This window comes from Rugosimonospora africana, assembly GCF_016862975.1.
Lineage (GTDB): Bacteria > Actinomycetota > Actinomycetes > Mycobacteriales > Micromonosporaceae > Rugosimonospora > Rugosimonospora africana.
Genome location: NZ_BONZ01000089.1, coordinates 1 through 55,998 on the forward strand (window position 1 = coordinate 1; position 55,998 = coordinate 55,998).

General features: G+C 72.9%; 56 protein-coding genes (1 of these 56 only partly in view). 34 read left to right on the forward strand and 22 right to left on the reverse strand.

Translation table 11 applies throughout. From position 1 onward, the window contains the following. Window positions 1–25: 25 nt before the first annotated feature. Window positions 26–634 carry a DUF1707 SHOCT-like domain-containing protein gene (locus Raf01_RS40965; RefSeq protein ID WP_203923526.1) on the reverse strand — a complete coding sequence of 203 codons (609 nt, stop codon included), beginning with the start codon at window positions 632–634 and terminating at the stop codon, window positions 26–28. A gap of 106 nt (window positions 635–740) precedes the next feature. Here Raf01_RS40965 and Raf01_RS40970 point away from each other — a divergent pair, with 106 nt between their 5' ends. The 5 genes from Raf01_RS40970 (at window position 741) to Raf01_RS40990 (ending at window position 7,246) form a co-directional block, all read left to right on the forward strand. After that, window positions 741–1,529, forward strand: coding sequence for a Clp protease N-terminal domain-containing protein (locus Raf01_RS40970; RefSeq protein WP_203923527.1), 789 nt, complete (start codon window positions 741–743; stop codon window positions 1,527–1,529). A gap of 116 nt (window positions 1,530–1,645) precedes the next feature. Next, a complete protein-coding gene (locus Raf01_RS40975) occupies window positions 1,646–2,617 on the forward strand; it encodes an asparaginase (protein WP_203923528.1) in 972 nt (323 codons plus the stop codon). A gap of 303 nt (window positions 2,618–2,920) precedes the next feature. Continuing rightward, window positions 2,921–4,444 carry an IucA/IucC family protein gene (locus Raf01_RS40980; protein WP_203923529.1) on the forward strand — a complete coding sequence of 508 codons (1,524 nt, stop codon included), beginning with the start codon at window positions 2,921–2,923 and terminating at the stop codon, window positions 4,442–4,444. After that, on the forward strand, window positions 4,444–6,102 hold the full coding sequence (locus Raf01_RS40985) for an IucA/IucC family protein (protein ID WP_239134353.1): 1,659 nt from the start codon (window positions 4,444–4,446) through the stop codon (window positions 6,100–6,102). The genes Raf01_RS40980 and Raf01_RS40985 overlap by 1 nt, the downstream gene beginning before the upstream one ends. Next, window positions 6,092–7,246 carry an alanine racemase gene (locus Raf01_RS40990; RefSeq protein ID WP_203923531.1) on the forward strand — a complete coding sequence of 385 codons (1,155 nt, stop codon included), beginning with the start codon at window positions 6,092–6,094 and terminating at the stop codon, window positions 7,244–7,246. Before Raf01_RS40985 ends, Raf01_RS40990 begins: the two co-directional genes overlap by 11 nt. Window positions 7,247–7,260: 14 nt before the next feature. Here Raf01_RS40990 and Raf01_RS40995 read toward each other — a convergent pair whose 3' ends face one another. Then, window positions 7,261–8,169, reverse strand: coding sequence for a cation diffusion facilitator family transporter (locus Raf01_RS40995; RefSeq protein ID WP_203923532.1), 909 nt, complete (start codon window positions 8,167–8,169; stop codon window positions 7,261–7,263). Between the two features lie 192 nt (window positions 8,170–8,361). Between Raf01_RS40995 and Raf01_RS41000 the strand changes: the two genes are divergently transcribed. Continuing rightward, window positions 8,362–8,943, forward strand: coding sequence for a DinB family protein (locus tag Raf01_RS41000; RefSeq protein WP_239134354.1), 582 nt, complete (start codon window positions 8,362–8,364; stop codon window positions 8,941–8,943). A gap of 72 nt (window positions 8,944–9,015) precedes the next feature. Here the strand turns inward: Raf01_RS41000 and Raf01_RS41005 are convergent, their stop codons facing one another. Continuing rightward, window positions 9,016–9,627: a DUF4328 domain-containing protein gene (locus Raf01_RS41005; RefSeq protein ID WP_203923534.1), complete on the reverse strand. Its 612-nt coding sequence runs from the start codon at window positions 9,625–9,627 to the stop codon at window positions 9,016–9,018. Between the two features lie 199 nt (window positions 9,628–9,826). On the opposite strand from Raf01_RS41005, the gene nicT reads away from it, so the two are divergent. Both nicT and Raf01_RS41015 read left to right on the forward strand, forming a co-directional pair. Further along, window positions 9,827–11,005, forward strand: coding sequence for a Nickel transporter NicT (gene nicT / locus Raf01_RS41010; protein ID WP_203923535.1), 1,179 nt, complete (start codon window positions 9,827–9,829; stop codon window positions 11,003–11,005). A gap of 101 nt (window positions 11,006–11,106) precedes the next feature. Continuing rightward, entirely contained in the window at window positions 11,107–11,538 is a 432-nt protein-coding gene (locus Raf01_RS41015) for a Fur family transcriptional regulator (RefSeq protein WP_203923536.1), read from the forward strand. Window positions 11,539–11,545: 7 nt separating this feature from the next. Here the strand turns inward: Raf01_RS41015 and Raf01_RS41020 are convergent, their stop codons facing one another. Together Raf01_RS41020 and Raf01_RS41025 are read right to left on the reverse strand one after the other, a co-directional pair. Further along, the gene (locus tag Raf01_RS41020) at window positions 11,546–11,743 is read right to left on the reverse strand and encodes a hypothetical protein (RefSeq protein ID WP_203923537.1); all 198 of its coding nucleotides are present in this window, start codon (window positions 11,741–11,743) and stop codon (window positions 11,546–11,548) included. Window positions 11,744–11,779: 36 nt separating this feature from the next. Continuing rightward, complete coding sequence (locus Raf01_RS41025; protein WP_203923538.1) at window positions 11,780–12,634, reverse strand: helix-turn-helix domain-containing protein; 855 nt, start codon at window positions 12,632–12,634, stop codon at window positions 11,780–11,782. Window positions 12,635–12,788: 154 nt separating this feature from the next. Here Raf01_RS41025 and Raf01_RS41030 point away from each other — a divergent pair, with 154 nt between their 5' ends. Further along, a complete protein-coding gene (locus Raf01_RS41030; RefSeq protein WP_203923539.1) occupies window positions 12,789–13,622 on the forward strand; it encodes a phytanoyl-CoA dioxygenase family protein in 834 nt (277 codons plus the stop codon). 187 nt (window positions 13,623–13,809) lie between these two features. On the opposite strand, the gene Raf01_RS41035 is transcribed toward Raf01_RS41030, so the two are convergent. From Raf01_RS41035 to Raf01_RS41045, 3 genes are read right to left on the reverse strand one after another with little or no spacing between them, the layout of a single operon-like run. Beyond that, window positions 13,810–14,127, reverse strand: a complete 318-nt coding sequence (locus Raf01_RS41035) for a DUF6510 family protein (protein WP_239134355.1) — start codon at window positions 14,125–14,127, stop codon at window positions 13,810–13,812. Window position 14,128: 1 nt separating this feature from the next. Continuing rightward, window positions 14,129–14,884 carry a ferredoxin reductase gene (locus tag Raf01_RS41040; RefSeq protein ID WP_203923540.1) on the reverse strand — a complete coding sequence of 252 codons (756 nt, stop codon included), beginning with the start codon at window positions 14,882–14,884 and terminating at the stop codon, window positions 14,129–14,131. A 5-nt stretch (window positions 14,885–14,889) separates the two neighbouring features. Then, window positions 14,890–15,489, reverse strand: a complete 600-nt coding sequence (locus tag Raf01_RS41045; RefSeq protein WP_203923541.1) for a sulfite oxidase-like oxidoreductase — start codon at window positions 15,487–15,489, stop codon at window positions 14,890–14,892. A gap of 346 nt (window positions 15,490–15,835) precedes the next feature. Between Raf01_RS41045 and Raf01_RS41050 the strand changes: the two genes are divergently transcribed. Beyond that, window positions 15,836–16,054, forward strand: coding sequence for a hypothetical protein (locus tag Raf01_RS41050; protein ID WP_203923542.1), 219 nt, complete (start codon window positions 15,836–15,838; stop codon window positions 16,052–16,054). A 168-nt stretch (window positions 16,055–16,222) separates the two neighbouring features. On the opposite strand, the gene Raf01_RS41055 is transcribed toward Raf01_RS41050, so the two are convergent. After that, window positions 16,223–17,251: a D-2-hydroxyacid dehydrogenase gene (locus Raf01_RS41055; protein ID WP_203923543.1), complete on the reverse strand. Its 1,029-nt coding sequence runs from the start codon at window positions 17,249–17,251 to the stop codon at window positions 16,223–16,225. Next, entirely contained in the window at window positions 17,248–18,402 is a 1,155-nt protein-coding gene (locus Raf01_RS41060; RefSeq protein WP_203923544.1) for a Gfo/Idh/MocA family protein, read from the reverse strand. The genes Raf01_RS41055 and Raf01_RS41060 overlap by 4 nt, the downstream gene beginning before the upstream one ends. Window positions 18,403–18,626: 224 nt before the next feature. On the opposite strand from Raf01_RS41060, the gene Raf01_RS41065 reads away from it, so the two are divergent. After that, window positions 18,627–19,256, forward strand: a complete 630-nt coding sequence (locus tag Raf01_RS41065) for a flavin reductase family protein (protein ID WP_203923545.1) — start codon at window positions 18,627–18,629, stop codon at window positions 19,254–19,256. Here the strand turns inward: Raf01_RS41065 and Raf01_RS41070 are convergent. Continuing rightward, window positions 19,248–19,892, reverse strand: coding sequence for a helix-turn-helix transcriptional regulator (locus tag Raf01_RS41070; RefSeq protein ID WP_203923546.1), 645 nt, complete (start codon window positions 19,890–19,892; stop codon window positions 19,248–19,250). The genes Raf01_RS41065 and Raf01_RS41070 overlap by 9 nt on opposite strands. 110 nt (window positions 19,893–20,002) lie before the next feature. Here Raf01_RS41070 and folE point away from each other — a divergent pair, with 110 nt between their 5' ends. Next, window positions 20,003–20,647 (forward strand): GTP cyclohydrolase I FolE, encoded by a 645-nt coding sequence (folE, locus tag Raf01_RS41075; protein ID WP_203923547.1) that lies wholly within the window; start codon window positions 20,003–20,005, stop codon window positions 20,645–20,647. Here the strand turns inward: folE and Raf01_RS41080 are convergent. Next, window positions 20,622–20,843, reverse strand: coding sequence for a hypothetical protein (locus Raf01_RS41080; RefSeq protein WP_203923548.1), 222 nt, complete (start codon window positions 20,841–20,843; stop codon window positions 20,622–20,624). The genes folE and Raf01_RS41080 overlap by 26 nt on opposite strands. A gap of 136 nt (window positions 20,844–20,979) precedes the next feature. Between Raf01_RS41080 and Raf01_RS41085 the strand changes: the two genes are divergently transcribed. Further along, window positions 20,980–21,543, forward strand: a complete 564-nt coding sequence (locus Raf01_RS41085; RefSeq protein ID WP_239134356.1) for a MarR family winged helix-turn-helix transcriptional regulator — start codon at window positions 20,980–20,982, stop codon at window positions 21,541–21,543. On the opposite strand, the gene Raf01_RS41090 is transcribed toward Raf01_RS41085, so the two are convergent. Further along, a complete protein-coding gene (locus Raf01_RS41090) occupies window positions 21,478–21,993 on the reverse strand; it encodes a nitroreductase family protein (RefSeq protein WP_203923550.1) in 516 nt (171 codons plus the stop codon). The two genes, Raf01_RS41085 and Raf01_RS41090, sit on opposite strands and share 66 nt — an antisense overlap. Window positions 21,994–22,263: 270 nt before the next feature. Between Raf01_RS41090 and Raf01_RS41095 the strand changes: the two genes are divergently transcribed. The 3 genes from Raf01_RS41095 to Raf01_RS41105 are packed head-to-tail and all read left to right on the forward strand — an operon-like array spanning window position 22,264 to window position 23,983. Continuing rightward, entirely contained in the window at window positions 22,264–23,184 is a 921-nt protein-coding gene (locus tag Raf01_RS41095; RefSeq protein ID WP_203923551.1) for an SAM-dependent methyltransferase, read from the forward strand. After that, window positions 23,181–23,840 (forward strand): class I SAM-dependent methyltransferase, encoded by a 660-nt coding sequence (locus tag Raf01_RS41100; protein ID WP_203923552.1) that lies wholly within the window; start codon window positions 23,181–23,183, stop codon window positions 23,838–23,840. Before Raf01_RS41095 ends, Raf01_RS41100 begins: the two co-directional genes overlap by 4 nt. After that, entirely contained in the window at window positions 23,837–23,983 is a 147-nt protein-coding gene (locus Raf01_RS41105) for a hypothetical protein (RefSeq protein WP_203923553.1), read from the forward strand. Before Raf01_RS41100 ends, Raf01_RS41105 begins: the two co-directional genes overlap by 4 nt. A 45-nt stretch (window positions 23,984–24,028) precedes the next feature. On the opposite strand, the gene Raf01_RS41110 is transcribed toward Raf01_RS41105, so the two are convergent. Beyond that, window positions 24,029–24,670 (reverse strand): DJ-1/PfpI family protein, encoded by a 642-nt coding sequence (locus tag Raf01_RS41110; protein WP_203923554.1) that lies wholly within the window; start codon window positions 24,668–24,670, stop codon window positions 24,029–24,031. Between the two features lie 12 nt (window positions 24,671–24,682). Next, window positions 24,683–25,696, reverse strand: coding sequence for a GlxA family transcriptional regulator (locus Raf01_RS41115; RefSeq protein ID WP_239134357.1), 1,014 nt, complete (start codon window positions 25,694–25,696; stop codon window positions 24,683–24,685). A gap of 130 nt (window positions 25,697–25,826) precedes the next feature. Between Raf01_RS41115 and Raf01_RS41120 the strand changes: the two genes are divergently transcribed. From Raf01_RS41120 to Raf01_RS41135, 4 genes are all read left to right on the forward strand, one after another. Next, window positions 25,827–26,744, forward strand: coding sequence for a ketopantoate reductase family protein (locus Raf01_RS41120; RefSeq protein ID WP_203923556.1), 918 nt, complete (start codon window positions 25,827–25,829; stop codon window positions 26,742–26,744). Window positions 26,745–26,847: 103 nt separating this feature from the next. Beyond that, a complete protein-coding gene (locus Raf01_RS41125) occupies window positions 26,848–27,198 on the forward strand; it encodes a DUF6507 family protein (protein WP_203923557.1) in 351 nt (116 codons plus the stop codon). Further along, entirely contained in the window at window positions 27,195–30,044 is a 2,850-nt protein-coding gene (locus tag Raf01_RS41130; protein ID WP_203923558.1) for a hypothetical protein, read from the forward strand. The genes Raf01_RS41125 and Raf01_RS41130 overlap by 4 nt, the downstream gene beginning before the upstream one ends. Further along, window positions 30,041–31,105, forward strand: a complete 1,065-nt coding sequence (locus Raf01_RS41135) for a DUF6177 family protein (protein ID WP_203923559.1) — start codon at window positions 30,041–30,043, stop codon at window positions 31,103–31,105. The genes Raf01_RS41130 and Raf01_RS41135 overlap by 4 nt, the downstream gene beginning before the upstream one ends. A 147-nt stretch (window positions 31,106–31,252) precedes the next feature. On the opposite strand, the gene Raf01_RS41140 is transcribed toward Raf01_RS41135, so the two are convergent. Next, complete coding sequence (locus tag Raf01_RS41140) at window positions 31,253–33,046, reverse strand: coiled-coil domain-containing protein (RefSeq protein ID WP_203923560.1); 1,794 nt, start codon at window positions 33,044–33,046, stop codon at window positions 31,253–31,255. Window positions 33,047–33,303: 257 nt separating this feature from the next. Between Raf01_RS41140 and Raf01_RS41145 the strand changes: the two genes are divergently transcribed. The 8 genes from Raf01_RS41145 (at window position 33,304) to Raf01_RS41185 (ending at window position 43,091) form a co-directional block, all read left to right on the forward strand. Next, entirely contained in the window at window positions 33,304–34,038 is a 735-nt protein-coding gene (locus Raf01_RS41145) for an ArsR/SmtB family transcription factor (RefSeq protein WP_203923561.1), read from the forward strand. Further along, window positions 34,035–35,912 carry a TPR end-of-group domain-containing protein gene (locus Raf01_RS41150; RefSeq protein ID WP_203923562.1) on the forward strand — a complete coding sequence of 626 codons (1,878 nt, stop codon included), beginning with the start codon at window positions 34,035–34,037 and terminating at the stop codon, window positions 35,910–35,912. Before Raf01_RS41145 ends, Raf01_RS41150 begins: the two co-directional genes overlap by 4 nt. Next, on the forward strand, window positions 35,909–36,280 hold the full coding sequence (locus Raf01_RS41155) for a DUF427 domain-containing protein (RefSeq protein ID WP_203923563.1): 372 nt from the start codon (window positions 35,909–35,911) through the stop codon (window positions 36,278–36,280). Before Raf01_RS41150 ends, Raf01_RS41155 begins: the two co-directional genes overlap by 4 nt. 121 nt (window positions 36,281–36,401) lie before the next feature. Beyond that, complete coding sequence (locus Raf01_RS41160; protein ID WP_203923564.1) at window positions 36,402–38,552, forward strand: acyltransferase family protein; 2,151 nt, start codon at window positions 36,402–36,404, stop codon at window positions 38,550–38,552. Window positions 38,553–38,784: 232 nt separating this feature from the next. Continuing rightward, window positions 38,785–40,890, forward strand: a complete 2,106-nt coding sequence (locus tag Raf01_RS50170; protein WP_239134358.1) for a putative Ig domain-containing protein — start codon at window positions 38,785–38,787, stop codon at window positions 40,888–40,890. A 149-nt stretch (window positions 40,891–41,039) separates the two neighbouring features. Further along, a complete protein-coding gene (locus tag Raf01_RS41175) occupies window positions 41,040–41,678 on the forward strand; it encodes a TetR/AcrR family transcriptional regulator (protein WP_203923565.1) in 639 nt (212 codons plus the stop codon). Beyond that, window positions 41,675–42,397, forward strand: a complete 723-nt coding sequence (locus tag Raf01_RS41180; RefSeq protein WP_203923566.1) for an alpha/beta fold hydrolase — start codon at window positions 41,675–41,677, stop codon at window positions 42,395–42,397. Before Raf01_RS41175 ends, Raf01_RS41180 begins: the two co-directional genes overlap by 4 nt. Before the next feature lie 106 nt (window positions 42,398–42,503). Further along, complete coding sequence (locus tag Raf01_RS41185) at window positions 42,504–43,091, forward strand: hypothetical protein (protein ID WP_203923567.1); 588 nt, start codon at window positions 42,504–42,506, stop codon at window positions 43,089–43,091. Window positions 43,092–43,260: 169 nt separating this feature from the next. On the opposite strand, the gene Raf01_RS41190 is transcribed toward Raf01_RS41185, so the two are convergent. Further along, a complete protein-coding gene (locus tag Raf01_RS41190; protein ID WP_239134359.1) occupies window positions 43,261–43,569 on the reverse strand; it encodes an SCO4848 family membrane protein in 309 nt (102 codons plus the stop codon). Between the two features lie 77 nt (window positions 43,570–43,646). Between Raf01_RS41190 and Raf01_RS41195 the strand changes: the two genes are divergently transcribed. Both Raf01_RS41195 and Raf01_RS41200 read left to right on the forward strand, forming a co-directional pair. Beyond that, window positions 43,647–44,282: a TetR/AcrR family transcriptional regulator gene (locus Raf01_RS41195; RefSeq protein WP_203923568.1), complete on the forward strand. Its 636-nt coding sequence runs from the start codon at window positions 43,647–43,649 to the stop codon at window positions 44,280–44,282. Next, window positions 44,282–45,160, forward strand: a complete 879-nt coding sequence (locus tag Raf01_RS41200) for an alpha/beta fold hydrolase (RefSeq protein WP_203923569.1) — start codon at window positions 44,282–44,284, stop codon at window positions 45,158–45,160. The genes Raf01_RS41195 and Raf01_RS41200 overlap by 1 nt, the downstream gene beginning before the upstream one ends. Before the next feature lie 99 nt (window positions 45,161–45,259). Here the strand turns inward: Raf01_RS41200 and Raf01_RS41205 are convergent, their stop codons facing one another. Further along, window positions 45,260–46,273 carry a UDP-N-acetylmuramate dehydrogenase gene (locus tag Raf01_RS41205; protein ID WP_275413163.1) on the reverse strand — a complete coding sequence of 338 codons (1,014 nt, stop codon included), beginning with the start codon at window positions 46,271–46,273 and terminating at the stop codon, window positions 45,260–45,262. A gap of 371 nt (window positions 46,274–46,644) precedes the next feature. Between Raf01_RS41205 and Raf01_RS41210 the strand changes: the two genes are divergently transcribed. Next, window positions 46,645–48,078 carry an FAD-dependent oxidoreductase gene (locus Raf01_RS41210; protein ID WP_203923571.1) on the forward strand — a complete coding sequence of 478 codons (1,434 nt, stop codon included), beginning with the start codon at window positions 46,645–46,647 and terminating at the stop codon, window positions 48,076–48,078. Window positions 48,079–48,202: 124 nt separating this feature from the next. On the opposite strand, the gene Raf01_RS41215 is transcribed toward Raf01_RS41210, so the two are convergent. Genes Raf01_RS41215 through Raf01_RS41225 form a run of 3 tightly spaced genes read right to left on the reverse strand, consistent with a single transcriptional unit; the run spans window position 48,203 to window position 51,845 of the window. After that, window positions 48,203–49,237, reverse strand: coding sequence for an ABC transporter permease (locus Raf01_RS41215; RefSeq protein ID WP_203923572.1), 1,035 nt, complete (start codon window positions 49,235–49,237; stop codon window positions 48,203–48,205). Beyond that, the gene (locus Raf01_RS41220) at window positions 49,234–50,769 is read right to left on the reverse strand and encodes a sugar ABC transporter ATP-binding protein (RefSeq protein ID WP_203923573.1); all 1,536 of its coding nucleotides are present in this window, start codon (window positions 50,767–50,769) and stop codon (window positions 49,234–49,236) included. The genes Raf01_RS41215 and Raf01_RS41220 overlap by 4 nt, the downstream gene beginning before the upstream one ends. Further along, on the reverse strand, window positions 50,769–51,845 hold the full coding sequence (locus Raf01_RS41225; RefSeq protein WP_203923574.1) for a substrate-binding domain-containing protein: 1,077 nt from the start codon (window positions 51,843–51,845) through the stop codon (window positions 50,769–50,771). Before Raf01_RS41225 ends, Raf01_RS41220 begins: the two co-directional genes overlap by 1 nt. Window positions 51,846–52,122: 277 nt before the next feature. Between Raf01_RS41225 and Raf01_RS41230 the strand changes: the two genes are divergently transcribed. Next, entirely contained in the window at window positions 52,123–52,884 is a 762-nt protein-coding gene (locus Raf01_RS41230) for an SDR family NAD(P)-dependent oxidoreductase (RefSeq protein ID WP_203923575.1), read from the forward strand. Between the two features lie 190 nt (window positions 52,885–53,074). Further along, complete coding sequence (gene dgoD, locus Raf01_RS41235; protein WP_203923576.1) at window positions 53,075–54,220, forward strand: galactonate dehydratase; 1,146 nt, start codon at window positions 53,075–53,077, stop codon at window positions 54,218–54,220. 72 nt (window positions 54,221–54,292) lie between these two features. Here dgoD and Raf01_RS41240 read toward each other — a convergent pair whose 3' ends face one another. Then, a complete protein-coding gene (locus tag Raf01_RS41240) occupies window positions 54,293–55,051 on the reverse strand; it encodes a FadR/GntR family transcriptional regulator (protein WP_203923577.1) in 759 nt (252 codons plus the stop codon). 120 nt (window positions 55,052–55,171) lie between these two features. Here Raf01_RS41240 and Raf01_RS41245 point away from each other — a divergent pair, with 120 nt between their 5' ends. Further along, window positions 55,172–55,998, forward strand: the start of a protein-coding gene (locus tag Raf01_RS41245) for an NPCBM/NEW2 domain-containing protein (protein WP_203923578.1). Its footprint extends 1,717 nt past the window's final position; the window shows 827 of its 2,544 coding nt (coding positions 1–827); its start codon is at window positions 55,172–55,174; its stop codon lies beyond the right edge, outside the window.

Consider the following 55,998-nt stretch of genomic DNA (forward strand, 5'->3'; position numbering starts at 1 on the left):
TCGACTGCTGGCCGACAACCGGTAGTCAGACCCGGTAGACCTTCACACTGCCCACCACGGTGTCCAACCTCAGCCGCAGCAGCGGCGCGTCGGAGTAGTCGCCGGCCGAAGCCTCCGCCACCTGGCGGCTGCCCACCGTGCTCTGCCCCTCCACCTCGACCCGCACTCCGCGCGGGATCCACACCTTCACCGACCCCACCACGGTCTGCACCCGCAGCTCGACCTCGGGCGCGACGATCTCCGCCTGCCGCAGGTCGAGCTTCACCGCCCCGACCACCGCGACCATCTCGGTATCCCGATCCAGGCGCCACCGCCCGGACCGCTTGATCGCCCCCACCGGAGTGCGGTGCGACACCACACCACGCGCCGCACCGGCGACCACCGGCGCCCGCTGCGTCGGCAGATCACCGACCACCTCACCCAGGTCACCACGGGTGAGCGCCGCATACGCCCGCCCGGCCCGCTCGCTGAACTCCGCCAGCGTCAGCCGCCCCTCGCCGGCGGCCGCGCTCAACCGCGCGACCACCGCCTCCCGCTCGGCGTCCGACACCCGCAGCGACCGGTCCGGGTCGTCGCGCGGCGCCAGGCCCGCCGAGCCTGACCGGTCGGAACTGCCGTCGTTGGTCGCATCCATGGCAGGCACGATATCGAAGAACGGCAGCTAACCCCAATCGCCTTCGACTAGTAACCCCCGTGGGGGTATACATGGAGAGACAAGTCCGGGGAAGGGAGCGCCGCACATGCCGAAGATCAACGTCTACCTGCCCGACGACCTCGCCGAGGCCGTCAAACAAGCCGGAGTCCCCGTCTCCGCCATCTGCCAACGCGCCCTCGAACAAGCCGTACGGCGCGTCACCGCCATCCGCGAAACAGCCCTCAGCGACCTCGACACCGACGACCTCACCACCCGACTCCCGCACTTCACCCCCCGCACCCGCGCCGCCCTCACCCTCGCCATCGACCAGGCACGCACCGCCGGCACCGGCAACGTCGGCACCGGACACCTCCTCGGCGGCCTCCTCACCGAAGGAACCAACCTCGCCCTGCACGTCCTCCAGGCCCTCGACATCGAACCCGACCAACTCGCCCAGACCCTCGCCCGGCAACCACAGACCGAACCCGGCACCGACCCCGCCGACACCACCCCACACTTCACCAGCCCCGCCGCCAACGCCCTCGAACTCGCCGTCACCGAAGCCACCGCTCTCGGGCACAACTACGTCGGCTGCGAACACCTCCTCCTCGGCCTGATCACCGAACCCGACGGCGCCGGCGGCCAGGTCCTGCGCGCCGCCGGCGCCGAACTCCGCCTCACCCGCCGCGCGGTCGTCGCCGCCCTCGCCGGATACGTCCACCTGCGAGCCGAAGCCGGCACGGCGCCCGACGCGCCGAGCCGGACCAGTGGACAAGCCGCGACCGCGCTCGCCGCCGCGGTACGCCAGGAACTCCAGCCACTCATCCAGCGCATCGAACGGCTGGAACACCACACCGGCGTCACCCCCGACGCGTCCCCCGACCCCGCGCCGTGACCGGCACACCCCGGCCGGCCACCCGCCGCCACCGCACCACGACAGCCATCGCCGCCGCCCTGCTGTTCGCCATGCTGCTCCTACCCCTGCTCACCGAACCCCGCTGAAGGACACCCATGCCCCCGCGCGTCCTGCTCCTGGCGACCAAGGACACCATCGCCTACCAGCCCAGCCGCTCCGCCGTCGCGTCCGGCGCCGACCTGCTCGCCACCATCCCGGCGGCCCGGCGCCCCACCGCCCAGGTCACCGTCGAAGACGTCATGGCCGAACCCAGCTGGGACACCTCACCGGCGACCATGCTCAGCCTCGCCCGCCGCGCCCGCGCCGCCATCCTCGACGACGGATTCGACGGCGTCGTGATCACCCACGGCATCGACACCCTGGAAGACACCGCGTTCCTCACCGACCTGACCGCCGGGCAGGCCACCACGGAAGGCGGCATCGTCTTCACCGGCGCCACCCGGCACCTCGACGACCCGTCCACCGACGGCCCCGGCAACCTCACCGCGGCCCTGGCCGCCGCGACCCACCCCGCACTGCGCCACACCGGCGTCGTGGCCTGCCTCAACGACGAACTGCACGCCGCCCGGTGGGTCCACGCCGCCGACACCACCAGCGTCGCCGCCCTCCGGTCGTACCCGTACCCGCCGCTCGGCCGGGTCGTCGACGGGCAGGTCGAGCTGCTCGCCGTACCGCCGCCCCGGCCACCCGCGGCAGCCGGCGAACCCGAATCCGACGTCGCCCTGATCAAGACGTACCCGGGCATCGAACCGACCCTGCTGACCACCGTCGCCGACGCCGGCGCCCGGGGCATTGTGCTGGAGGGCACCGGCGAGTCCAACGTGCCGGTCAACCTGTTCAGCACCATCAGCGACCTGACCGAGTGGGACATCCCGGTGGTCATCGCGTCCCGGTGCCGCACCCGCGGCGTACCGCTGGAGCACACCCCGACCGGAACCGGCATGGCCGCCGCCATCGGCGCTATCGGCGCCCGCGGCCTCGCCCCCACCAAGGCCCGGGCGGCCCTCATGGTCGCCCTCGGATCAGGCGGCGTGCCCGCCGTCCGCGACTGGTTCAGCCGGCTCTGACCCGCCGGCCCGCACCCGGCCCCGGGCGTCCCCGGCTACGCTGACCTTCCCGGGCCAGTCCGGCACGAGCGAGTGATTGCGAGGCCACGCGGATGCTCCTCAAGTCCCTGTGCTGCTCGATGGCCCTGCTCACCGCGATCGGTCTGATCGCCGTCCGCATCAGGGGTACCTCCGGGCGCTGAACCGCAAGTCCGCATCTTCGATGCGGCGGGTTTTGCCGCACTGTTCGTCGTGGCGTCACATTCTCTAAGCCGTCCTAGGACGCTAGGTTTGAGTGGCGGACGGACCCGCCATACTTGGTCGATGACGTTCACGGCCGCCGCCCGCGCCGCCGTCCTGAGCCGGTTGTGGGGCGCGCTGGCGCGGGAGCCCATTCCCGGCATCGCCGGCCGCGAACACGACGGGTCGACCCTGGTCGTCCGGCTCGCCGACGGGCGGGCACTGACCGGACCGGCGGACGCCGCGGAACCGTTCGCTGACGCTCCCGCCGGGCTGCGGATCGGCGGACACGACGACCCGGTCGCGCTGATCACCGACCTGGTACCGGGGCCGGCCGGCGCACGGCTGGCCGCCGAACTGGCCGACAGCGTCACCAACCTCGCCCGCTCCCGGGCCGCGGCGCCGGAACCCGACCGGGGCACGCCGTACCTGACCCGCTCCCCCGACCTGGCCGACCTGGAGCAGTGCGTCGTCGACGGACACCCGCTGCACCCGCTATGCCGTACCCGTACCGGCATGTCGGAAGCCGAGGTGCGCGCGTACGCCCCCGAACACCGGCCGGTGGTGCACCTGCGCGAGTACGCCGTACCCGCCGGGGCGTGGCTGTCCACCGGCCGGGGACTGCCGCCCCGGCTGCTGGTACACCCGTGGCAGCACGAACACGTCCTGCCCCGGTACCCGTGGCTGTCCGCCACCGGCCGCACCGTGGCGGCCCGGCCGCTGATGTCGCTGCGTACCCTCGCCCCGCTCGACCACCCGACGGCACACGTGAAGACCGCCGTCGACGTGCAGATGACCTCCGCGGTCCGGATCGTCTCACCCGCCGCGGTGCGCAACGGGCCGGTGGTCTCCGCACTGGTCGGCGAGCTCGGCACGGCGGCCGGACTCGACGTGCTGCGCGAGACGGCGGCCGGCGCGGTGCTCATCGACGGTCAACCCAGCCGGCACCTGGCCATGGTGCTGCGGCAGGCCCCGGCCACCGGGCCGGGAGAGGTGGTGATGCCGCTGGCCGCGCTGTGCGCGCCGTCCCCGGCCACCGGCCGGGCGCTGCTGACCGAGGCGGTCGACCTCGGGTACGGCGGCGATCCGCACCCGTTCGCCGCCGAACTGGTTCACCTGCTGTTACCACCGCTGCTGCGCCTGCTCCACTCCGGTGTCGCCCTGGAGGCACACGGGCAGAACACCCTGGTGATGCTGCGCACCGGGCAGCCCGCCCGGCTGTACTACCGCGATCTCGGAGGGGTACGCCTCTCGCCGGCCCGGCTCGCCGCCGCCGGAATCACCACCGCACCGCCGCACGGCGATCTGGCCACCGACGATCCGGACGAGCTGCGCACCAAGCTGTTCGCCGCGGTCCTGTCCACCGTGGTCGGCCAGCTGGCCGCGACCCTGCGCCGGGAGTACGGCACCGACCCGGACACGATCTGGAAACTCGTCGCCGGCACCGCCCGGGACACCTACGCCGACCTGCCCCGCACCGCCCGGCCCGACGCCCGCGCACTGTTCGCCGCCGACCTCCCGGTGAAGGCCATGACCGCCATGCGGCTGGCCGACGACCCGATCCACGACCTCTGGACCACGGTTCCCAATCCCCTGGCAGGCCGATGATGCCCAGCACCACCGACCCGGTGACCCTGGCCGGAGCCGAACTGGCCGCGCACGCCCCACACCTGCTCGACGCGTTCCGCGACGCCCTGCCCCGGGCCACCGACGTGGTCACCCGGCGGCTGCTCGGCGCCGCCTGGCGCGAAGATCTCGGCCACGCCCGGCACATCCTGCGCCCCGCCCGCCGGCACGGGTTCGACCGCGTCGACCTGACCGGGCCGGTCCCGGCCACCCCGTCCGCGGCGCTCACCGACCTCGGCATATCCGATGCCGGACTGGCCACGGAACTGACCGACGCCGCGCGCAACCTCGCCCTCGGCTACGCCCGGCGGGCCGGCATCGACGCCGACCTGCGCGCCCGGGCCGCCGCCGCCGGGGCACCCGACCTGTACGGGCTGGCCGCCACCCTGGCCGGTGACGACCAGCTCATCCTGTACGAGCGGCTGGCCACCGAGGGCCACAACCTGCACCCATGCGGCCGTACCCGGCTGGGCTGGCGGATACCGGACCTACTCGCGCACGACCAGGAGTCGCCGCAGACCCGGGTCGGGTTCGTCGCCGTCGCCGACCGGCTGCACCTGGGCGACGACCTCGGCGCGCTGCTGCGCGACGGGTACCCGTGGCTGCCCACTCCACCGGCCGGGTACCGGCTCCAACCGGTACACGCCTGGCAGCTGGCCACCGTGCTGCCCGACCGGTACGCCGACCTGTTCGCCGCTCGGGACCTGATCCCGATGGGCACGGCCACGCTGCGCGCGGCACCCACCATCGCGCTGCGCACCGTGCTGCTGGAACCGGACGTGCACGGGCAGCGCCGGTACCTGAAGCTGTCCCTGGACATCCAGGTCACCTCGACCCGGCGGACCATCTCCGTGGCCAGCACCCGCAACGGCCCGGCCATCTCCGCCCTGCTGCACCGGCTGCTGGCCGGCGAGCCCCGGGTGCTGCTGCTGCCCGAGGTCGCCGGCGCGGCGGTCACCGCGACGGGCGGGCGCAGCCGGGACATCTCCGCGATCGTCCGCGGCGGGCTGACCGGCGCGCTGCTGCCCGGCGAGGTCGCCATCCCCGGATCGGCGCTGGTCGCGACGTCACCGGTCACCGGGCGCAGCGTGCTGTCCGAGCTGCTCACCCGCGCCGGCCTGGGGCCGCTGGAGTTCCTGGACCGGTACGCCGCCCTGCTGCTGCCGCCGCTGCTGCGCCTGGCCGCCTCTGGAGTGGGGCTGGAAGCGCACCTCCAGAACAGCATCCCGACTTTCGTCGACGGGGTACCGCACCGGATCGCCTTCCGCGACTTCGCCGGCCTGCGGCTGCACCTGCCCCGGCTGGCCGGGGCGCCGCCGCTGTGGCCCGGCTCGGTGGTCGGCACCGCCGACGTCGACGTGATGCGGGCCAAGCTGGGCTACACCGCGCTGCAGGCGCACCTCGGAGAGCTGGTCACCCACCTGGTCGACAGCGGCGGGCTCGACGAGGCGGCGGCGTGGCGCGCGGTACGCAAGGTTCTCGACGAGGCCCGGGCCGACCCGGCCGACCACCGGTTCCTCACCGCGCCCCGGGTGCCGCACAAGGCCCTGGTACGGATGCGGCTCGCCGACGGCGGCGGGTCCGGCGGGGGCGGCACGGACACCTACGTGCCGGTGCACAATCCCCTGCATGCTTCCTGAGCGGGTGACCGCCGCGCTGCGCGGCGTACCGGGGCCGGTCTGCGCCTACGTGTACGACACCAGCGTGCTGCGCGAACGGGTCGCCGCGGTCCGCGCCGCGGTACCGGAGGGCGCCACCGTGCTCTACGCGGTCAAGGCCAACGGAACACCCGGGGTGGTGGCCGCCCTGGCCGAGGTGGCCGACGGGCTGGAGGTCGCCTCGGGCGGCGAGCTGGAACTGGCGGTACGGGCCGGGGCGCGGCACATCGCGTTCAGCGGCCCGGCCAAGACCGACGAGGAACTGGGCGCCGCGATCGCGGCGGGTGCCACGGTCAACGTGGAAAGCCTCCTGGAGTTGCGCCGGCTGGCCGCCCTGGCCGGCACCGCACCGGCGCAGGCGCCACCGGTGCGGATCGCGCTGCGGGTCAACCGGGCCGGGCCGACGCTGCCCGGCAGCCACCGGATGACCGGCGTACCCACCCCATTCGGCCTGGACATCTCGGCCCTCGACGAGGCGGTCGCCCTGGTCCGCGGGCAGCCCCGCCTCGACCCGGTCGGATTCCACCTGCACGCGGTCTCCAACAACCTGGACGCACCCGCGCACGCCGCGTTCATCGCCGACGCCCTCGACTGGTCCCGGCGCGCCGCCGACCGGTACGGGTTGCGCCTGCGGGAGGTCAACGTCGGCGGGGGCTTCGGCATCGACCACACCGGCATGGCGCACTTCGATCTCGGGGCGCTGCGCGGCGCCCTGCCCGGCGACGTGCCGCTGGTCTTCGAACTGGGCCGGTTCCTCGCCACCCCGGCCGGCTGGTACGCCGCCGAGGTCCTCGACCTCAAACGCAACCACGGCCGGTGGTTCGCCGTCCTGCGCGGCGGTACCCACCACTTCCGGCTACCCGCCGCCTGGGGCTACAGCCACCCTTTCACCGTGCTGCCGGTGCCCGACTGGCGGTACGGGTTCGACCGCCCCGAGGTACGCGACGTGGCCGTGGACGCGGTCGGCGAGCTGTGCACCCCACGCGATGTGCTGACCCGGGGTCAGCGGGTGGACCGGCTGCGCGTCGGCGACGTGCTGGTCTTCGGCAACGCGGGCGGGTACGGCTGGGACATCTCCCACCACGACTTCCTCCGCCACGAGTACCCGCGGATTGTGGTGATCTGACAGCGCGGCACCGTTCAGTGCGGCGGGCGGTCCTGGCCGATCTGCAGCAGGCCGTCGCCCTTGTGGTCGACCTGCAGCGTGGTGTGCTCGATGCCGTACGCGTCGTGCAGCAGACGCTCCAGCGCCCTCCGGGTGTCGTGGCAGTCTCCACCCGGGGCCACCAGCACGTGCGCCGACAGCGCCGGGGAGTCCGAGCCGATCTGCCAGACATGCAGGTCGTGCACCTCGGCGACGCCGGGGACCCGGGCCAGCCGGGTGCCGACCTGCGCCGGGTCGATGCCGGCCGGGGCGGCCTCCAGCAGGATGCGCCCGGACGCGCGCAGCAGGCCGACCCCGGCGCGGACCATGAGCGCCGCCACGACCAGGGTCGCCACGCCGTCCGCCCGCCGGTAGCCGGCCAGGATGATGACCAGCCCGGCCGCGGCGGTGGCGACGAACGCGTACAGGTCGGTCAGGATGTGCGCGAACGCGCCCCGGATGTTCAGGTTGTCGCGGTTGGCGCGGCTGATCAGCAGCGTGGCCGCCAGGTTCACCACGATGCCGACCAGGGCGGTCACCAGCACCGGTGTGCCCGCCACCGGCGGCGGGCTGACCAGGTGCCGGATCGCCTCGACGGCCAGGGCCACGGCCAGGACCAGCAGGGCCATCCCGTTGGCCTGGGCGGAGAGGATCTCCGCGCGGCGCAGCCCGTAGGTGTAGCCGCCGCGCGGCGGCCGGACCGCCAGGCGCATCGCGATCAGGGCGAGGATCAGGGACGCCGCGTCGGTGAGCATGTGCGCGGCGTCGGACAGCAGCGCCAGCGACCCGGCGGCCAGCCCGACCACGACCTCGCCGGCCATGAAGGCGAGGATCAGGGCGAGCGCCCCGCCGAGCAGCCGCTGATCGCCACCGGCCGCCGGGTGATGATCGTGTCCCGCGCTCATCCGTCAAATATATGCGATGTTTGCAATATGTGGGGCCCGTCCGGGCCGCCCGGCGCGCCGCGCATCCACGCGGCCACCGCGACCCCCACGCTCACCGCGCGAGCACAATGTCCCCGGATAGCCGATTCTGACGCCTTCGGGCCGGACAAAATCCGTTGCCGGCCGTCACGAGCGTCGCCGATGATGGCGACCATGGCCACGACCCGACGCGCCGACATGTTCACCGCCGATGGCAGGCCCTCCGACGACGACCCGCGGGAGCACCGGCAACGGTTGGGCGACGAGCGGACCACGCTGGCCGAAACCCTGCGCTGCCTACGGCTCACGTTGGAGATGAAGTGCGACGGCCTCGACGCGGAGGCGATGGCGCGGCGTTCCGTCGAGCCGTCCACGATGTCGCTGCTCGGGCTGGTACGGCACCTGGCCGAGGGGGAACGCGCGACGTTCCGGGTGCTGATGGCCGGGCAGGACGTGCCCCGGCTCTACTGCTCCGACACCGACCGCGACGGTGATTTCGACGGCGCCGTCCCCGACCCCCGAGTGGTCGCCGAGGCATGGGAGGCGTGGCGCGCGGAGGCGGAGTTCGGCACGCGGTTCGTGGCCGAGGCGCCCAGTCTCGACATCACCGCCGACGACCGGCTGAACAAGCACGGCAGCGGCGGAGGGGCGATGTCGCTGCGCGAGGTGCTGGTCGGGATGATCGGGGAGTACGCCCGCCACTTGGGGCACGTCGACCTGTTGCGCGAGCGGATCGACGGACGCCTCGGCCAGTGACGACCCCGGCCGGCCCGGTCCCCGGCCGGTGCCATTGCCGGGGAGCGGGCCGGCCGGAGAGCGGGGCAGCGGTCAGCGGGCGCCGGCCGACCAGTCGTCGCCGGACTGCCACGCGGTGACCTGCTGGACGATCCGCACCGCCAGGACGGCGGCGACGGCGCCCGCCACGCCGTTGACCGCGTTCCAGAACTGCACGCCGGTGACGTGCCGGGTGCCGTCCGCGTACACGGTGGTGAACGTGAACCGGATCAGGCCGAGCACGAAGGCCACCCACCAGACGACGACCAACCGGGGCACCTTCCAGGTCCTGAACGCTCCCGGCCTGCTGCGGGCGAACACCTCCGACACCACGGCGGCGGGAATGAACAGGTCGGCGACCGGGATGAACCAGCCGCCGATCGTCCAGCCCTTCTTCCAGGTCAGGGCGGTGTCGCCGCGCCGGTCGAGGTTCTCCCGGGCCCGGTACAGCCACATCAGGAACGTGACGGCGGTGTAGATCCAGCCGACCACCAGGAGCGTGGACAGGACGTCGAGGAGGGCGGCCGTGCCGCCGTCCGCGTCCGGTACCCACGGCGTCGACAGGGCTTTCAACGCGGACAGCGCGGCCATCACCCACAGCCCGCCGACAGCCAGCGTCGCTGGAGTCCGCAGTGGATGCGTGGTCGCGGGGTGAACGACGTCCATGGAACCCATGTCCCTTCTCGCCAGAGAAGATGCCTCCCCAGGACTGACACGGGTGTGCCACATGGTAGGTCCCCGGCGCCAGGGGCGTGTCGCGTCCCTCACGCTCCTGCCACTATCTCCTTATCGCAAATTACTTGTGATAACGTCCCGGACGAGCGTGGGCCACGCGTGCCCGCGTCGGCGCCCGAGGAGAGGCCAGATGACGAACGCGGACCCGGCGGTATCCAGGCTTTCCCTGTTCCGCCGCACCCTGACCCGCCGCGACCGGCGGTCGCTCGGCGGCATGCTCGGCTTCATCGTCCTGTTGCACGCGGTCGGCTTCGCCGTGCTCTTCGGCCTCGTCGTCCCGAAGCACTTCCACCTCGGCGGCGACCACCCGGTGTTCACCATCGGCGTCGGCGTGCTCGCCTACAGCTTCGGCCTGCGCCACGCCTTCGACGCCGACCACATCGCGGCCGTCGACAACACCACCCGCAAGCTGATGGCCGACAACGCCGAGACCGGCGCCGACCGCAAACCGCTGTCGGTCGGCTTCTGGTTCTCCCTCGGCCACTCGACGATCGTCTTCCTGCTCTCGTTCCTGCTCGCCGCCGGCGTCAAGGCGCTGGCCGGTCAGGTGGAAAACGACAGCTCCGGCCTCCACTCGATCACCGGCGTCATCGGCGCCTCCGTCTCCGGCGTGTTCCTGTGGATCCTCGGCATCCTCAACTTCGTCGTCCTGCTCGGCATCCTGAAGGTGTTCCGCGACATGCGCAGCGGCGTCTACGACGAGCAGGCGCTGGAGGAGCAGCTCAACAAGCGCGGGTTCATGAACCGCATCCTCGGCGGGTTGACCCGGTCGGTACGCAAGGCATGGCACATCTACCCGGTCGGGGTGCTGTTCGGCCTCGGGTTCGACACCGCCACCGAGGTCGGCCTGCTCGTCATCGCCGGTGGCGCGGCCGCGTTCAACCTGCCGTTCTACTCGATCCTGGTGCTGCCGATCCTGTTCGCCGCCGGCATGTGCCTGATGGACACCGTGGACGGCGTGTTCATGAACGCCGCCTACGGCTGGGCGTTCGCCCGCCCGGTCCGCAAGGTCTTCTACAACATCACCATCACGTCCATCTCCGTCGCGGTCGCGCTCATCATCGGCACCATCGAACTCGTCGGCGTCCTCGCCGACCAGGCGGGCATCACCACCGGCCCGATCGCCGCGATCGGCAGCATCCCCCTGGACTACGCCGGCTACGGCATCGTCGGGCTGTTCGTCGTGTCCTGGCTGTTCGCGCTCGCGGTCTGGCGCTTCGGCCGGATCGAGGAACGGTGGTCGGCACGGCTCGCGACGCCGGACGCCGAACCCACCCCGGCGGAGGACGCGCCAATCGGCTCGGCCTGATGCCCGGACCGCTTCGCCTGGTGCCAGAATCAGCGGCGGCACACGACGTCAAGGATTCCCGGACGAGGCCGAGAGCGGCGGTGACGGCTGGCGTGGACGGCATGCGCGACACCGATCGGCGGGAGCGCGTCCGTCGCGCCTGGCAGCAGCTCGCCACAGCCGGCGCCCGGCGCACCCTGGCCCGCGGCATGGTGATCGACGCGCTGGCCGGCACATCCGCCCACCTGTCCATCACCGCGATCCACCAGAAAGTGGCCGAGCAACGGCCGGAGATCAACATCTCGACCGTACACCGGACCGTCGCGTTCCTGGCCGAGCACGCGGTGGTGCACCAGCTGGCCTGGCCGGGCGAGGCCCGCTACGGGCTGTGCGCCGACCCGCACGTGCACGCCATCTGCGAAGAGTGCGGGACGATCTCCGAGATCCCCGCGCCGAGCCTGGCACACGCGGTCGCCGCGGCCGGCGACGCGACCCGCTACGACATCGGGCAGGCCGGGCTCACCCTGTTCGGGCGCTGCCCGGCCTGCCGCTGACCAGACGTCACCGCCCGTCCGAGTCCTCCGGCAGCTCGTCCGGCGGCCCGTCCCAGTCCTCGACCTCGGGCAGGAACGTGGAGGCGTGCTCGTGGGCCTCGGCCAGCTCCCTGGCCCCCTCGGGCACGTGGACGACTTCGTCCTCGGCGAGCACGTCGGCCTGCCCATCGTCGATCACATCGGCGTCAACACTCTCATCGGTCACGTCGCGACCAGTACCCACTCCCGGCGATCCGCACACTCACCGCCCGGCCGTACCGGTGAACGCGCGCCGGTAGTCCGTCGGCGTCATGCCCTGCGCCCGGCGGAACTGGCGGTTGAAGTTCGCCAGGTTCGCGAAGCCGCAGTCGTGCGCGATGCCGGCCACCGACCGGTCGGAGTCGACCAGCGCCCGGGCGGCCGCGGCGACGCGCACCGACGTGACGTACCCGGTCAGCGTCGTACCGAGCTGGTCGCGCACCAGGCGGCTGACCGACGACGGCGACATCGAGACCTCGGCCGCGACACCGTCGCGGGTGACCGGTTGGCGGAACCGTTCGTCGACGTAGCGGACCACCGCGTTCAGCGCACGCGCGCGGGCCGGCGCGACCGGGCGGGCCGACCCGGCACTGGCCAGAGTGACCGTCGAACGGGACTCGGCCAGGCGCACCAGGAGGTCGAACAGGCCGACCGTCTGCCGCGCTCCGTCGAGCCCGGCCAGGCGCCGGGCCGCGCGTACCCAGCTCTGCCCGGGCGCCGCGTCGGTGACACCCCTGGCCGAGGCGCGCAGCAGGGAACGCAGCGCGCCAAACTCCGCCCCACCGACCAGACCGTCCACAAGGGAGCCAGGGAACTGGGCCACGTACGCCAGGTGCGGCCCGTCCCGCCGCGCCGAGGCGTAGGTGTGCGGCAGCCGCGGGCCGAACAGCGCGACATCCCCCGGCCCGTACGGCGACGCGCTGTCCCCGGTGAACCGCCGGCCCCGGCCGGCCGCGATCACCGTCAGCTCGTAGAAGTCGTGCGCGTGCCAGGAGAAGTCGAACGCGTCGCCGGAACGCGCGTGGAAGACCCAGTCGCGCCCGGCGTCCGGTGCGATGAACTCCACCGTGGGGCGCATCCCCCGATGGTAGCGGCGGGCCGCGCCGGCCCCCGGCCACCCGAAGACCGGCCGGTCACCCGAGTACCGGATCGTGCCCCCTGGCGCGGTAGCCCGCCGGCCCCCGCGACGCGACCGTGGAACCGCACACGAGCCGACACCACCGGGAGCCATCATGACCGACCGGACCGACACCATCGACATCGACAGCGCCTACCCGCTGCCCGACCACGCGGCCACCCGGCTGGCCGAGGACGGGTACGTCCGGCTGCCCGCGGTCCTGACCGCCGAAACCGTCGCGCACTACGAACCGACCATCACCGGGCAGGTCATCGACCGCAACCTGATGCACCTGCCGATGGACCAGCGCGACACGTACAGTCGCGCGTTCCTTCAGGTCACCAACCTGTGGCAGCACGACGACCTGGTACGGGAACTGGTGTTCTCGCGCCGCCTCGCGCGGATCGCCGCGACGCTGCTCGGCGTCGACGGCGTACGGCTGTACCACGACCAGGCCCTCTACAAGGAACCTGGCGGCGGCATCACCCCGTGGCACGCGGACCAGTACTACTGGCCGTTCGCCTCCGACCGGACCATCACCGTCTGGCTGCCGCTGCAGGACACCCCGACGCGGCTCGGGGCGCTGGAGTTCGCCCGCGCCAGCCACCGCCTCGACCTGGGCCGGAACCTGCCGATCGGCGACGAGTCCGAACGCATGCTCCAGGACGAGCTGGCCGCCCGCGGGTTCACGACGGACACGGCCGGGTACGCGCTCGGCGACGCGAGCTACCACCTGGGATGGACGTTCCACCGCGCCGGGCCGAACCGGTCCACGATCCCGCGCCGGGTCATGACGATCATCTACGTCGACGCGGACATCGCCATCAGCGAACCGGTCAACGACCCCCAGCGCAACGACCTCGCGACGTTCATGCCCGGCGCCCGGGCCGGCGGCGTGCCGGACACCCCGCTGAATCCCGTGCTGTACAGGCACTCCGCGGCAGCCTGACCCGTTCGACTGGTCTGGCTCGGCGCGTCCGGCGCCGCGCGGCGACCCAGACCAGTCGTCGGCGACGCGCGGCCGGCATCGGCCGCGCGTCTCCCCCACGGCGTGTCTGTCGTTCGGTCGTGGGTCATAACCCCTAAAGCATCCTAGGATAATAGGAGTCTGGGAGCCGGGCGGCTTCCCGGACTCCTCAGCCCGACAGCGGGATCCGCCAGGACGACGACCCGCGCAGGTCCAGCCAGACGTCGGTGGGCGTGCGGACCAGGTGCACGTTCACCTCGCCGCAGTACGGGCAGCGGGCGACCATGCCGGGACCCCGGTCGTACACGTGCCGGTCGGCGAACCGTCCCGCCCGTCCGCAGCCGGCACACGTCAGCGTCGAGGCCGATACCTCCGTGCCGAACGCCTCGGCGAACGCGCCGGCGGCCGCGTTCCCGTCGACGTACCGTGCGCCCTCGCCCATCCCGACCTCGTTCATGCCGGCGTCGTCCACCACGCTCTCGTCCATGTCAGCCTCCGGTTGGACCGAACCGCTCGGTGCGGATGGTGGACGGATCGTGCCCCAACTGCTGAAGGAGCCCGGCCACCGCCTCGACAAATGCCGTCGGGCCGCAGACGTACGCGCGGGATCCGGCGTCCGGCGGCCACCCCGCGTCGGACAGGTCGTCCGCGGTGATCCGGCCGACCGGCCGAGTCGTCCCGGGCGGGGCGGAGCGCGTGTAGAGCAGCGTCACACCCAGCCCATTGCCGTCGCCGTCTCCGTTGCCTTCGCCGGTCAGCCGGGACAGTTCCTCGCCGTAGAAGGCGTCGTCGGCCGAACGGACCGAGTACACGAGCCGGAACGGCACCGCGCTGCCCACCCGGGCCCGTTCCCGCACCATCGCCATCAGCGGTACGACGCCCGACCCGCCCGCCACCAGCAGCACCGGGCCGGGTTCCTCGGGACGCCAGACGAACCACCCACCGATCGGGCCGCGCAACTCCACCTCGTCGCCCGGCATCATCTCGTCGACCAGGTACGGCGACACCTCGCCGTCGCGTACCCGCTGCACGGTCAACGCGACCCGGTCCCCGTCCTCCGGAGCGGCCATCGAGTAGCTGCGTTCGGCGCTGTACCCGTCCTCGGCGATCAGCTTCACGTCCACGTGCTGGCCGGCCAGGTGGCCGCCCCAGCCGGGCGCCTCGAACACGACGCTGCGGGTCGTCGGAGTCTCGGTGTGGATGTCGGTGACCCGCGCGGGCAGCCACCTCCTTCGCTGCGCCATGCCGGTCAGTCCCCGGTGTACCGCTGCTCGCGCCACGGATCCCCGTAGTTGTGGTAACCCAGGTTCTCCCAGAACCCGGGGGTGTCGTCGGCGCGCAGCTCGATCCCGGACACCCACTTCGCCGACTTCCAGAAGTACAGGTGCGGCACCAGCAGCCGGGCCGGGCCTCCGTGCTCGCCGGGCAGGTCCCGGCCGTCGTACCGGTAGGCGATCCACGCCTTGCCGTCGCGCAGGTCGGCCAGCGGGAGGTTGGTGGAGTAGCCGCCGTACGAGTGGGCCAGCGCGTACCGTGCCGAGGTCGACACGTCCGCGAGCAGCGTGTCCACCGAGACGCCCTCCCACCGGGTGGCGAGCTTCGACCACTTGGTCACGCAGTGGATGTCCACAGTGGGCTGCTCGCTGGGCAGGTCGAGCAGTTCCCGCCAGGTCCACGAGCGCTCGGCGCCGTCCTCGGTCCGGATGGTGAACCGCCACTGGTCCAGCGGGATGTCCGGGGTCGGGCCCGCCGACAGTACCGGGAACTCACGGGTCAGGTACTGGCCAGGCGGCAGCTTCTCGGCGGACGGGTCGCGCCGGCCCCGAAACCCCCGGGTCACGATCCCCATCGCCGGCTGCTCCTTCCGTCCCAGGCCACCCGGCACACGTGTCGCCACACCGGCGGATGAGGAGTCCGACTCCGGCTGCCTCTCCGGGTGGCGCCCCGTCACCGGTTCTATCGTAAACTCGGGCCTATCCGGCGGTTAGCCCAATCCGGGCACGACCGGGTATCCGCCTCTTCCGGCCCGGATCCGGTACGCTGGCCGCCATGACTGCCGGGTCGGCTCCGCGGAGCCGCGACGAGGACGGTTACCCGGCACTCGCGTGACCTCCCGGCGGGCCCGTGGCCCGCCCACTTCCCCACCCCGACCATCGCCGCACAGTCGGTGGACGTGCCGGAAGGGAGGTGATCGCATGTCTACCTGGGACGAGTTCGTCGCCGGACACGCCGTCGGCGACGTGGTGACCGCGCGCGTGGAGAAGGTCGTGCCGTTCGGTGCGCTGCTCACGGTCGACGCCGGGTTCCCCGGTCTGTTGCCGGGCGCCGGCGCGCTGGAGGTCGGTACCCACGTGCCGGTCCGGATCGCGGAGTTCGACGCTGACGCCCAGCGGATGAGGTTCGCGACGGCCTGACGGCCTGACGGCCGGGCGGGCCGGTCGCGCGCCGGCCCGCCATCGCCCGCACCGCCGTCGGATCCGCCGGCCAGCCGCCAACGCGGACCGCCGCCGTCAATCGAGCTACCGTCAACCGGGCCACGGTCGACCGCGACGGCTCGGCCGGCCCGCGGGCGTCGCGGACCGCTAGTAGCCGCGGTCGCGGCGGTAGAGGTTGCGCATCGGGCGGCCGTCCAGGAAGCGGCGCAGGTTGTCGATGAACAGGTCGGTCAGCACCGCGTTTTCCTGCGCGGCCGTCGAGGCTGAGTGCGGCGAGACCAGGACGTTCGGCAGGTTCCACAGCGGCGAGCCGGCCGGCAGCGGTTCGTGCCGGAAGACGTCCAGCGCCGCGCCGAGCAGCCGGCCGGAACCGAGCGCCGCCGACAGCGCATCCTCGTCGACGACCTCACCGCGGGCGACGTTCACCACGATCGCGTCCTCCGGTAGCGCGGCCACCCGCGCGGCACCGATCAGGCCGCGGGTGGCGGGTGTCAGCGGGCAGGCGAGGACCAGGATGTCGGTGTCGGGCAGTACCGCGTCGAGGTCGTCGGTGCTGACCACCCGGTCGGCGTGGTCCACCCGGTACGCGTGACCCGGCCGGCCGACCCCGGTCACCCGCACGCCCAGCAGCCCGTACGCCTGGACCACCCGGCGCCCCACGGCGCCGAGGCCGACCACCGTCGCCCGGCGCCCGGCCAGCTGGCCGCTGACGTGCCGCTGCCAGTGGCGAGCCCGCTGGCGCTCGCGCAGCCCGGGGATGTCCTTGACGAAGAACAGCGCGCCGGCGACGGCGAACTCCGCCAGCGGCCCGGCGTGGATGCCGGCGGCCGTCGTCAGGACAAGGTCACCGGCGTCGAGTCCGTGCCGGCGCACGAAACCGCCGATGCCGGCACTGGTGCCCTGGACCCAGCGCAGGTTCGGCGCGCTGCCCGGCAGGTCGCCCGGGGCGCGCCAGTCGAAGTCGAACGAGACCTCGGCCCGGGCGAGCATGCCGGTCCACCGCCGCTCGTCGGCCGCGGTCAGCGCCGGTGGTACTCCCCCGTGGTCGTTGCGGTACCGGGGGCGGGGCAGCAGTTCGGGCGCGTACAGCAGCTGGCAGTCGACGCTGTCCCCGATCCGCTCGACGTGCTCCGGCTCGAGATAGGTGGCGATGAGGACGGCCGGGCCGCCGGTCACCGTTGCCCCGTCGCCGTCTGTGCCCTCGTCGCCTGAGCCGCCGCCGCGTCCGCCGTCGCGGCCCGGATCAGGTCGAGCGCGCGGGCCTGGGGTACCGAGTCGTCGGCGGCCCGGTGCCGGGGGCGGTGCTCACCGCGCAGTACCCCGTGGATGTGCTCGATCGCGTGCTGGAACGCGGTACCCTCGGCCGCCCCCCAGGTCTGCTCGCACCTTCCGCGTACCCACAGCTGGACGGTGTCCGTCGGCTCCGGATGGAACGGGTTGGTCACCCGCAGCTCCGCCTCGGTGCCGACGATCCGGGTGAACGTGGAGAACGGCCGACGCATCCCGGCCGACAGCACCAGCCGCCTTTCGGAGTCACCACGACCGCCTCCGCCAAAGCCCGGCTCCGGCTGCGCTCCCCCGGAGACACGGTGGGGGTGCTCGCCTCCGCCAAAGCCCGGCTCCGGCTGCGCTCCCCCGGAGAAGTCGACGACCGCCGCGACGTCGAGGTCGACTTCGGCGGTGCCGTAACCCATCGCGCCCACCGCGGCCCGCGGCTCGGCGTCGTACAGCAGCCGGGCGAGCCGCACCGGGTAGCACCCCACGTCGTAGAGCGCACCGCCGCCGTGCTCGGGCCGCAGCCGGATGTTGTCCGGGCTCTCGACGGTGAAGTGGAACTCCGAGCAGATCTCCCGCGGCGTCCCGATCCGGCCGCCGCCGATCAGCTCGCGCAGCAGGGCGGTCTGCGGGTGGAACGGGAACACGAACGACTCCCACAGCAGGGCGTCCGGGCCGGTCGTGGCGACCAGGTCCGCGGCGCCGACCTCGTCGAGCGTCAGCGGTTTCTCGCAGAGCACCGCCTTGCCTGCGGCGCAGGCCGCCGCCGCCCACGTCGCGTGCTGGTCGTTGGGCAGCGCGACGTACACCGCATCGACATCGCCGGCGGTGACCACGTCGGTGTACGAACCGCCGCGCTCCACCCCGTTGGACTTCGCCCACTCGGCCGCCCGGTCGGCGCTGCGGCTGCCGGCCACGACCGCCCGGCCGCCCGCGGCGGCAAGCGCCGGGAGGAACGCCTTGGCCGCGATGTTCGCGGTACCGATGACTCCCCACCGGATCGCCGGTGCCGCCTGCCGGTCGCCACCCAGGGTGCGTGAAATCTCAGTCATCCGATCCGCCTGTCGTCGAGGTTCGTCACCACGGATTGTCCGTTGCCCGGCCCGAGCCCCGGCCCCCGGCCTCCGCCCGGGCGAAAACGCGCGGTCCGATCCCCGCCAGACGCCGGCGCCCTTACGCCGCAGAGTGGAGTGGTGGCCCGCGACCCCGACCGTGGCCGGGCCCGACGACATCCCCTGTCTCAGGGAAATACAGGTATCACGGAAGGGTGGAACCGATGCACGTGGTCCCCGGTCTGAAGGTGCTCTACTTCGGGACCCCGGTGGTGCTCATCAGCTCACGCAACGAAGACGGCAGCGCCAACCTCGCGCCGATGTCCTCGGCGTGGTGGCTCGGCCAGTCCTGCATGCTCGGGCTGGGCAACAGCGGCCAGACCGGGAGGAACCTGCGGCGCGAGCGCGAATGCGTGCTCAACCTGCCCTCGGCGGCGATGGTCGGCGCGGTCGACCGCATCGCGATGACCACCGGCCGGCCGGACGTGCCGGATTACCGGGCACGGCAGGGCTACCGGTACGAGCCGGACAAGTTCGCCACTGCCGGGTTGACCGAGCAGCCGTCCGAGCTGGTCCGGCCGCCCCGGGTCGCGCAGTGCCCGATCCAGCTGGAGTGCCGGCTCGTCGCGGAGCACCCGTTCAGTGACTTCGCCACCGCGTACGAGGTCGAGGTGCTCCGCTCCCACGTGGAGGAGGAGCTGGTCATCCCGGGGACGCACTACGTCGACCCGGTGGGGTGGGACCCGCTCATCATGAAGTTCTGCGAGTTCTTCGGCGGCGGGGACAACCTGCACCCGTCGCGGTTGGCCGCCGGCTGGGAGATGCCGCACCAGTTGCAGCGCGCCTCAGCCTGAGCGGGTCACCTCCACGCAGCACTCGCCGGGTGCCGGGGCCAGCCGCGCCCGGCACCCGGCCCCCAGCCCGTCGACGAGGCCGTCGATGAAGGCGAGGTTGAGGCCGCACACCAGGGCCGGCTGCGTCTCCACGAGCGCGTGGAACGGGCAGTTGGCCAACCGGATCCGGTCGTCCACCGACACCGGGCGGTATCCGGCACCGGCCAGCGCACCGGGCAGGCCGGTGCCCGCCGCGCGTGCCCGGGCACCCAACTCCAGGCCGTACCGCCGGGCATGGCGCCGTACCGCGTCGTCGGCGTGTGCCGGATCCTCGGCGACCGCGTCGGCGAGGATCCGGGCCGCCAGCCCGTACTCCCGCTCCGGCAGCGACACCGCGACCTCGGTGCAGGCCGGCTCGTAGACCTTCGGGGCCCGGCCGCGCCCGCGTGGCTGGTCGGCGGGGGCTTCGTAGCGGGTGCGCAGCAGGCCGGCGACGGCCAGCTTGTCGAGGTGGAAGGCGGCCAGCCCGCGTGAGATGCCGAGCGCGTCGGCGGCCTCCTCCCGGGACACCGGGTGGGTGGCCCGCTGAACATACTCGAAGAGCGCGCGACGACCGTCGTCGGCGAGCGCCGCCATGGCATCCCAGGCCCCGGACACGAGCGCAGAATATCACTAGCGTTCGCTATTGAAAATGTTCCGGTCGCGGTGCAGCATCGGTGCCAGCACGATCCGACCGATGCCGACAACCCCCTCTGGAGGCGGCCGCGATGACGCTGGCGGACCACCGACCCGTTCCGACGCAGTCCGGCGACCGGCGCCGCGCGGCGGATCCGCTGCACGTGGTCGGGGACCACCCGTCGGCCGATCTGCCGGTCGCCGAGCGGGCCGCCGCCGACTTCCTCCGCGCGCTCGGGCTGGACCTCGACTCCGACGGGATGGCCGACACGCCGCGGCGGATGGCCGCCGCCTACGCCGAGCTGCTGACGCCGCGCGAGTTCAACCTGACCACGTTTCCCAACGAGGAGGGCTACGACGAGCTGGTGCTCGCCCGTGACATCCCGATCCGGTCGATGTGCGAGCACCACCTGCTGCCGTTCATCGGCGTCGCCCACGTGGGATACCTGCCCGCCGGCCGGATCCTCGGCCTGTCGAAGCTCGCCCGGGTGGTGGAGTTGTTCGCGCACGGGCCGCAGGTGCAGGAGCGGCTGACCAAGCAGATCGCGGACTGGCTGGACCGCCAGCTGAGCCCGCGCGGCGTCGGCGTGGTCATCGAGGCCGAGCACCTGTGCATGACGCTGCGCGGCGTTCAGGCCACCGGCAGCCGCACGCTGACCTCGGCGCTGACCGGCACGCTTCGGCAGGATCCGCGCTCGCGCGCCGAGTTCCTCACCCTGACCGGCGCGACCCGGTAGCGGCCGTCGACGCCGGCCCGCCCGCGAGGCCCGGGCCGCCGGGCCGGCGGGTGTAGTCGGGCAGCCGCATGTGCAGCAGTCCGAAGAAGGCGTCCGACAGCCCGGCGACCGGTGCCATGATCCAGTCGAACGTGAACTCGGTCAGGGACTCGGCGCCGTAACCACGGTCGCCGGCCTGGCCTGGCAGTACATACATGATCCCTCCAGGACTGGTTTCCCTCCCCCCAGACTCGCACCGATACGTGCACTGTGCAAACACTGTTTGGTGCATGAATCGCACCGGGACGGCCGAACCATTTCGTCAGACGTTCCCGGTCGGCGATGATGGCTGGGTGCCGAACACATCCGGGCAGCCGGCGACCGCGTCCCGGGAGAGCGTCATCGAAGCGCTGCTGACCGCGAGCCGCGCCATGGTGGCCATCGCCGGCCGGTCGCTCGCCGACGTCGACACCGAGGTCACCCTCCCCCAGTTCCGGGCGCTGGTCGTGCTCGCGGCCCGGGGCCCGCAACGCATCGTCGACATCGCCGCCGACCTCGGCGTCGCGCCGTCCACCGCGACCCGGATGTGCGACCGGCTGGTTCGCAAGGACCTCCTGCGCCGCTACCGCACCCCGGCCGACCGGCGCGAGGTGCGGCTGAGCCTCACGGCGGCCGGCCGCGCGCTGGTCCGCGACGTGACCCGGCGCCGGCGCGACGAACTCGCCCGGATCATCGACGCGATACCCGCCTCGGCGCACGCACACGTGACCACGGCACTGCAGGCGCTCAACAGCGCGGCCGGCGAGCTGCCCGAGCGCGACTGGTGGCTCGGCCCCGAGGAGGCGCCGGTGTCACCAGCGGTCGCGGTGGACGACCTCGTCGAACGGACGGCGGTCGGGCTTGGCGACCGGCCGTAGCGGGCGGTCGGCCGGGTAGCCGACGCCGAGCAGCAACGCGACCCGGTAGGGGCCGGGTACGCCGAGGATGCCGCGCGCCCGCTCCTGGTCGCCGACGGACGCGTGTCCCGTACCGATGCCCAGGTCGGCCGCCACGAGCATCATCGCCAGGGCCGCCTGGCCGAGGTCGAAGTAGTCGAGGACACGGGTTCCCTCGTCCGCGGTCTCCGGCAGGACGAGCGCGAAGGCGGCCTGCGCGCGGGCGATGTGCCCGGCGCTCTGCCAGACGGTCGACAGTTCGGCCAGCCGATCCGGGTCGGTGACGAGCACGAAGTCCCGGTGCTGGCGGTTGGACGCGGACGGGGCCCGCCGGCCGGCCTCGGCGATGCGGTCGAGGTCGGCGCCGGACACGACGGTGGAGCTGTACTCGCGGACGTTGCGGCGGGACCGCAGCGCATCCCAGGTTTCCACGCGGACCTCCCATCGGCAGGCGCGGCCTGTGGTCGACGCTGCCATTGTCGCCCGGAACCGGGCCCGCCCGCCGGAGATGCCGTCCCGGCGTCACCCTCCGGAACCCGGGTTCCCGGCCCGGCGTCCGCCCCCGAGTACCCGGCCCGGCATCAGCCCCCGGAACCCCGACCCGCCACGGAGAATCGGAGGCGCCGGGCCGTTGACTGACAACGGTCGATCCGGCACGCTCGACCGCGTCGCGAGCCGACCGGACCGGACGGGGATCTGCCCATGAGCCAGCAGGACGAGCGGGACGTCACGTCCGGAGTGGGCCTCACGGCGCTGGGTGCGGCCGGCGCCCGCGCGGTCGAGTCGACCAGGCCCGACCGGCTGGTCGAGGACCCGTACGCGGCGGCGTTCGTCCGCGCCCTGCCGTCCGCGATACCGCAGACCCTGCGCTGGCCGGCGGACGGCGAGATGCTGACCGATCAGGAAGCCATCCTCGTCGGCCTGTCCCCGTTCCTCGGCATGCGCACCCGATTCTTCGACGACGAGCTGACCGGCGCGGTCGACAGCGGCATACGGCAGGTGGTCGCCATCGCCGCGGGGCTGGACACTCGGGCGTTCCGACTCGCCCTGCCACCCGACCTGACGCTGTTCGAGATCGACCGGCCGGCCATGCTCGACTTCAAGGAGGCGGTGCTTCGCGAGGCCGGCGCGCAGGCCCGCTGCGACCGGCGGGTGATCGCCGCCGACCTGCGCGACGACTGGCCGGACGCACTGCGCGCCGCCGGTCTCGACGCCGGCCGGCCGACCGCCTGGTTCGCCGAGGGGTTGCTGCCGTACCTGCCGGCCGACGCGGAGGCGCGGCTGTTCGCGCACATCGACGAGCTGTCTCCCGCCGGCAGCCGGCTGGCCGTCGACCACGCGGTCGACGTCACCGGCCTGCTGACCGGCGGCGGCCTCTCCCGAGTCCAGGGCGACGCGGTCGACCTGAACAGCATCGTGCACTCCGACACGCGGCCGAGCCGGGCGGGCTGGCTGACCGGGCAGGGCTGGACCGTCACCGACGAACCGGCCGGCACCGTGGCCCGGCGGTACGGGCGGGTCCTGATCGATCCCCGGCTGCCCGAGGCGCCCGGCGGCGCCATGCCGGTCGGTGACTACATCTCGCTCCTGTCCGCCCATCGCGACCAACGCGGTGCCGAGTGACCCCGGACGGCCCGGACACGGCCGCCGAGGTTCGGGACACGGGTGTCGAGGCTCGGGACACGGCCGCCGAGGTTCGGAGCAACCGGGTCGCCTGGGAGGCCGCCTCCCAGAAGCACGTCCGGGAGTACGCGGATCACCTGCGCCAGGCGCGCGACGGCTCGTCCCTGTTTCCCCGGGAGCGGGAACTGCTCGAGCCGCTGCTGCGCTCCCGCCCCGAGGTCGTACACCTGCAGAGCGGGCACGGCCTGGATGACGTCGCCCTGGCGATGGCGGGCGCGGCATCGGTCGTCAGCGTCGACTTCAGCGAGGTGGCCGCGACCGCCGCCCAGCGCCGGGCCGACGAGCTGGGCGTGGCCTGCCGGTACCTCATCGCGCAGCTGCCCGGGGCGCCGCTGCGCGACGGGTGCGCGGACCTGGTCTACACCGGCAAGGGCGCGCTGATCTGGATGCCTGGGCCCGCGACGTGGCGCGCCTGCTCCGGCCGTCGGGCCACCTGTTCGTGTACGAAGCGCATCCGGCGGTACCGCTGTGGACGTGGGACGAGGACGAACCCCGGATCCGTGCCGACCGCGGCTACTTCCGGCGCAGCCACGTCAACGACACCTTCCCGGCCCGCGGTGCGGTGGAGTTCCAGGCGACGCTCGGGCAGATCGTGACCGCCGTGATCGGCGCCGGCCTTCAGCTCCGGTACCTGGAGGAGTACCCGGAGCCGTTCTGGCGCCCCGGCGACCTGTCCGCGGCGGCGTGGCGGGGCCGGCTGCCCAACGCGTTCGCCCTGGTCGCGTCGCGCCCCGGGTGACCCCGTCGCCGGCCGGTCGCCCGGCAGGACGGCGCCCTGCACCGGTCAGTCCACAATGGACGAAGCGGAGCCACCGATCAGCAGCCCGGCGGTACGCCGCTGCGCCGGGGTCGCCGTGTACGCGGTGACCGGGAACGGCGGCTGAGGGTCATACTCGATGGCCAGTTGAAGCGCCTCGGCGGTCTCGTCTCCGTGAATGAGCGCCGCCAGGCGCAGCGCCAGATCGATCCCGGCGCTGACCCCGGCGGCGGTGACCACGGTGCCGTCGACCACGATGCGCTCCGGCACCGGGACCGCGCCCAACGCGCGCAGGTGGTCCATCGCGATCCAGTGCGTCGTGGCCCGGCGGCCGGCGAGCACTCCGGCCGCGGCCAGTACCAGCGAGCCGCTGCACACCGACGTGGTCCAGGCGGCGCTGCCGTGGGCGGTGCGCACCCACGCCAGTAGGGCGTCGTCGTTCAGCGCCACCGCCGGGCTGCTGCTGCCCGGGACGAGGACGATGTCCGGACGCGGCAGCTCGTCCAGTGCCCGGTCGACGTGCAGGCCCAGACCCTCATCGGCACGGACCGGCCCCGGCCGGGTGCCGACGAAGTGCACCCGGGCGCCGGGCATCCGGCTCAGCACCTCGTACGGGCCGACCGCGTCGAGCGCGGTGACCCGGTCGTGCAGCAGGATCGCGATGTCCACGGGTGGAACTCCTCAGTCGAGCGGACCCGGTACCGGACCGGGTCCTGGTGTACCGGTGCGGAACCGCCGCCGGTATTCGGCGGGAGGCATCCCGAGCGCCGCGACGAACACCCGGCGCATCGTCTCCGCGCTGCCGAAGCCGCACGCGGCGGCGATGCGCTCCGCCGGGGTGTCGGACTCCTCGAGCCGGCGACGGGCCGCCTCCAGCCGCACCCGCTGCAGGTAGCGACCCGGGGTTGTGCCGGTCTGCTGCCGGAAGCTGCGGGCGAAGTGCCGCGGGCTCATCCGGGCCCGGCTCGCCATCGCGTCGACGGTCAGGTCGGCGCCGTAGTTGTCGCCCAGCCACCGCTGGAGCTCGCGCACCGGCGCGTGGTCCGCGTACTGGGTGGTCAACTGCACGCTGAACTGGGCCTGGTTTCCCGGACGGTGCAGGAACATGACGAGCCAGCGCGCGACGGTCAGCGCGGCGCGCCGGCCGAGGTCCGCCTCGACGAGGGCCAGTGCCAGGTCCATGCCGGCGGTCACCCCGGCCGAGGTGTAGACATCGCCGTCGTGGACGTAGATGGAGTCGGGATCGACCCGGACCGCCGGGTACCGTTCGGCCAGCCGGGCGCACGCCGACCAGTGCGTGGTGGCCCGGCGGCCGTCGAGCAGGCCGGCCTCGGCGAGCAGGAACGCGCCCGCGCACACCGAGGTGACCCGCCGGACCGAGGGCGCGTAGCCGCGCAGCCAGTCGACGATCCGCCGGTCGCCGAGCGGTTCCACGGCGGCCGCGCCGCCCGGGACGACCACGGTGTCGAGGCGGCCGGTGATGGCCGCCAGCGACGTGTCGGGCATGACCGTCATGCCGGCCGTGGTGCGAAACGGCCCGCCGTCCGGACTGGCCACCATCGGCCGGTAGCCGGGATCGGCGGAGCCGGTGCGGCTCACCCACTCGCAGGCGCCGGCGAACACGTCGAGCGGCCCGGTCAGGTCGAGCCCCTGAACCCCGTCGTAGCCGAGGAGAACCACCGGTCGCGCTGCCACGCGTACCAGTCTCGGATCCGGCCGCGGTGGCGGCAATGACGAAAGTCCCACAGATCCTGCCACCGCTGCGTCCACCGCTCGAGGGGCAGCGCCGGAGCCGGTGACCCGCACGGGGCCTAGGGTGGACGGCATGCCTGATCCCCTCTGGAACGTCGCGATCGTCGGACCCGGCGGAGTCGGCGGCCTGATCGGTGCCGTACTGGCCCGCGCCGGTCACCGGGTGATGTTCGTGGCCAGGCCCGAAACCGTCGACGCGTTGACGACCGGCGGACTCACTGTCCACAGTGGAAAGTTCGGCGACTTCCAGGTGCCGGCGACCGCGACAGCGCGGCTGAGCGGTCCGGTCGACGCCTGCGTGCTGGCGGTCAAGGCAACCGCGCTCGACGCCGCCCTGGAGCGGGTGCCGGCCGGCGCGTTGGGCGACGGGCTGGTGCTGCCGCTGCTCAACGGCGTCGAGCACCTGCCGCTGCTGCGCACCCGGTTCCCGGCCGCGCAGGTCGTCGCCGGCGCCATCCGGGTGGAGACGACCCGGGTCGCACCCGGCCGGATCGAGCACACCAGCCCGTTCTCCGGGATCGAGGTGGCCAGCGACACGGCACCGGGCGAGCGTGTCGAGGCGCTGGCGGCCCAGTTCCGGCGGGCCGGGCTCGACGTGACCGTCCGCGACGACGAGACCGCCGTACTCTGGGACAAGCTCGCGTTCCTGGCTCCGCTGGCCCTGCTCACCACGGCCGCGGGCGCCCCGGCCGGCACGATCCGGACGCAGTGGCGGGAAACCCTGGAGGCGGTCGTCGGCGAGATCGCCTCGGTGGCCACCGCCGCGGGCGCGCCGGTCGATCCGGCGACGATCCTGGGCATGTTCGACCGGGTACCGGCGGGCATGAAGTCCTCGATGCAACGCGACGCGGAGGCGGGCCGGGCCACCGAACTGGATGCCATCGGCACGGCCGTCCTGCGCGCGGCCGACCGGTACGGCCTCACCACACCGGTGACCGCGAGACTGGTCGACGAACTGAGCACCCGCGAGTCCGCCCGGCTGGCCGAATAGCGCCGCGGCGCAGGACGGCGAAATACCACCACGGTTGGACGCCGGCCCGCGCCCGCCTGCGTATCGTCGATCGTCGCGATCGTTCTGCCCGGAAAGGACCGCGGTGACCAGTAGATACGATGTGATCAAGCACCAGGTGGCGCCGATTCTCAACGGCGCCAAGCGCGACTGCGAGGCCATCGAGTCAGCGGGCAAGTCGATTCTGCGCACCGTGGACGAGGCCATCTCGGCGTCGGGCGAGGGAAACCCGGTGGCCGGGGCGCTGATCGAGTTCGGCGCCAGCACCACCGGCTACGTGCGCGACTCGCTCGATCTCGCCGGGCGCGTGGTAGGTGCGGGATTCAACGCGACCAACGCGTACATCGAAGCCGACTGCCACATGACCGCCAACGTGCGCCGCGCCCTGGAGGTCGGGATCACCAGGCCGATCGACCACAAGCTGGAGACGACGTGAGCGAGGCCATCCCGATCCAGCCCATCAAGGACCGGATCAAGCGGTGCGGCGATCCGAGCGCGATCATCGGCGCGGCCGACACCCTGATGACCGGATGCCAGGTCGGCACGCAGGGCGAGGCCCTGACCTCCCGGTGGCGGAAGCTGTCCGGATGCTACTTCGCCCCGGAGACCGGTCAACTGGTCGCCTCGATCACGCCGGTACAGACGAAGACCGAACAGGTCGACACCTCGGTCGCGGAGGTCGGCCGCGCCCTGTCCGACTTCGGCTCCACGGTGCTGATCCTCAAACCGCAGCTGGAAAACCTGCTGAAGCGGGCGGAGAAGTTCAACGCCGAGGCGGCGGCCAGGCCGACGTGGCGTCACACGGCGTCGCCGGTATACGGGCCGGACGGCCAGCCGGAGCACTACACGAGCCACGACCATGGCCACAATCCGGGCGACGCGGTGACCGTCGACAACAGCGGGATGCACCACGAGTACTCGGAGATCTCCTCGGCACTGGACAAGTGCCAGCGGCAGCTGGCGGAGGCCGAGGCCGACTGTGTGAGCGCGATCGCCAGCCAGACCAACTCGGGCCTCGCCGACTCGGTACTGCCGCCGGGGCCGGTGCACCAACCCGGCCAGCTCGGCTCCGAGATGCCCGGCGCCGGAATGCCGCTGCTGTCCTGGGAGGACGACCTCGGCCTCGGCAACAACCCCTTCGGCAAGTCGTGGCTGGACAGGGCCCCGATGGTCGAGAAGATCTCCAACGGAGGCACCAAGGCTCTGGCGGACGGCCTGAACGCGTTCACCCGGCTCGTCGGGATCAACTACGACTGGGACCCGTCGACCGGCAAGAGTCACTGGGACTTCGGCGCGCACGTCGCCGGGCCCGCCTGGCTGGGTCTGGCCAGAGTGTCGATCTCGCTCGGCCTGCCGATGGTCGGTGGCGCCGCGTACGGCGTCGGCCGGATGACCGGCAACTCGACGCTGCGAAAGATCGGCGACAGCCTGAACCCGGTAAACGTGGTCAAGCAGAGCTGGGACGCGGTCAGCGGGAAGGGGCTACCCGGCGGTTGGGGCACCCGTGGCGGCTACCTGGCGGGCAACGTGCTGCAGGTCGCGATCCCCGGTCCGGGCAAGGCAGGGATCGCCGCGATGGCCGACAAGGAGGGCCTCATCGGCGCGATGGCGCGCGGCGCCCAGTACGTCGGCAAGGGCGGTTGGCTGGGCACTGACGTGCGGTTCACCTCCAAGGCGCTCGGCCTGGGCGACAAGTTCGGCTCGCTCGCCGACCGCCTGCCCGGGTTCACTCGGGTGTCCGACATGGTCAACAATTGGCACCTGAACGACCAGTCGCTGCCCAGACCGGTAGACCACGCCCCGTTGTCGGTCGACGACCGGTTCGGCCGCCTCAACGACGCCGCGGCGACCGCCGCCGACCGTGCGGCCGACCGCAACAGCGGACACCTGGGCCAGCTGAACGACGAGATCGCCCGCGTCCGCCAGCAGCAGAGCCAAATCACCACCGACGCACTCCAGCGGTCGACGGAGCTGCGGGCCGCCGGCCGCGCCCAGGAAGCCGTCGATGTCGTGTCCCAGGCCCGTGCCAAGACCGGCGCGCTCGACACGCGTGTGCAGGCGCTGACCGAAGCCCGGGACCAGCTGGACGGCGCGGCGTCCCGCCGGCACGCCGCCGCCAGCGGCCGGGTCGACTCCGGGCTCGACCCGCACGCGGGGTCGGACGGGGCGTCCGGGAAGCGGGGCATCGACTATGTCACCCGGGACAAGGACGGCAACGAGGTCGTCGTCACCGTGGGCCGCCACGAGTTCGACCCGGTCAGCGCGCGCCAGGAACTCATGAACCGCTGGCCGGACCTCACTCCGGAGCAGGCCGGGAAGGTCATCGACGCGTACGGGAAACTGCCCGGCATCCACGATCGTGCCTTCGACCCGGCCACGGCGGCGCCGCTGGTCGAGCGGGTCAACCGGGACCCGTTCGGAGTCGACGAGCACACCACGATGACGAAGGTGTCCCCGGACGGTAAAGCGATCGTGCGGAACCTCGGCGACGACAAGATCCACGGCTACGTGGCCCGCGACGGCGACCTCGCCGCGCAGACCGCCGCCGGACTGCGCGACGACCTCCAGCTCACCTACGCCCAACACGTCCCGCTCTCGGCGCTGAACGACCTGCGCGACCTGCCCGGCTGGCTGCGGCACCGGGGAATGCTCCAGCCCTACCGCAACGTCGGCAGGGACGGCATCACGATGATCCGCTTCCGGCCGCACCCCGACGACATCGCCGCGCTGCGCACACCGGTCGCCTCGGACAAGCTCGGCTGGGACGACCTGCCCGCGCACGTCAAGGACGAGGTACAGGGCGCACCCTACCGGGGCACCGGCATCACCGGCGGCGGCGACCTGACCCCGGAGATGGTCATCCCCTGGGGCGACGGGGTGCGCTACACCCACGCCGACGCCGTGTACCGGCACGCGTACCACGGCAAGGCCGTAGAGACCGTGTTCGAGGTGTACCGCAACGGCAAGTGGGTCACGCTGGACAAGCCGCTGACCTATTACGTCGCCGACGGCACCCTGGTCAACGGCCACGTGCGGCTGCCGGACTGGCTCACCGAGCGGCTGGGCGAGCCGGAGTCGAAGTGGGCGGGCCTCAAGGAGGCCGGCATGGACCAGATCCTCCTCAAGCACAGCCCGCGAGAGGACGCGATCGCCGTACAGGACGGGCAGACCGCCCAGGACAACGAGCACCGCGACCAGGAAGCGCAACGGCGCCTCGAGGAGGCGATGGGGACCCTCTCGCAGGCCGGTCAGGTTCCGGGTCGGCTGGACGGGCGCGGGTGACGGACGGCGGGCCGCCGCCGGGCGAGTCGGGGTTCGACGTGGCGACCCCGCTCGCCGCCGTGACCCTGTGCGAGCGTCCGGTCGTCGCGCTGACCGCCTGGCTGACCAGGGCCCTGGTGTACTGCGCCGGTACCGGGCGCACGCTCCAACTGGTGACGCCGCCGGCCTCGCGGTTGACCGTGCCGCTGGTCGCCGCGCTGCGCGAGACCGGCGCCCAGTGGGTCGTCTACGACCCGGACCAGCGGGCGTACTACGACGGCATGTGCGGCGTCCCGATGCGGTTCGACGACGGCGCGTTCCGGCACGACGATCCGCTGGCCGCGGCGGTACCCGGACCACCGGTGCCACCGGTCGCGTCCCGGCCGCTGGTGGCCTCCGCGTACGCCGCACCGCCGCCGCCGACCGGCCGGCAGTTGCGGGTACGCCTGGAGGTCAAGCACGAGGCCACCTCCTGGACCAGGATCGGCGACCCGATCGAGACGCTGTTCCAGGAGCTGACCGGACACCCGCCGGCGGGCTGGGGACCGGTCGAGCCGGTGGACCGCGTGTGGCGGACAGCGGACATCACCCGGTTCTGCCGGGAGGAGGTGCCGACCCACTCGTGGGTCACGGTGACCGGCGCCGGCGACCTGCCGGCGATGGCACTGCTCGAGGTCACCCGCGTCGCGGACGGCGTACAGGAGTCGATCGACGTCGCCGTGGGATACCCGCTGCCCGACCAACAACCGCCACTGGATGAACTGGCCGGGCTGACCGACCGGCTGGCCGGCGCCCACCAGTTGTCCTGGCTGTACGCCGAGACATGCCTGGGCCGCCACGACCTGACCCGGCCGGCACACGCCGAGGGCATACCGCTGCCCATCGCCCTGGCCATCGGCCCCGGTGTCACCGAACCGGTACCCGCCGGCACGACGGCCACTCTCCCGCCACGGGTACGCATCGGTCCGGCCCACCGCCCGACCGACTGGTACCAGCTGAGCCGCGGCGACTCCCCCGCGGGCTGGGAGGCGCTCATCGGACTGCTGACCGGCATCAGGACGGGCACGTCCGGGCTTACCTGAACGCAGCCAGAACCGGCCCGAACGCAGCCGGAAACCGGTTCGTGGCGGAGGTGAGCACGGCCCTGGGGAAACCGGCGGCGCCCGTCCGGTGAGCCGCTCGCCGGACGGGGTGCCGAACTACTGCCGCGCCGCTACTCGGAGTCTGCGCTACTCAGAGTCGGAGCCGACCCTCCCCGGCTGCGGCTCGCGCTGGCCGGGGATGACGTAGCCGGCCTCGTGCCTGCCCTGGTTGGGCGCCCACGGGTCGAACGGCACCTCGCCCTGCGGCGGTGCGTCGGCCACCGGCGCGTCGATGACCTGGGTCTCGGCTGTCGGGGCCAGCACGACCCGCGGGTCGACGACCTGCCCCTCGGCGGTCGGCCCACCGAATGGCGACTCGGCCGGCGCGACGTCTGCGGCCTGCGTCTCCGCCGGAGCGTTGGCCGGCTCGGTGTCCGGCGCGTCGGTGGGGAACGCGTGCCCGGCGTGGTGCTCGGCGACCTGATGGTCGGCAACCTGCTGCTCGACGGCGTGGTGGTCGCCCGGGTGGTGGTCGGCGGCCCGCGACTCGATCGCCTGACTCTCGATCCCCTGGGTGGTCTCGATCCCCTGCTGCTCGATTTCCTGGTTCTCGCCGGTCGGCGGGTCCAGGACGTCGCTGACCGGCCGGCTCGGGCCCATCCGCACCGGTACCACCTTGTATTCGCCGGTGTCCGAGCCACCGTGCGCGGCGGCGGCCATCACGGCCGCGGCGGCCAGGTCGGCCACCCGCTTCGCCTCCCGCTGCACCCTCGCCCGCACGTCCTTCGCGTGCCGCTCGGCGGTGTCGGCCTGCCGGCGCGCGTCGTCGAGCCGGTTCATCTCCGCGTTCAGGCTCTGCCGGGTCTCGACCAGGCTGTGCTTCAGCTGGGCGAGCTCCTGCTCGGTGGCGGCGCCCTCGTCGCGGGTCTGGGCGAGCTGCTGCTGCAGGCTGTCCAGCTCGGCGTGCAGCTGGCCGACCACCTGCTGGCGGCTCTCGATTTCCTGCTGTACGACGCCGAGCTGCTGCTGGTGCGTGGCGTGCTGCTCGTCGGCCCGGCGGCGCAGGTCGGCCGCGTGCTGCTGCGCCTCGGCGTGCAGCGCGGCGGTCTTCTGGTCGGCCAGGTTGCGCTTGTGGGTCAGCTCCCGGTCCGACGCCGCGTGACGCTCGGCGATCTCCCGCTCAGCGACGTTCCGTCGCTCGCCCAGTTCCTGTTCGACGGTGGCCTGCCACTGGCTCAGCTCCTGCTGGGTCCGGGCTCGGGCCGCCTCGACCTCCTGCTGGGCCTGCGCGCGGGCGGCGTCCATCAGCGCGGCGGTCTCCGCCCGGGTGTGCTCGAGCTGCTGGGTGCTCTGCTCGCTGATCCGCCGCGCCTCCTGCGTGGCGCGCTCGTGCGCGGCCTCGCCCTCGGTACGGAGCCGTTCGGCCAGCTCACGGATCTCGGCGAGTTCGGCCTGCGCGGCGGTGTGGCGCTCCTCGGTGTTCTTGTCGTGCTCGGAGCGCCGCGCGGTCAGCTCCTCCTCGAGGTCGTGCAGTGCCTGCAGGGCGCGTTCCCGCGCGTCGGCGAGCACCTTCTCCGCGTCGGCCTGCAGCTCGGCGGCCCGCTGCGCGGCAGTGCCGGTGAGGTTCTCGGCCTGCTTCTCGGCCAGCGCGATCATCTCGGTCACCAGCGGGCCCAGGTCGCCGAACGACGCCCGGTCCACCTGGGGCGGACGCTGGCGCAGGTCCATCAGCTCGGCCTGCATCTGCTGGAACTGCGCGACGATCTCCTGGAGTTGGCCATACGCCTGGTCGCGCTCGGCCGTCAGCGCCGCGACATCGCGCTCGACCTGTGCGACGAACTGGTCCACCTGCCGCTTCTCGTAGCCGCGCCGCGCGAGCTCGAAGCCCGGCCGCGGGGTCGCGTCGTCACGTAGCGCGAACAGATCTCCGCCGTTCGACATGCACCATCCTCCATACGGTCGCGACCACGATGCCGACGCGCGAGCCACGCCAGCAGGCATGGTCCGGCGCGGCCAGCCGACGGAGCGTCCCACCCGCCTGCAACGCCCCGACACGGTACCGCCGACGTCGGTCGGCCCGGCACCCCGCCCCGCGTAACAAGTTATCGACGTTCGTAGCAGTGTCGACGCAGTGCCACCGAATCGACACATAACAACGAACCTTTACAAAGAAACCTTGAGCAAGATATCTTGCCATCGTGTCCGGTAACCCCTCCTCCGGCCGCGACGCCACCGCGTTGCGAGCCCTCGCGCATCCCCTGCGCTGGAAGCTGATCGACCTGATCGGCCGCGACCAGACCGCCACCGCGACGCAGTGCGCGCGGGAACTCGGCGAGAGCGTCGCGAGCTGCTCCTACCACCTGAACCTGCTGGCCAAGTACGGCTTCGTCGAGCAGGCACCGGGCGGCGCCGGGCGGGAGAAGCCGTGGCGGCTGACGAGCTTCGAGCAGGACCTGTCCGGCGAGGGCCTGGGCGCCGACGGGCGGCTCGCCGCGCGGGCCGCGGCCGAGGTGTTCCTCGACCATGAGCTGGGCCGGCTGAAGGAGCGCCTGCGCCGGCACGACGACGAGCCGCGGGAGTGGCGGGACGCGACGACGTTCGGCGGGGTCAGCACGTTCATGACCGCCGACGAGCTGCGCGAGGTCACCCGGGCGCTCGGCGAGATCGCCCAGCGGCACGCCGGTCGCGCGACCGACCGCGGCACGGTTCCTCCGGGCGCCCGCGAGGTCCGGGTCTTCGTCGCCACCTCGGTCACACCGCCACCGGTCACAACGCCACCAGACGCGACCCCGGCCGGCGCGCCGGGCGCCGCGCCGATCCCCGGCGCACAGCCGGGCAGCGCGCAAATCCCCGGAACACAGCAGGCGGCCACCGCGCCTGATTCCGGCGCGCGGGCGGCCACCGCGCCGGCGTCGGCGGGAGGAGCGGAGTGAACGGCCAGCTGGCCACGGTGGCGCGGGCCGAGGAGCTGTCCCGGTCGCAGCGCTGGCCCGAGGCCGCGGACGGCTGGCAGGCGGTGGTCGGGCTCAATCCGGTCAACGGGGTGTACTGGAACCGGCTCGGACAGGCGCGGTTCGCGCTCGGCGACTACCGGAGTGCCCTGACCGCGTACGAGAAGGCGACGGCCCTGGGCGTGTGGCCGGTACGGGGACCGGAGCCGGTACCGCTGGCCGACGTCTTCCCGGGTGAGATCTGCTACCGGATCGCGTGCTGCCACGCCCGGCTCGGGAACACCGCGCCGGCCCTGGACGCGCTGGCCGGGGCCGTGCGGTACAACCTGCGCGACCTCGACCGGGCGACCACCGACGAGCATCTGGCCTCGCTGCGCGACGACCCCCGGTTCCGGGAACTCGTCGGGCCCCCCGACACCGGTGCGCGGTCACGGGTGGACGGCTGGCGTGCCGACCTGCGGACGCTGTGCCGCGAAGTCCGGCGCCGGGTGCCGTTCCGGGATGTCGTCGACGCCGGCTTCGACCGGGCCGCGGCCGACCTGGAGCGGGCCATCCCCGACCTGCCCGACATCCAGGTGACGATCGGGATGTGGCGGCTGCTGCGCCGGCTCAACGACGGCCACTCCCGGATCCTCGCCCACCCGGCGTTCCCCGACTGGGGCCGGTGCCTGCCGGTGTGGTTCTTCCTGTTCGCCGAGGGCCTGTTCGTCACCGCCGCCGACCCGCGGTACGAGCGGCTGGTCGGCGCGCAGGTGCTCGCGTTCGACGGGTGGGCCGTACCCGAGGTCGTGGCGGCCCTCGATCCCCTGCTCACCCGAGACAACGAGTACGGGCCGGCCGGCAGCGCGGCGGTCTGGCTGAGGCAGCCGGCGTACCTGCACGCCCTGGGCGCGGCGGACCGTCCCGGCGGGGTCACGCTCTCGGTCCGGTTGGCCGGCGGAGACACCGCGGACATCGCGGTCGAGGCCGAGGCGGCCCAGCCGCCGCGGAGCTGGCCACGCGGCGGGGCGCCACAGGTCCGGCCACTCGGCGCAGGGCCGCAGATCCAGCCACGCGGCGAGGCGCCACAGGTCCAGCCACGCGGCGGGACGCCGCGATTCCAGCCAAGCGGCGAGGCGCCGCGGCCGGCAGCGCCGGTCCCTGCCTACCTGCGGGCCGCCGACACGCCGTACTGGTTCGAGTACCTGCCCGCGGCGAACCTGGTCTACTTCCAGTTCAACGCGATCCAGGAGCGCCCGGACGAGCCGCTGGCCGAGTTCTCCGACCGGCTGTTCGCCGCCGTCGACGACCACCACGCGGCGGCGCTCGCCATCGACCTGCGCTGGAACGGCGGGGGCAACACGTTTCTCGCCATGCCCCTGGTGGACCGGGTCATCCGGCACGACCGCGTCAACCGGCGGGGCGCGCTGTTCGTCATCATCGGCCGCGACACGTTCTCCGCCGCGCAGAACACCGCGACCCTGCTCGACCGGCACACCCACGCGCTGTTCGTGGGCGAGCCGAGCGGGTCCAGCCCGAACTTCGTCGGCGAGACGGCGCCGTTCACCCTGCCGCACAGCGGGCTGCGGGTGAACGTCTCGGACCTGTACTGGCAGACCTCGTGGCCGCTGGACCACCGCACCGCCATCGCGCCGGACATCTACGCCCCGCCGACCTTCGCCGCGTTCCGGGACGGCCGCGATCCCGCGATGGAGGCCATCCTGGACACCCTCGCCGACGGTGCCTGCGACGGGAGTCCCGACGGCGCGGCTCGCGCCGACAGTCGCGCCGGCCGCGGCAACCCCAGCGGCGACGGGAGTCCCGACGGCGCGGGCGGCGGAATCAACCGGCCGGAGGGGGCGTTCGAGCCAGCATGACCGACAAGCAGATTCTCGTCCCGTCCGCCGACCATCCGATCACCGTCGAGCGGCATCCCGGCCGGATATCGGTTTCGGTGGCGGGTCAGACCATTGGCGCCACCACCGAGGCGCTGACCCTGCGCGAGGCGTCGTACCCACCGGTGCACTACGTGCCGCGCAAGGACGTGGACATGTCGGCGCTCACCCGTACCGACCACCAGACCTACTGTCCGTACAAGGGCGACTGCTCGTACTACAGCATCGAGACCGCCGACGGGACGCTGACCAACGCGGTGTGGACGTACGAGCAGCCGTACGCTTCGGTCGCGGAGATCGGCGGATACCTCGCTTTCTACCCAGACAGGGTCGACCTGGTCGAGGAGTGACCACCGGGTAGGTCTTGTCCGTCCACATCGGACAGAGGAACAATCGGACAGAAATCGGAGTCGAGCGCGGCGACCGCGTCCGACTCGCGGGCCCCGGGGTCCCCGGGTAAGTTCAGCACCCGTGACCGCCCAGGAACCCCGGCCCGCCGCCGAGCCCGCGGGCTTCCGGGCCGACATCGAGGGCCTGCGCGCCGTCGCGGTGCTGCTCGTGGTCCTGTACCACCTCACCGGCCACCCGCCGGCCGGATTCGTCGGCGTCGACGTCTTCTTCGTGGTGTCCGGTTTCCTGATCACCGGACTGCTGGTCCAGGAGACCGAGACTCGGGGCAGGCTGTCGTTCCGGGGCTTCTACGCGCGGCGGGTGCGCCGCATCCTGCCGGCGGCGCTGACCGTGCTGGCCGCCGCCGCCCTCACGGCGCACCTGGTGTTCCGGGGCGCCCGGGTGGCGCAGGCGGTCAGCGACATCTGGTGGTCGCTGGGTTTCGCGGCCAACATCCACTTCGCGCGCATCGGTGACGACTACTTCCAGGCCGACCGCGCGCCGTCGCTCGTGCGGCACTTCTGGTCGCTGGCCGTCGAGGAGCAGTTCTATCTCGTCTGGCCGGTCGTCATCGTGGTGGTGCTGTCGCTGCTCGGCCGGCGGCTGGCTGCGCGGCGGGCGCCGGCGCTGCTGCTGGCCGTCGTGGTGGTCGCGGGCGCCGCGTCGTTCGCGTATTCGGTGGTGCGGAGCCGGGAGACCTCGGCGGTGGCGTACTACTCCTCGCCGGGGCGGGCCTGGGAACTGGGTGCCGGTGCCGCGCTGGCAATCGCGCCGCGAGCGCTGCGCGGGCTGGCCGCCCGGCTGGGCCGGGCCCGCGGGCCGGTCTGGCTGCTCGGCCTCGTCGGGGTGGCGGCCAGCGGATTCGTCGTACCGCAGAGTCCCGGGTTCCCGGCGCCGTGGGGGGCGCTGCCGGTCGGGTCGGCCGCCGTACTCCTGGCCGCCGGGATGCCCGGTCGCCTCGGCGCCTGGGGCGCGGTGCTGACCAACCCGGTCAGCCGGTACCTGGGGCGGGTGTCGTACTCGCTGTACCTGTGGCACTGGCCGGTCATCGTGGTCACCGCCGCCCTCGTCCCGCACGCGCCGGGATACCGGTACCCGATCGCCGTGCTGGCCATGCTCGGGCTGTCGGTCGCCTCGTACCACTTCGTCGAGGCCCCCTGCCGGCGGCTCGGCACCCGACGGCTCGGCACCCGGCATCCGGACACGGTGCCGCCCGACGCGGTGCGACCCGGCGCGATGCCGCCCGAACGGGTGCTGCCGCGCCAACTGCGCCGGCCGGCCGTCGCCGCCGCGGCCTGCCTGGCCGCCGTCGCCGTGCTGGCCATCCTGGTGCCACAGCGCACCGCACCGCGGCTCCCCTCGGCGCGCGACACCGGGCTGCTGCCGCTCCCGACCCAGGACGTCGCCCCGGCGCCCACCATCCTCGCGGCGGCGATCGACGCGTCGCTGTCGGCGGGCGGCTTCCCCGCGCTGAGCCCGCCGCTGGAGCAGCAGGGCACCGCCCGCTCGCACTGGGGCGACTGCTCGGTGCCGACGCCGGACGAGCCGGGGCGGTGCACCTTCGGCACCGGAGACCGGCTCGCCGTCGTCATCGGCGACTCCATGGCGATGAGCTGGCTGCCCGGCGTCCAGGCCGCGCTGGGCCACGACTGGCGGGTCGTCGGGCTGACGCTGGAGAGCTGCCCGGCGGCCGACGTCCCGGTCGACGACACCAACGGCCGGTACGACAGCGACTGCGACACCCACCACTCCTGGGTCCTCTCGCAGGCCGTCGCGCTCGATCCCGCGCTCGTCGTCCTGTCCAGCACCGAGGACACGCTGGGACGGCTGGCCAGCAAGGCGACCGGCGCGCGGGCGGCCACCGAGTACGAGTCGGCGCTGCGGCGCACCGTCACCACGCTCGGTGCCGGTGGCACCCGCCGGATCGTCACGCTGGCGCCGCCACCCAAGGCCGGATCGCTGACGGACTGCGACACGGCCGGCGGCATTCCGGCCGACTGCGTGCGGCCCATCAGCAACCAGTGGATTTCCCAGTCCACCGCCGAACAGGCGGTCGCCCGGTCCACCGGTACCGCCTATGTGGACACCCGGCTGTGGTTCTGCGACAGTGCCGGCTTCTGCCCGTCGTTCGTGGGCGCCACAGCGGTCCGTTGGGACACCGAGCACCTCACCGACGTCTACGCGCGCTCCCTGGCCCTACCCCTGCGGCAGGTTCTGCTCGACACAAGGTGAACCCGACAGCCGCTTGCGCAGATGCGCGAATGACGGCCAATCGCTTGTACCGTACCGGAAACTTCGACCCAGTCTGGCTCGGCGCGTCTGACGCCGCGCGACGACCCAGACCAGTCGCGCCCCTGGGCCGGACGGCAGGCATCGATTAGTATCGCTGCATTCCGCAGCGGTCAGCGGTCTGTCCGAAAACGGAACAACCGCGACTTCTTCCTTTCACAGTTGGGGGCCACGCATGTCCCGAACATCCGTCCGCTCGCTTGCCACCGGCGCCACCATCGCGCTGCTGGCCGGCGTGCTCAGCGTCACCGCGCTGAGCACGCCCGCCCAAGCCGCGGCCTGCACACCCGCACAACTGATCGGCAACGCCGGCTTCGAGTCCGGCTCGACACCGTGGACCGCGACGTCCGGTGTGATCGGCGCGTCCAGCGGCCAGAGCGCGCACGGCGGCACCCGGTTCGCCTGGCTCGACGGGTACGGCTCGACACACACCGACACGCTGGCGCAGACCGTCACGCTGCCCGCCGACTGCACCACCGCGACCCTGACGTACTGGCTGCACATCGACACCGCCGAGACGACCACCACCACCGCGTACGACACGCTCACCGTGCAGGTCGGCACGACGACGGTGGCGTCCTACTCCAACCTCAACAAGGCCACCGGGTACCAGCAGCGGACCGTGGACGTGTCCGGCTTCGCCGGCCAGACGGTGACGCTGAAGTACACCGGCACCGAGGATTCAGGGGCACAGACCAGCTTCGTCCTCGACGACGTGGCGCTGAACGTCTCCGGCGGCGGCACGACCGGCCAGAACCCGGTGGTGACCAATCCCGGAGCGCAGTCGTCCACCGTGGGTACCGCGGTGAACCTGCACATCGCGGCGACGGACCCGCAGGGCGACGCGCTGACCTACTCCGCCACCGGGCTGCCGGCGGGCCTGTCCATCAACGCCTCCACCGGAGTGGTCAGCGGGACACCGACCACGGCGTCGACCGGCAGTGTCACGGTCACCGCGACCGACACCGGGTCGAACACCGGATCCGCGACGTTCACCTGGACGGTGAGCCCGGCCGGCGCGGACGCCACCCGTACGCCGGGCAGGGCGTCGTACACGCTGAACCTGACCAGCAACGCCTCCGGCGGCACCTGGACCGGGCAGGAGACCATCGGCTTCACCAACCTGTCGCCGAGCCCGCTGCCCGAGGTGTACCTGCGACTGTGGGACAACTACCACGGCACCTGCCCGTCCAACCAACCGATCCAGATCAGCGGCGTGACCGGTGGCACCCTGGGCTCGCTCGAGGTCAACTGCACGGCGGTGAAGATCACCCTGCCGTCACCGCTGGCGCAGAACCAGTCCGGCACGGTCCGGTTCACCGTGTCCATCGCGGTACCGGCCGGCAGCGACCGGTTCGGCAGCGACGGTGCGTACAACTTCATCGGCAACGCGATCCCGGTCCTCGCGGTGCGCGACGGCGCCGGCTGGCACCTGAGCCCGTACACCAACAACGGCGAGTCCTTCTACCAGTTGGCCAGCGACTACACCGTGACGCTGGACCACCCGACCTCGGTGCTGACGCCGACCACCGGCCGGGCGACCGAGACACCCGGAGCGTCCGGGCGCACCATCACCACCGCGACCGCCACCAGCGTGCGCGAGTTCGCCTGGTGCGCCGGCCCGTTCGTGAAGACGACCACGACGACCTCCTCCGGCGTGGTGTTCAACACCTGGCGCACGTCCAGCATCAGCGCGACGACCGCGGCGAGCATGCAGTCCACCGGCGCCAGCGCGATGGTCGGGCACGCGAGCCGGTTCGGCGCGTACCCGTACGGCGAGATCGACCTGATCCTGCACAACAACTTCTGGTTCGGCGGCATGGAGTACCCGGGCCTGGTGCTGTCCCAGCCGTCGGCCACACCGGTCATCCACGAGTTGGGGCACCAGTGGTTCTACGGGATCGTCGGCGACGACGAGTACACCACCCCGTGGCTGGACGAGGGGTTCACCGACTACGCCACCGACCTCCAGCAGGGCATCACCGGCACCAACTGCTGGGCCAACGTCAGGTTCTCCACCGGCGAGAACATCACCAACTCGATGGCGTACTGGGACGCGCACTCGTCGCGGTACTCCACCGTCGTCTACACGTACGGCAAGTGCGCCCTGCACGACCTGCGGCGGCTGATCGGTGACTCCACGATGTCGTCGCTGCTGTCCAGCTACGCGGCCAGCCACTGGTACGGCATCTCCACCGTGGCCGACTTCAAGGCGGCGGCCCAGGCCGCCACGTCGGTCGACCTGACCTCGTTCTGGTCGACGCACCACATCGTCGGCTAGCCGAGTCCGAGCCGCCCGCCGCCCGGCAGGGTGCGGGCGGCTCGGCGCGTCTGGCGCCGCGCCACGACCCGGACCGGTCGCCGGGCCCCGCCCTACCGCCGGCCGAGGCGGCGTAGACAGTGTCTACTGGCTCGTGGTAGACAGTGTCTATGCCTGATGAGGACGCGGATCTGCGCTCCCGCCTGGTCGCGGTCGGGGTCCACCTGGTGGCCACCGAGGGGATGCCGGCCCTGACGCTGCGGGAGATCGCTCGCCGGGCCGGTGTGTCGCACGGCGCACCGCGCCGGTACTTCCCGACCCACCTCGCCCTGCTGTCGGCCATCGCCCGCGAGGGCTTCGCCGACCTGGCCGACCGTGTCGCCGACACGCTGCGCACCGGCGGCACGCACCCCCGCGATCGACTCATGGCGCTGGGCCGCGCCTACCTCGCCTTCGCGTCGTCCCGGCGCGGCATGTTCGAGCTGATGTTCCGGCACGACCTGCTGGAGAGCAACAGCCTCGGGCTGCGGGAGACGAGCCTGCCGCTGTTCACCGTCCTGGTCGACCTGGTCGCCGCGGCACGGCCGCCGTCGGAGGTCCCGCCGCCGGTCGTCGCCGGGGCGCTCTGGGCCAACCTGCACGGCATCGCCCTGCTGTGGGGATGGGGCAGCCTCCCACTCGCGACCGGGGCCGGCGAGGTCGACGCGCTGCTGCGCGCCGCGCTGGACGCGCACCTCGGGACGGATCCCCGTCCCGGAACGGATCCGCGCCCCGGAACGGATCCGCGGGTGACGGCGGTGGCGCGGTGACCGGCGTCGAGGTCAGCGAGCGCACCGTCGAGGTCGCCGGGGTGACCATCCGGTACCGGGCGGCCGGCGCATCCGGCGCCCAGCCGGTCGTTCTCCTGCACGGCGGGGCCAGCCGGGCGGCGACCTGGGACCGGCTGGCCGCCGCACTGGTGGCCCGCGGCCGCCGGATCGTCGCGGCCGACCTGCGCGGGCACGGGGGCAGTTCGCGCACGGCGGACTATCCGCTGCGCGGGTACCGCGACGACATCCTCGGACTGCTCGACGCGCTGGCGATCGAGCGGGCGGCACTGGTCGGCCACTCGCTCGGCGGGCACGTGGCATCGCTGCTCGCGCAGGACCAGCCGGACCGGTTCACCCGGCTGGTCCTGGAGGAGCCGCCGGTGCCCTCGCGCGAGCTGTCGGACCGGCACGGCCTGTCCTCGGCCAGGTTCCTGCTGCCCGCCCTGGGCAGTTTCGGCACCCGGCGGGGCTACGACCGCCGGGCGGTGGTCTCCGCGGTGCGGCAGTTGCGGGTACCCGACCCGAGCTGGTGGGACCGGCTGCCGGCGGTCAGCGCGCCGGCCCTGCTCGTCTCGGGCGGCCCGCGCAGCCACGTACCGCCGCAGCGGCTCGCCGAGGTGCGCGACGGGCGGCTGGTCACCATCCCGGTCGGGCACCGGGTGCACAGCCGCGCCCCGGAGCGGTTCCGGGACGCCGTCGTCCCGTTCCTGACCGGCTGACTGTGCCGTCCGCGACGACGGTGGCGTGCGGTCGCGGTGGCGTGCGGTCACGGTGCCGGCCGGAATTCCGGTTGCCGGCCGGCTCCGGGCTGCCGACCATGGGGGAATGCGCGTGACGTTCACCCGGTTCCCGAAGGGCCAGCGCGCCTGGTCGCTCGTCGAGCGCGACGACGGCGTGGCGTACCGGATGGATGGCCCGTCGGTGCGCGGCAAGCTGCCGCACGACCTGATCCACCTCACCGTCGAACGGACGCTCGGCATAGCCGACGGCATCTGGGGCGCGATCGCCGCGGGCGCGGTGTTCGAGAGCATGCACCACCATGCCGGGCGGCGCCCTCCGCACGCCGCCGAACACTCGGCCGCGCTGATCCGGGCCAACGGCGCGAGCCTCCACGCCGCCGAACTCGTCGGCGGGCTCGCCGAGCGGATCGCGGACACGCCACCGCCGACCCCCGCCGACGTCGTGCGGCAGGCCGAGGAGTATCTGCAGTGGCTGGACGGCACGGTCGACCTGGCCCGGCTGGAGGTGGCCGCGGCGGCCGTGCGTGAGGCGACCGAGAACTGGCACGCGGTACCGGTCGGCGGCCAGGTGGTCGCGTGGTGGCCGGCACGGCTGCGGATGGCACCGGTACCGGCGCGCCGGACCGCGCGGAGTGGGGTCCGGGCACGGCCCACCGCCCGCCGGACGGCCTGACTCACCGGCAGGTCGGTGCCCGGCCCGGCCGGCCTATGCCCTGCGCGGCCGCGCGACGCTTCGCGTCGCCGCCGGTGCGTCGCCCGGCCGGCGGCCGTTCGGAGACGCCGTTCGGGACCCAGCCGGTCGGGACCCAGCCGGTCGGGACGAGCGAGTCGGGACGAGCGGGTCAGGAGGAGCGGGACCGCCACAGGCGCAGCAGCGCCCGGATGCCGAGCACGCCGAGCGTGGTGCCGAACGCGACCGAGACCACGATCAGCACGGCGTGCACCCACAGGAACGCGGTCGGGCTGCCGTGCCCGACCGTGCCCGCCGACCAGGCCCGCGGGTCGTCCCAGATGGCCACCGCGAACCGGGGCCAGATGATCCAGTTCCACACGCCGACCACGACCAGGAACACCGCCCAGCCCCGGGTCAGCGAGAACCCGCCGGGTCGGCCGGACGTCCCGGGCACAACGGTCGTTTCGCTGTCCTGCACGACACGCAATCTACCGCCGGCGGCCGCCCTGCTATCCTAGGGCTCTTAGGTTTCCTCCGAGTACTCGAAGGTTTGGGATGCCACGGCAGGGTCTGACGAGCGAACGCGTCCACGCGGCCGCGGCCGAACTGGCCGACTCGGTCGGGCTGTCGCGGCTGACCATCGCCGCCGTCGCGCGGCACTTCGGGGTCGCGGACGCCAGCCTGTACGTGCACGTCCGCGGCCGCGACGCGCTCATCGAGCAGGTCGCGGTGCGGGCCGCCGCCAGCTTCGCCGACGACTTGGCGCTGGCCGTGGCCGGCCGGGCCGGCAGGCAGGCCCTCGGTGGGTTCGCCAGCGCGTACCGCTCGTTCGCGGTCCGCCACCCGGGGCAGTACGCGGCGACGCAGCTGCAACTGCCGCCCGAGGTCGGCCTGGCATCGGCCGGCCACCGGCGCATGATCGAGCTGAGCTACGCGGTGCTGCGCGGGTACCGGCTCGACGAGCCGGACCTGACCGACGCGGTGCGCTTCGTGCGCAGCACCCTGCACGGGTTCGCGAGCCTGGAGAGCTCCGGCGGCTTCGGGCACCCCCGCGCCGTGGACACCTCGTGGGAATCGACTGGTTCGGGTCGTGGCGCGGTGCCAGACGCTCCGAGCCGGACTAGTCGAAAGATCGTCGACGCGGTACACGCCGCGTTGAGCAACTGGCCGACCGGCACAGAGGAGCACTGATGAACAACCCGTCCGGCAGCGACCGGGACGTGGTGAGCACTCCGACTGGTCTGGGTGGGCCCGTCTCCGCCGCGCGGCGACCCAGACCAGTCGACGGCACCCGGCTGGTGGTCCGGTGCGTGGGCACCGGCGACCCCGTCGTCCTCGTCCACGGCTCGGGCGGTGGGCTGCACTCCTTCGCCGCGGTGGCCGAGCTGCTGGCCGGGGAATACGAGCTGTGGATGCCGGCGCGGCGCGGGTACGGCCCGAGCGACGTGCCGGCCGGAGTCAAGTCGTTCGACGACGAGGTAGCCGACGTCATCGCGGTCATCGAGGCCGCCGGTGGGCGGGTGCACCTGGTCGGGGCGTCCTACGGAGCCACCCTGGCGCTGCACGTCGCGGCGAAGCACCCGGGCGGCCTGCGCTCGCTGGCCCTGTTCGAGCCCCCGCTGTTCGCGGCCGGGCCGTGGATCACACCGCTGCTCGACCGGTACCGCGGCGCCCTGGAACGCGACGACGCCGCGGAGGCGTTCGCGGTGCTCAACGAGGTGACCCGGGTGCCCCCGGCGATCGTCGCGGCACTGACCGCGGCGGTCGGCGACCAGGCACCCGACCCGGTCGAGGCGGCCCGCTCGGCGACCGGCTGGCTGCACGACCTCGAGGCACTCGCCGTGGACGGCACGGACACCGCCCGGTGGTCCTCGATCACCCCGCCGGTGCTGCTGATGCAGGGGGCCGACACCTGGGAACCCATGCCCACCACGATGGACGCCCTGGCGGCGGCGATCCCGCACGCGCGGCGGGTCAGCTGGCCCGGGCAGTCACACTTCGCGACCATGACGGCACCCGCGCTGGTCGCCGGCGCCCTGCGCGAGTTCTTCGCCTCGGTCGCGGACTGACGCGGGGCCGTCGTCGCGCGCCCGGCGGCGAGGACCGAGAGCCACCCGGCGGACCGGAAGCCGGCCGGGGGCGGGAAGCCGTCAGCCGGTCGGAAGCCGTCAGAACGAGCAGTTGATCAGGTCGCACTCGGGCGAGAGCCGGACCCCGAACCGGTCCTCGACACCCCCGCGGATGTGCGCGGCGAACTTCATGACGTCGTCGGTCGTCGCGCCGCCGCGGTTGGTGATGGCCAGGGTGTGGCGGCTGGAGAGAGTGACGTTGCCGTTGCCCCAGTCGCCGCCGTACCCGGGCGCGAAACCCGACCGGTGGATCAGCCACGCGGCCGACAGCTTGATGCCCTCGGAGACCACGTGCTGCGGGCATTCGCTGGCCGCCTCGGGAACCTCGGCCAGCACCGGGTTGAGGAAGAACGACCCCACGCTCCAGGTGTCGTGGTCGTCCGGGTCGAGCACCATGCCCCGCTTGCGTCGCAGGCTCAGCACCGCCTCGCGGACGTCGGCCGGGGCCGCGGTCTGGCCGGCCTCGATGCCCAGCGCATGGGCGAGGTCGGCGTACGTGATGGGATTCGACCGGTCGGCCCGTCGCAGCCGCAGCGTCACGTCCAGTACGACCCAGCGGGGGTTGCGCTTGAACACCGAGGTGCGGTGCGGACCGAACCCGCAGCGCTCCGGAAGCCAGCGCTCCACGCTGCCGGTCTCCCGGTCGTACACGTGCAGCGATTCGAGCACGTCGGAGGTCAGGGCGCCGTACGCGCCGACATTCTGCACCGGGGTGCCACCGACCGAACCCGGTACGCCGGACAGCGCCTCGATGCCGGACAGCCCTTCGGCGATGGTCGTCCGGACGACGTGGTCCCACTCGACTCCGGCGTCGGCGGTGACGCGGTCACCGTCGATCGCCAGTTGGGAGGTGGCCATCTTGATGACCGTGCCCGGCCAACCCGAGTCCGCCACCACGAGGTTGGAACCGCCACCCATCACCAGCAACGAGTCGCCGCCGTCGGCGTGCTCACGCAACAGTTCGACGGCGTGCGCCGTGGTCTCCGGGATCTGGAGCCGGCCGATCGGACCGCCGACCCGCATCGTCGTCACATCAGAGAAAGAGGTATCCACGTGAGCCCTTGTTGACAGTCGCGAGCCCGCGACAATCGCTGCGATCGGCCGTGCATCACGATCACGGTATCACGCGCGGGATGACCGGTCCGGATGACCGTCCAGCCCGCCCGACCAGCGGTTTTCCCCGATCGCGGATGCCACCGCGTGCCTGCTTCCCGGCCGTGGCGACGCCCGGGAAGGCGTCGCCGAGCCCGTCCGCCAAGGCGCGTCCGTACCCGAATGGGAAGATCCCCGGACGGCGCGGACATTATCCCGGGGGTACCCGCCCCGGGAGGCGCGATCCGCGATCCGGGCCGCCCGGCCCGCCGGTGCGGCGCACGCCGCCCGGTACGGTAGACCCCTGTCGATTTCGCTGGAGGTTCCCGCCGGTGTCCGCTCCCCCGCCCCGCCACGCCGTCGTGATCGGCGGCAGCCTCGCCGGAATGTGTGTCGCACGCGCCCTCGCCGATTCCGTCGACCGGGTGACGGTGGTCGAGCGGGACCGGTTCCCGGACAGTCCCACGGTCCGCAAGGGCGTACCGCAGGCACACCACCTGCATGTGCTCGTCACGGCCGGGCAGCGCGCACTGGAACAGTTGTTTCCCGGCATCATCGACGAGCTGCACGGGGCCGGCGCGGTACCGGTGGCCGCACCCACCGACATCCTCTACCTGACCGCCACCGGGTGGCGGCAGCGCTTCCCGGCCACGCACCGGCTCGTCGGAGCGAGCCGGGAACTCATCGACTGGACCGTCCACAAGCGACTGTCGACGGACGAACGGATCCGGTTCCTGCCCGGGCACGACGCCGTCGGGCTGTGTTCGGCCGGCTCCGGCGCGGACGGTGCCGCGGTGACCGGGGTGCGGTTGCGGGCGCGTGGCGCCGGCGACACCACGGCCGCCGGGGCCCCCGCGGATGAGACCGCTGCCCGCGACGGCACCGAGGAACTGCCCGCCGACCTCGTCGTGGACGCGAGCGGGCGCGGCTCCCGCGCTCCCGACTGGCTGGCCGCCCTCGGGTACCCGCGCCCGGCCGAGACCCGCATCGACGCCGGGCTGGGGTACGCCAGCCGGCGCTACATCCTGCCCGACGGCGCGGCCGGCGACTGGAAGAACATCCTGATCCTGCCCGATCCGCCGAAGTCCGGACGCGGAGCGGTGCTGTACCCGATCGAGGGCGACCGGTGGATGCTCACGCTCGGCGGCCTGGGCGACGACAAGCCGCCCACCGACGACGAGGGATTCCTGGAGTTCGTCCGGGGACTGCGCAGCCCGGTCCTGTACGACGCGATCAAGGACGCCCGGCCGGACTCCCCCGTCCACGGCTTCCTGCAGACCAGCAACCACCGGCGGCACTACGAGTCGATGCGGACCTGGCCGCGCGGGTTCGTGGTCGTCGGCGACGCGATCTGCGCGTTCAACCCGGTCTACGGCCACGGGATGAGCGTTGCCGCGCGGACCGCGATCGCGCTGGCCGAGCACCTGCGCACCCGCCCGTCGGGTGCCCCCGGTTTCGACCAGGACACGCAGGCGGTCGCCTCCCGGTGCGCCGACGCCGCATGGCTCGTGGCGACCGGCGCCGACTCGCGGATTCCCGGGGCGACCAGCACCCGGCCCGGGCTGCGCGACCGGTTCTCGCACCGGTACCTGAGCCGGGCCGCCGACGTGGCGAACCGCGACCCGCACGTGGCGAAGGTGCTCACCGACGTGATGCACCTGATCGCGCCGCCGACCGCGCTGCTGCGGCCGGGTGTGATGGCCCGGGTGGCGCGCGGCCGGCCGGGACCGCAGCTGTGGGAGCCGCCGCGGCCCGAGACGGCGTAGCGCGGCAGGACAGCGGCGCCGCGAGAAGAGCACCGGAACGGGGTGGAGCCGGGATCCCGCCAGATCCCGGCACCACCCCGCGGCCCGATGTGGCCCGACGGTTAGGCCCGATGTGGCCCGACCGCTAGGGCAGGCCGACCGCCCGCAGGCCGCGCCGCCGCTGCTGGATGATGACCGCGACGACGAGCAGGAAGCCCTGGGCGATGTCCTGCCAGAACGAGTTGACGTTCAGGATGGTCAGCCCGTTCTGGAGCACACCCAGCAGCACGACGGCCAGGATGGTGCCGGTGATGGTGCCCTTGCCACCCTGCATCGCCACGCCACCGAGCGCGGCGGCGGTGATCGCCTGCAACTCCAGGCCCTGGCTGCCGGATGTCGGCTGACCGGAACCGGTCCGCGCGGTCAGCAGCACACCGGCGACCGCCGCGACCAGCCCGGCAGCGATGTAGCACCCGACGACGTACCGGTTGAGGTTGATGCCGGCGAGCCGGGCGGCGGTGGCGTTGCCGCCCATCGCGTAGATGTTGCGGCCGATGTCGGTGTACCGCAGCATCAGGTGCACGGCCAGGGCGAGGATCACCAGGATCCAGATCAGTGTCGGGATGCCGGCGATCGAGCCCCGGGCCAGGAACACGAACGTCGAGTCGGTGCCGGTGTAGCCCTGCGCCCGGCCGTTGGAGATGAGGTTGGCCAGGCCGCGGAACCCGGCGTACGTGGCCAGCGTCGCGATGACCGCGTTCACCCGCCCGTACACGATGACCAGGCCGTTGAAGACGCCGGTCGCGACGCCGGTGACGAGCGCGACCAGGATGCCGATCGCGGCACTGTGGGTGGACATGAACACCATCGCGGAGACCACCGACGCCAGGCCGGCGGCCGACCCGACCGAGATGTCCAGCCCGCCGAGCAGCATGACCACGGTCTGCACGACCGCGAGCAGGCCGACGACGGTGACCGCGGTGCCGATCGTCTCGATGTTGGTCACCAGGAAGAACTTGCTGTTCTGCGCGCCGATGATGGCCACGAGCACGGCGAGCGCGATGACCAGGCTGATGTTCTGGACGCCGACCGCGCGCAGCAGCCGGCGGGGCCAGCCCGGCCGGGCCGGCGGGGCGGGCTCGCTCTGCTCGGCGGTCTGGTCCGCGACGGTGGAAGTCATCGGGTCGCTCCATCGGTGGTGAGATCGCCGGCCATGGCCAGCGCGAGTACGCGTTCCTCGGTCGCCTCCGAGCGGTCCAGCTCGCCGGTCACCCGCCCGCCCTGCATCACCGCGATGCGGTCGGACAGGCCGAGAATCTCGGGCAGCTCGGAGGAGATGACGATGACCGCGATGCCGTCCGCGGTCAGTTGGTTGATGACGGCGTAGATCTCGGCCTTGGCGCCGACGTCCACGCCGCGGGTCGGCTCGTCCAGGATCAGCACCCGGGGCCGGCGCGCCAGCCAGCGGGCCAGCACGACCTTCTGCTGGTTGCCGCCGGACAGCGAGGAGACGACCTGCTCGATGTCGGGGGTGCGGATGCGCAACTGACCGGTGTACCGCTGGGCCACCGCGCGCTCCTCGCCGCGACGCACGACGCGGGCGACGCGGATCCGGTCGAGGATCGCCAGGGAGATGTTGTCCCGCACCGAGCGCTGCATGAGCAGTGCCTGTGCCTTGCGCTCCTCGGGCGCGAAGCCGATCCCGGCCCGGATCGCGTCGCGGGGCCCGGAGATGCGCACCGGGTTGCCATCGACGAGGATCTCGCCCGCGTGCACCGGCGTGCTGCCCACGATCGCGTGGGCCAGCTCGGACCGGCCGGCGCCGACCAGCCCGGCGATTCCGAGCACTTCGCCGCCGTACACCTCGAGGTCGATGTCGTGGACGTCGTCGTTGGACAGTCCGCGGACGGTCAGCGCGGGCGTGCCGGTCGGCCGGGGGCGCCGCTCGCGGACGAACATGTCGGTCAGGTCCCGCCCGACCATCATGCGTACCAGCCGGGCCTCGTCGGTCTCCGCGGTCGTCACGGTGCCCACCAGCGCGCCGTCGCGCAGCACGGTGACCCGGTCGCTGATCTGGAAGATCTCGTTCATCCGGTGTGACACGTAGATGACCGCGACGCCCTCGTCCCGCAGTTGGCGGATGAGCCGGAAAAGGACCTCGACCTCGGTGTCCGACAGCGAGGAGGTGGGCTCGTCGAACGCGATCACCCGAACGGATTCGGTGAGCGCGCGCAGGATCTCCACCAGCTGCCGCTGCGCCGGGGACAGCTCGCTGCCCAGGGCGTCCGGGTCCAGCGCCGAAGTGAAGCCGTACCGTGCCAGGTCGGCGACCACCCTGGCGCGCAGCGCGGCCCGGGTGAACCGGTGGCCCCGCGCGGGCAGCGCGCCCACGTAGATGTTCTCGGCCACCGAGACGTGCGGGATGATCTCCGGCTCCTGGTAGATGATGCGTACCCCGGCCCGGTGCGCGTCGCGCGGCGAGGAGAAGCTGACCCGCTCGCCGTCGATCGACAACGTGCCCGAGTCCGGCCGGTGCGCACCGGCCAGGATCTTCAGCAGCGTCGACTTGCCGGCGCCGTTCTCGCCGAGCAGGGCCATGACCTCGCCGCCGTACGCCTGTAGCTGGACGGCGCGCAGCGCCTGGACGCCAGCGAACCTCTTGGACAGCTCCGTGGCGGCCAGGCGCGGCGCCGCTGCCGCGTCCGAGGACATCAGCTGCATTCCACGCCGGCGGACTGCCAGTTGCTCGAGTCCACGATCGCGGTGCTGGCGATCGTCTTGGGCGGCAGCGTCTTGCCGTTGCGCAGCTGGTCGACCAGGACCTGGACGGCCGAGGCGCCGACCGAGCGGCCGTCGATGAACAGCGCGGCCTTGTTGCCGCTCTTGGTCCCGGCCTTCCAGTCCTTGCAGGTCAGGTACGCGCCGAGCCCGACACCGATGATGTTGTCCGGCGACACCTGGTGGTTCTGCAGAGCCGTGACACCGCCGGTCTCGTTCTCGTCGTTGCAGCCCCACACCACCCAGTGCTTCACGCCCGGGTTCGCGGTCAGCACGGCGGCCGTCTTGTTCTGGGCGTCCACCACGGAGTTGTCGGTGCCGACCTTCACGACCGGCGGCAGGGAGCCGGCGCCGGTGGTGAAGCCGGCCTCCTCGCCCTGCTCACGCTGCTGGCAGTCGGACAGGCCCTGCTGGTACAGCGCGAGCACCTTGGTGTCGGCGGGCGTCCAGCCGGCCTGCTTGTACAGCTTGGCCGCCTCCTGGCCGACCGAGGTGCCCATCTGCACGCTGTCGAAGCCGACGAACGGCGCCGCGCTGCCGGAGCCGGACGAGATCGGGTCGTCCGACGCGACCAGCGGGATTTTAGCCCCGTTGGCGGCGTCGATGACCTGCGGCCCGATCTTCTGGTCGGGTACCACGATGGCGATGCCGTCGACCTGCTGCCCGACCTCGGTGCTCATCGCGCTGATCGCCTTGTTGGAGTCGGTGCCCAGGTCGACGACCTTGATCGACACGTTGCCCAGCTTGCCGGCCTCGGCCTTCGCGCCCGCGGCCTCGTCGACGAAGTACTGCTGGTCGCCCTGCTTCTGCAGGTACGCGATGGTGAGCGGACCGCTCTTGGTGGCCTGCTGGCCACCGGTCGACGCCGAGGTGGTCTTGCCCGACGAGCACGCGGTGAGCGCACCGGCGGCCACGAGCAGTGCGAGCCCGGCGAGGGCTGCGCGGCGAGGCGACGGGAACATGGACGACTGCCCTTCTTCGCTGTCACGGTTCAGGTTTATGTCCGGCACGGCGGGATGTTCTCCGGCCGGGTTGGTGTGCGTGGGACGGTGCGGTACTCGAGGCAACCGCTCGCCGCGATGTCCGCGCCCGCCCTGCCGGGCATGCGCGCAGGGGCGACGATCGGCACCCGGCCATCCTGGGATGGTCGCCGGCCGCCCGTCAAGATGTAGTCATATTTAATTTCCATTGCTAGGGTCGGCTGGCGCGGCGCGCGGGAGTGTCCGTCCCCGGGACGGGTCACCCTGGGCGCATCGCGTCGCACCGAACGACACAGGAGGTTGCCGGGTGGAGCAGACCGGACGATTCGCCGGGCGTACCGCCCTGGTCACCGGTGCCGCGCGGGGTATCGGCGCCGCCACCGCCCGCCGGTTGGCCGCCGAGTCGGCCCGCGTGGTCCTCGTCGACCTGGCCGGCGAGGAGGGCGAGACGGAGGCGGAGCGGATCCGCGCCAGCGGCGGAGACGCCGAGTTCTACCCGTGCGACGTCGCGTCGGCACCGGACTGGGACCGCCTCGCCGGGCACGTGCGCGACACCTACGGGCGCCTAGACGTGCTGCACAGCAACGCGGCGACGACGGTGGTCAAGCCGGCGCACGAGTTGACCGAGGACGAGTGGGACCGGCAGCTCGCGGTGAACCTGAAGGCCGCCTGGCTGGCCATGCGCGCGTTCGCCGGCATGCTCACCGAGGCCGGTGGCGCGGTGGTGCTCACCTCGTCGGTACACGCGCTGGTCGGCCTGCCCGGCCACCCGGCGTACGCCGCGACCAAGGGGGCGCTGACCTCGCTGGGTCGCCAGCTCGCGGTGGAGTACGGGCCGGCGGTCCGGGTGAACACGGTGCTGCCCGGTCCGATCCTGACCGCCGCCTGGGACCGGGTCACCGAGGACGACCGGTCGCGCAGCGTCGCCGAGACGGTCGCCAAACGCTTCGGCCGGCCGGAGGAGGTCGCCGCGGCGGTGGCGTTCCTGGCTTCGCCGGAGGCGTCGTACGTGACCGGCGCGACGCTCGTCGTGGACGGCGGGTGGAGCGTGTTCAAGGCTTCCGCGTGAGCGGAGCCGGAGCCGGTGTTTGGCGGAGGCGAGCACACGCTCACGCAACGCCGCGTGAGCGGAGCCGGAGCCGGTGTTTGGCGGAGGCGAGCACACGCTCACGCAGCACAGCCTGGGCCGGTTCGTGGCGGAGGCGAGCACGGCCGCACTGCTTCAGACGCGGTCTGAGTGGGAGAGATACGGGGTTGGCATGAGAATCACCGCGATGGAGACCTTCCTGGTCCCGCCGCGCTGGCTGTTCCTGCGGATCGCGACCGACGAGGGCATCGTCGGCTGGGGCGAGCCGGTGGTCGAGGGGCGGGCGGACACCGTGCGGGCCGCGGTCGCCGAGCTGTCCGACTACCTGATCGGCCAGGATCCGCTGCGCATCGAGGACCACTGGCAGGTGCTGACGAAGGGCGGCTTCTACCGGGGCGGCCCGGTGCTGTCCAGCGCCGTCGCCGGCATCGACCAGGCGTTGTGGGACATTGCCGGCAAGGCGTACGGGCAGCCGGTACACGCCCTGCTCGGCGGCCCGGTACGGGACCGGGTACGGGTGTACGCCTGGATCGGCGGCGACAGCCCCGGGGAGGTCGCCGAGCTCACCCGGGCGCAGGTCGAGGCCGGGTTCACCGCAGTGAAGATGAACGGCTCCGGGCAGGTGGGTCCGATCGACACGCCGGCCCGCACGGCCGAGGTGGTCGCCCGGGTCGCCGCCGTGCGCGAGGTGCTCGGCGCCGACCGGGACGTGGCGGTGGACTTCCACGGGCGGATGTCCCTGGCGATGTCGCGTCGCGTGCTGCCCCTGCTGGAGCCGCTGCACCCGCTGTTCGTGGAGGAGCCGGTGCTGCCCGAGTACTCCGCCGACCTGGACCGGCTGGTGGCGGCCACCAGCGTCCCGCTGGCACTCGGCGAGCGGCTGTTCTCCCGCTGGGACTTCCGGGAGGTGCTGCGCTCCGGGATCGCGGTGGCGCAGCCGGACCTGTCCCACGCCGGCGGTATCTCGGAGGTGCGGCGGATCGCCAGCATGGCCGAGGCGTACGACGTGAGCCTCGCCCCGCACTGCCCGCTCGGCCCGATCGCGCTCGCGGCGAGCCTGCAGATCGCGTTCGCGGTGCCCAACTTCCTCATCCAGGAACAGAGCCTGGGCATCCACTACCACAGCGGCAGCGAGTTGCTGGACTACCTGGTCGACACCGAGCCGTTCCGGTTCGTGGCCGGCCACGCCGCCCGGCCGGCCGGGCCGGGGCTGGGCATCGAGGTCGACGAGGCGGCGGTGCGCCGCGCGGCGCAGGTCGGGCACCGGTGGCGCAACCCGGTCTGGCGGCGTCCGGACGGCTCGTTCGCCGAGTGGTGAGACGGGCGGGCGGTGACGCTGGCCGCGCCGGTCCACCCCCGGGCCGGCCGGTGCGCCGCCCCGCGTCGGCGGTCAGCCGGCCGCGGAGTCGCCGGAATTCCGGGCGCCGGAATTCCGGGCGTGCGGGCCAGCCTCGCCGCCGGCCGCGTGCGCGAGGTCGGTGCTCGCCTGCTCCAGCAGGGACTCCACGGCCGCCGCCGCGCCGGCCGGGTCCCCCGCCGCGACCGCGTCGAGGACCGCGCGGTGTGCCGGTACCGCGTCCGGCCACCGCTCGCCCGAGTGCACGATCCGGTCCCGCTCGCGCAGCCCGGCCTCGACGACCACCTCCAGGCGGCCCATCAGCTCGTTGTGCGCGGCGGCCAGCAGCGCTCGGTGGAAGCGCAGGTCGGCCTCGATGACGGCGGACGCGTCGGCGCCGGGTTCGGCCAGGACGGCGAGTGCCTCGCGCATCGCGGCCAGGTCCGCCTCGGTGCGGCGCGTCGCCGCCAGCCGCGCGCCGGCCGGCTCGATGATGGCGCGGACCTCCGCCAGGTCGGCCAGGAACCGCCGGTCCGGTGCCCCTCGGCGCTGCCAGCGCAGCAGGCTCGCGTCCAGCAGGCTCCACTCGGAACGGGGCCGGACGAACGTCCCGCGCTTGGGCCGGGAGTCGACCAGGCCCTTGGAGGCGAGTACCCGCAGCGCCTCGCGGACCACGGTCTTGCTCACGTCGAGTTCGCGTTCGAGCTCGTCGGGATGCACGGTCTGGCCCGGAGCGTAGGTGCCGTCGAGGATCCGCCCGCCGATGGTCTCGACGATGTGTCCGTGCAGTCCGCGCCCCGAATAGGCGGCCATCGGCGACTCCTCGTGTTCGCGACCGGCGCCTCGCCGAGCGCCGGCATGCCGGCCGGTCGTCGGCGCATTAATTATGCAAAAATCTTGACGGAGGCGCCAGGCATCAAGACGATGTGCTCCATGCGATCGTCCCTTGCCGGCGCAGCCGCCGGCATCACGCTGTTGCTCGGGCTGGCCGCCGCGCCAGCCAACGCGGCGCCCGCGGTGGCGGCCGGTTCCCCCGCCGGCGGTTCGCGTCCGGCATCCGTCACCCCGGCCGCGACGACGGCCATCAACGACCTCGCCCGCACCCCGTACCTGGGCTGGAACACCTACTACGGCCTCGGCTCGGCATACGACGAGGCGACCATCGAGAGCGAAACCGACGCGATCGTCGACCGTGGCCTCGCGGCCGCCGGGTACCAGTACGTGTGGCTCGACGGCGGCTGGTGGTCCGGCACCCGGGACGCCCAGGGAAACATCACCGTCGACTCCGCGCAGTGGCCGTCCGGCATGAAGGCGGTCGCCGACTACATCCACGCCAGGGGCCTGAAGGCGGGCATCTACACCGACGCCGGCAAGGACGGCTGCGGCGGCGCCAACCAGGGCAGCTACGGCCACTACCAGCAGGATGTGAACCAGTTCGCCGGTTGGGGCTTCGACGCGGTGAAGGTGGACTTCTGCGGCGGTACCAACCTGCGCCTGGCGCCCGCCACCGCCTACGGCCAGTTCCGCGACGCCCTGCTGGCCAACAGCAGCCACCGGCCGATGCTGTTCAACATCTGCAACCCGTTCACCCCGGGCGCGGCGGGCGACAACTACCCGCCGGTGGAGTTGTCGGTCTACTCGTCGTACACCTTCGGACCCACCACCGGAAACTCGTGGCGTACCGACACCGACGCCGGCTTCGTCCACAGTGTCCAGTGGTCGGACGTGCTGCGGAACCTCGACGACGACGCCAAGCACCC

What these genes read in the sequence shown, in the direction of transcription:
- Raf01_RS41080 (WP_203923548.1), bottom strand. Translation starts at nt 20,843, where the DNA reads ATGTATGTACTGCCAGGCCAGGCCGGCGACCGTGGTTACGGCGCCGAG.
- folE (WP_203923547.1), top strand. Translation starts at nt 20,003, where the DNA reads ATGACGCTGGCGGACCACCGACCCGTTCCGACGCAGTCCGGCGACCGG.
- Raf01_RS41045 (WP_203923541.1), bottom strand. Translation starts at nt 15,489, where the DNA reads ATGGGGATCGTGACCCGGGGGTTTCGGGGCCGGCGCGACCCGTCCGCC.
- Raf01_RS41175 (WP_203923565.1), top strand. Translation starts at nt 41,040, where the DNA reads ATGCCTGATGAGGACGCGGATCTGCGCTCCCGCCTGGTCGCGGTCGGG.
- Raf01_RS41200 (WP_203923569.1), top strand. Translation starts at nt 44,282, where the DNA reads ATGAACAACCCGTCCGGCAGCGACCGGGACGTGGTGAGCACTCCGACT.
- nicT (WP_203923535.1), top strand. Translation starts at nt 9,827, where the DNA reads ATGACGAACGCGGACCCGGCGGTATCCAGGCTTTCCCTGTTCCGCCGC.
- Raf01_RS41195 (WP_203923568.1), top strand. Translation starts at nt 43,647, where the DNA reads ATGCCACGGCAGGGTCTGACGAGCGAACGCGTCCACGCGGCCGCGGCC.
- Raf01_RS41030 (WP_203923539.1), top strand. Translation starts at nt 12,789, where the DNA reads ATGACCGACCGGACCGACACCATCGACATCGACAGCGCCTACCCGCTG.
- Raf01_RS41120 (WP_203923556.1), top strand. Translation starts at nt 25,827, where the DNA reads ATGCCTGATCCCCTCTGGAACGTCGCGATCGTCGGACCCGGCGGAGTC.
- Raf01_RS41035 (WP_239134355.1), bottom strand. Translation starts at nt 14,127, where the DNA reads ATGGACGAGAGCGTGGTGGACGACGCCGGCATGAACGAGGTCGGGATG.
- Raf01_RS41220 (WP_203923573.1), bottom strand. Translation starts at nt 50,769, where the DNA reads ATGTCCTCGGACGCGGCAGCGGCGCCGCGCCTGGCCGCCACGGAGCTG.
- Raf01_RS40975 (WP_203923528.1), top strand. Translation starts at nt 1,646, where the DNA reads ATGCCCCCGCGCGTCCTGCTCCTGGCGACCAAGGACACCATCGCCTAC.
- Raf01_RS41015 (WP_203923536.1), top strand. Translation starts at nt 11,107, where the DNA reads ATGCGCGACACCGATCGGCGGGAGCGCGTCCGTCGCGCCTGGCAGCAG.
- Raf01_RS40965 (WP_203923526.1), bottom strand. Translation starts at nt 634, where the DNA reads ATGGATGCGACCAACGACGGCAGTTCCGACCGGTCAGGCTCGGCGGGC.
- Raf01_RS41155 (WP_203923563.1), top strand. Translation starts at nt 35,909, where the DNA reads ATGACCGACAAGCAGATTCTCGTCCCGTCCGCCGACCATCCGATCACC.
- Raf01_RS41000 (WP_239134354.1), top strand. Translation starts at nt 8,362, where the DNA reads ATGGCCACGACCCGACGCGCCGACATGTTCACCGCCGATGGCAGGCCC.
- Raf01_RS40985 (WP_239134353.1), top strand. Translation starts at nt 4,444, where the DNA reads ATGCCCAGCACCACCGACCCGGTGACCCTGGCCGGAGCCGAACTGGCC.
- Raf01_RS41215 (WP_203923572.1), bottom strand. Translation starts at nt 49,237, where the DNA reads ATGACTTCCACCGTCGCGGACCAGACCGCCGAGCAGAGCGAGCCCGCC.
- Raf01_RS41025 (WP_203923538.1), bottom strand. Translation starts at nt 12,634, where the DNA reads ATGCGCCCCACGGTGGAGTTCATCGCACCGGACGCCGGGCGCGACTGG.
- Raf01_RS40980 (WP_203923529.1), top strand. Translation starts at nt 2,921, where the DNA reads ATGACGTTCACGGCCGCCGCCCGCGCCGCCGTCCTGAGCCGGTTGTGG.
- Raf01_RS41240 (WP_203923577.1), bottom strand. Translation starts at nt 55,051, where the DNA reads ATGGCCGCCTATTCGGGGCGCGGACTGCACGGACACATCGTCGAGACC.
- Raf01_RS41185 (WP_203923567.1), top strand. Translation starts at nt 42,504, where the DNA reads ATGCGCGTGACGTTCACCCGGTTCCCGAAGGGCCAGCGCGCCTGGTCG.
- Raf01_RS41050 (WP_203923542.1), top strand. Translation starts at nt 15,836, where the DNA reads ATGTCTACCTGGGACGAGTTCGTCGCCGGACACGCCGTCGGCGACGTG.
- Raf01_RS41040 (WP_203923540.1), bottom strand. Translation starts at nt 14,884, where the DNA reads ATGGCGCAGCGAAGGAGGTGGCTGCCCGCGCGGGTCACCGACATCCAC.
- dgoD (WP_203923576.1), top strand. Translation starts at nt 53,075, where the DNA reads ATGAGAATCACCGCGATGGAGACCTTCCTGGTCCCGCCGCGCTGGCTG.
- Raf01_RS41065 (WP_203923545.1), top strand. Translation starts at nt 18,627, where the DNA reads ATGCACGTGGTCCCCGGTCTGAAGGTGCTCTACTTCGGGACCCCGGTG.
- Raf01_RS41140 (WP_203923560.1), bottom strand. Translation starts at nt 33,046, where the DNA reads ATGTCGAACGGCGGAGATCTGTTCGCGCTACGTGACGACGCGACCCCG.
- Raf01_RS41060 (WP_203923544.1), bottom strand. Translation starts at nt 18,402, where the DNA reads ATGACTGAGATTTCACGCACCCTGGGTGGCGACCGGCAGGCGGCACCG.
- Raf01_RS40970 (WP_203923527.1), top strand. Translation starts at nt 741, where the DNA reads ATGCCGAAGATCAACGTCTACCTGCCCGACGACCTCGCCGAGGCCGTC.
- Raf01_RS40990 (WP_203923531.1), top strand. Translation starts at nt 6,092, where the DNA reads ATGCTTCCTGAGCGGGTGACCGCCGCGCTGCGCGGCGTACCGGGGCCG.
- Raf01_RS41005 (WP_203923534.1), bottom strand. Translation starts at nt 9,627, where the DNA reads ATGGACGTCGTTCACCCCGCGACCACGCATCCACTGCGGACTCCAGCG.
- Raf01_RS41095 (WP_203923551.1), top strand. Translation starts at nt 22,264, where the DNA reads ATGAGCCAGCAGGACGAGCGGGACGTCACGTCCGGAGTGGGCCTCACG.
- Raf01_RS50170 (WP_239134358.1), top strand. Translation starts at nt 38,785, where the DNA reads ATGTCCCGAACATCCGTCCGCTCGCTTGCCACCGGCGCCACCATCGCG.
- Raf01_RS40995 (WP_203923532.1), bottom strand. Translation starts at nt 8,169, where the DNA reads ATGAGCGCGGGACACGATCATCACCCGGCGGCCGGTGGCGATCAGCGG.